This is a genomic window from Geodermatophilus sp. SYSU D01186 (assembly GCF_054050215.1).
In genome coordinates this window covers 1-57671 of record NZ_JBJGYW010000026.1, presented here as the reverse complement: position 1 = coordinate 57671, position 57671 = coordinate 1, and the positions used below count along the sequence as shown (strand labels likewise).

48 protein-coding genes (1 of these 48 running past the window's edge) are annotated in these 57671 nt (G+C 74.7%); 35 read left to right on the top strand and 13 right to left on the bottom strand.

The window, feature by feature from the left end:
- The 8 genes from folE to ACI784_RS18210 form a co-directional block, all read left to right on the top strand.
- Window positions 1–48: the end of a GTP cyclohydrolase I FolE gene (gene folE, locus ACI784_RS18245; protein ID WP_456924639.1), read on the top strand. 573 nt of this gene lie to the left of the window's left edge; the window shows 48 of its 621 coding nt (coding positions 574–621); the start codon falls outside the window, past its left edge; its stop codon occupies window positions 46–48.
- A gap of 19 nt (window positions 49–67) precedes the next feature.
- Window positions 68–1306 (top strand): NAD(P)/FAD-dependent oxidoreductase, encoded by a 1239-nt coding sequence (locus ACI784_RS18240; protein ID WP_456924640.1) that lies wholly within the window; start codon window positions 68–70, stop codon window positions 1304–1306.
- Window positions 1307–1415: 109 nt separating this feature from the next.
- Window positions 1416–2756 carry a type I glutamate--ammonia ligase gene (gene glnA, locus ACI784_RS18235; RefSeq protein WP_457014420.1) on the top strand — a complete coding sequence of 447 codons (1341 nt, stop codon included), beginning with the start codon at window positions 1416–1418 and terminating at the stop codon, window positions 2754–2756.
- A 25-nt stretch (window positions 2757–2781) separates the two neighbouring features.
- Window positions 2782–3513: a type 1 glutamine amidotransferase gene (locus tag ACI784_RS18230; RefSeq protein WP_456924642.1), complete on the top strand. Its 732-nt coding sequence runs from the start codon at window positions 2782–2784 to the stop codon at window positions 3511–3513.
- Window positions 3514–3520: 7 nt separating this feature from the next.
- Window positions 3521–6622, top strand: coding sequence for a bifunctional [glutamine synthetase] adenylyltransferase/[glutamine synthetase]-adenylyl-L-tyrosine phosphorylase (locus tag ACI784_RS18225; protein ID WP_456924643.1), 3102 nt, complete (start codon window positions 3521–3523; stop codon window positions 6620–6622).
- A gap of 117 nt (window positions 6623–6739) precedes the next feature.
- Window positions 6740–7549, top strand: coding sequence for an MIP/aquaporin family protein (locus ACI784_RS18220; protein ID WP_456924644.1), 810 nt, complete (start codon window positions 6740–6742; stop codon window positions 7547–7549).
- Between the two features lie 78 nt (window positions 7550–7627).
- On the top strand, window positions 7628–7921 hold the full coding sequence (locus ACI784_RS18215; protein ID WP_456924645.1) for a hypothetical protein: 294 nt from the start codon (window positions 7628–7630) through the stop codon (window positions 7919–7921).
- 60 nt (window positions 7922–7981) lie between these two features.
- Window positions 7982–8293, top strand: coding sequence for a CDGSH iron-sulfur domain-containing protein (locus ACI784_RS18210; RefSeq protein WP_456924646.1), 312 nt, complete (start codon window positions 7982–7984; stop codon window positions 8291–8293).
- 24 nt (window positions 8294–8317) lie between these two features.
- On the opposite strand, the gene ACI784_RS18205 is transcribed toward ACI784_RS18210, so the two are convergent.
- A complete protein-coding gene (locus tag ACI784_RS18205; protein ID WP_456924647.1) occupies window positions 8318–9328 on the bottom strand; it encodes an iron-containing redox enzyme family protein in 1011 nt (336 codons plus the stop codon).
- A gap of 74 nt (window positions 9329–9402) precedes the next feature.
- On the opposite strand from ACI784_RS18205, the gene ACI784_RS18200 reads away from it, so the two are divergent.
- The 9 genes from ACI784_RS18200 (at window position 9403) to ACI784_RS18160 (ending at window position 18598) form a co-directional block, all read left to right on the top strand.
- The gene (locus tag ACI784_RS18200) at window positions 9403–10263 is read left to right on the top strand and encodes an SDR family oxidoreductase (RefSeq protein ID WP_457014419.1); all 861 of its coding nucleotides are present in this window, start codon (window positions 9403–9405) and stop codon (window positions 10261–10263) included.
- Between the two features lie 59 nt (window positions 10264–10322).
- The gene (locus ACI784_RS18195) at window positions 10323–12050 is read left to right on the top strand and encodes a bifunctional metallophosphatase/5'-nucleotidase (RefSeq protein WP_456924649.1); all 1728 of its coding nucleotides are present in this window, start codon (window positions 10323–10325) and stop codon (window positions 12048–12050) included.
- 75 nt (window positions 12051–12125) lie between these two features.
- A complete protein-coding gene (locus tag ACI784_RS18190) occupies window positions 12126–12473 on the top strand; it encodes a cytoplasmic protein (RefSeq protein ID WP_456924650.1) in 348 nt (115 codons plus the stop codon).
- Between the two features lie 114 nt (window positions 12474–12587).
- Complete coding sequence (locus tag ACI784_RS18185) at window positions 12588–13448, top strand: FAD binding domain-containing protein (protein WP_457014418.1); 861 nt, start codon at window positions 12588–12590, stop codon at window positions 13446–13448.
- Window positions 13448–13912 (top strand): (2Fe-2S)-binding protein, encoded by a 465-nt coding sequence (locus ACI784_RS18180; RefSeq protein WP_457014417.1) that lies wholly within the window; start codon window positions 13448–13450, stop codon window positions 13910–13912. Before ACI784_RS18185 ends, ACI784_RS18180 begins: the two co-directional genes overlap by 1 nt.
- Window positions 13909–16191 carry a xanthine dehydrogenase subunit D gene (pucD, locus tag ACI784_RS18175; RefSeq protein WP_457014416.1) on the top strand — a complete coding sequence of 761 codons (2283 nt, stop codon included), beginning with the start codon at window positions 13909–13911 and terminating at the stop codon, window positions 16189–16191. Before ACI784_RS18180 ends, pucD begins: the two co-directional genes overlap by 4 nt.
- Before the next feature lie 3 nt (window positions 16192–16194).
- Window positions 16195–17229, top strand: a complete 1035-nt coding sequence (locus ACI784_RS18170; RefSeq protein WP_457014415.1) for a s-methyl-5-thioribose-1-phosphate isomerase — start codon at window positions 16195–16197, stop codon at window positions 17227–17229.
- Window positions 17226–17864 (top strand): class II aldolase/adducin family protein, encoded by a 639-nt coding sequence (locus ACI784_RS18165; RefSeq protein ID WP_457014414.1) that lies wholly within the window; start codon window positions 17226–17228, stop codon window positions 17862–17864. Before ACI784_RS18170 ends, ACI784_RS18165 begins: the two co-directional genes overlap by 4 nt.
- 170 nt (window positions 17865–18034) lie before the next feature.
- Entirely contained in the window at window positions 18035–18598 is a 564-nt protein-coding gene (locus ACI784_RS18160; protein WP_457014413.1) for a DUF1353 domain-containing protein, read from the top strand.
- Between the two features lie 26 nt (window positions 18599–18624).
- Here the strand turns inward: ACI784_RS18160 and ACI784_RS18155 are convergent, their stop codons facing one another.
- Complete coding sequence (locus tag ACI784_RS18155) at window positions 18625–19362, bottom strand: ComF family protein (protein ID WP_456924657.1); 738 nt, start codon at window positions 19360–19362, stop codon at window positions 18625–18627.
- 140 nt (window positions 19363–19502) lie between these two features.
- Here ACI784_RS18155 and ACI784_RS18150 point away from each other — a divergent pair, with 140 nt between their 5' ends.
- The 3 genes from ACI784_RS18150 (at window position 19503) to ACI784_RS18140 (ending at window position 23225) form a co-directional block, all read left to right on the top strand.
- Window positions 19503–20633, top strand: coding sequence for a 5-methyltetrahydropteroyltriglutamate--homocysteine S-methyltransferase (locus ACI784_RS18150; protein ID WP_457014412.1), 1131 nt, complete (start codon window positions 19503–19505; stop codon window positions 20631–20633).
- A gap of 181 nt (window positions 20634–20814) precedes the next feature.
- Window positions 20815–23034, top strand: coding sequence for a carbon starvation CstA family protein (locus ACI784_RS18145; protein WP_457014411.1), 2220 nt, complete (start codon window positions 20815–20817; stop codon window positions 23032–23034).
- Complete coding sequence (locus tag ACI784_RS18140) at window positions 23031–23225, top strand: YbdD/YjiX family protein (protein ID WP_456924660.1); 195 nt, start codon at window positions 23031–23033, stop codon at window positions 23223–23225. Before ACI784_RS18145 ends, ACI784_RS18140 begins: the two co-directional genes overlap by 4 nt.
- A 56-nt stretch (window positions 23226–23281) precedes the next feature.
- On the opposite strand, the gene ACI784_RS18135 is transcribed toward ACI784_RS18140, so the two are convergent.
- From ACI784_RS18135 to ACI784_RS18120, 4 genes are all read right to left on the bottom strand, one after another.
- On the bottom strand, window positions 23282–24985 hold the full coding sequence (locus ACI784_RS18135) for an AMP-binding protein (protein ID WP_457014410.1): 1704 nt from the start codon (window positions 24983–24985) through the stop codon (window positions 23282–23284).
- A complete protein-coding gene (locus ACI784_RS18130) occupies window positions 24982–25383 on the bottom strand; it encodes a hypothetical protein (RefSeq protein ID WP_457014409.1) in 402 nt (133 codons plus the stop codon). The genes ACI784_RS18135 and ACI784_RS18130 overlap by 4 nt, the downstream gene beginning before the upstream one ends.
- Before the next feature lie 134 nt (window positions 25384–25517).
- Window positions 25518–26936, bottom strand: coding sequence for a sensor histidine kinase (locus tag ACI784_RS18125; RefSeq protein ID WP_456924663.1), 1419 nt, complete (start codon window positions 26934–26936; stop codon window positions 25518–25520).
- Window positions 26933–27607, bottom strand: a complete 675-nt coding sequence (locus ACI784_RS18120) for a response regulator transcription factor (protein WP_457014408.1) — start codon at window positions 27605–27607, stop codon at window positions 26933–26935. Before ACI784_RS18120 ends, ACI784_RS18125 begins: the two co-directional genes overlap by 4 nt.
- A 356-nt stretch (window positions 27608–27963) precedes the next feature.
- On the opposite strand from ACI784_RS18120, the gene ACI784_RS18115 reads away from it, so the two are divergent.
- The 6 genes from ACI784_RS18115 to ACI784_RS18090 are packed head-to-tail and all read left to right on the top strand — an operon-like array spanning window position 27964 to window position 37561.
- Window positions 27964–31416, top strand: coding sequence for a glycogen/starch synthase (locus ACI784_RS18115; protein WP_457014407.1), 3453 nt, complete (start codon window positions 27964–27966; stop codon window positions 31414–31416).
- The gene (locus ACI784_RS18110) at window positions 31413–32429 is read left to right on the top strand and encodes a phosphotransferase (protein ID WP_457014406.1); all 1017 of its coding nucleotides are present in this window, start codon (window positions 31413–31415) and stop codon (window positions 32427–32429) included. The genes ACI784_RS18115 and ACI784_RS18110 overlap by 4 nt, the downstream gene beginning before the upstream one ends.
- Window positions 32426–34339, top strand: a complete 1914-nt coding sequence (locus ACI784_RS18105; protein WP_457014405.1) for an ABC transporter ATP-binding protein — start codon at window positions 32426–32428, stop codon at window positions 34337–34339. The genes ACI784_RS18110 and ACI784_RS18105 overlap by 4 nt, the downstream gene beginning before the upstream one ends.
- An 11-nt stretch (window positions 34340–34350) precedes the next feature.
- Window positions 34351–35550 carry a phosphotransferase gene (locus ACI784_RS18100; RefSeq protein ID WP_457014404.1) on the top strand — a complete coding sequence of 400 codons (1200 nt, stop codon included), beginning with the start codon at window positions 34351–34353 and terminating at the stop codon, window positions 35548–35550.
- Window positions 35547–36569, top strand: coding sequence for a phosphotransferase family protein (locus tag ACI784_RS18095; protein WP_457014403.1), 1023 nt, complete (start codon window positions 35547–35549; stop codon window positions 36567–36569). The genes ACI784_RS18100 and ACI784_RS18095 overlap by 4 nt, the downstream gene beginning before the upstream one ends.
- Entirely contained in the window at window positions 36566–37561 is a 996-nt protein-coding gene (locus ACI784_RS18090; protein WP_457014402.1) for a phosphotransferase enzyme family protein, read from the top strand. The genes ACI784_RS18095 and ACI784_RS18090 overlap by 4 nt, the downstream gene beginning before the upstream one ends.
- A 51-nt stretch (window positions 37562–37612) precedes the next feature.
- On the opposite strand, the gene ACI784_RS18085 is transcribed toward ACI784_RS18090, so the two are convergent.
- Entirely contained in the window at window positions 37613–39208 is a 1596-nt protein-coding gene (locus tag ACI784_RS18085) for an acyl-CoA synthetase (protein ID WP_457014401.1), read from the bottom strand.
- Between the two features lie 262 nt (window positions 39209–39470).
- Between ACI784_RS18085 and ACI784_RS18080 the strand changes: the two genes are divergently transcribed.
- From ACI784_RS18080 to ACI784_RS18065, 4 genes are read left to right on the top strand one after another with little or no spacing between them, the layout of a single operon-like run.
- The gene (locus tag ACI784_RS18080) at window positions 39471–40499 is read left to right on the top strand and encodes an iron-siderophore ABC transporter substrate-binding protein (RefSeq protein WP_457014400.1); all 1029 of its coding nucleotides are present in this window, start codon (window positions 39471–39473) and stop codon (window positions 40497–40499) included.
- Window positions 40496–41539, top strand: a complete 1044-nt coding sequence (locus ACI784_RS18075) for a FecCD family ABC transporter permease (protein WP_457014399.1) — start codon at window positions 40496–40498, stop codon at window positions 41537–41539. The genes ACI784_RS18080 and ACI784_RS18075 overlap by 4 nt, the downstream gene beginning before the upstream one ends.
- Entirely contained in the window at window positions 41536–42588 is a 1053-nt protein-coding gene (locus ACI784_RS18070; RefSeq protein WP_457014398.1) for a FecCD family ABC transporter permease, read from the top strand. Before ACI784_RS18075 ends, ACI784_RS18070 begins: the two co-directional genes overlap by 4 nt.
- A complete protein-coding gene (locus tag ACI784_RS18065) occupies window positions 42585–43427 on the top strand; it encodes an ABC transporter ATP-binding protein (protein WP_457014397.1) in 843 nt (280 codons plus the stop codon). The genes ACI784_RS18070 and ACI784_RS18065 overlap by 4 nt, the downstream gene beginning before the upstream one ends.
- 210 nt (window positions 43428–43637) lie before the next feature.
- Here the strand turns inward: ACI784_RS18065 and glnA (ACI784_RS18060) are convergent, their stop codons facing one another.
- Complete coding sequence (gene glnA, locus ACI784_RS18060) at window positions 43638–45071, bottom strand: type I glutamate--ammonia ligase (protein WP_456925695.1); 1434 nt, start codon at window positions 45069–45071, stop codon at window positions 43638–43640.
- A gap of 158 nt (window positions 45072–45229) precedes the next feature.
- Here glnA (ACI784_RS18060) and ACI784_RS18055 point away from each other — a divergent pair, with 158 nt between their 5' ends.
- Window positions 45230–45649, top strand: a complete 420-nt coding sequence (locus ACI784_RS18055; RefSeq protein WP_457014396.1) for an RDD family protein — start codon at window positions 45230–45232, stop codon at window positions 45647–45649.
- Between the two features lie 316 nt (window positions 45650–45965).
- On the opposite strand, the gene ACI784_RS18050 is transcribed toward ACI784_RS18055, so the two are convergent.
- The 3 genes from ACI784_RS18050 to ACI784_RS18040 form a co-directional block, all read right to left on the bottom strand.
- Window positions 45966–46793, bottom strand: a complete 828-nt coding sequence (locus tag ACI784_RS18050) for a DUF4191 domain-containing protein (RefSeq protein WP_456925697.1) — start codon at window positions 46791–46793, stop codon at window positions 45966–45968.
- 54 nt (window positions 46794–46847) lie between these two features.
- Window positions 46848–47822 carry a lipoyl synthase gene (gene lipA, locus ACI784_RS18045; RefSeq protein WP_457014395.1) on the bottom strand — a complete coding sequence of 325 codons (975 nt, stop codon included), beginning with the start codon at window positions 47820–47822 and terminating at the stop codon, window positions 46848–46850.
- A gap of 72 nt (window positions 47823–47894) precedes the next feature.
- Complete coding sequence (locus ACI784_RS18040) at window positions 47895–48977, bottom strand: hypothetical protein (protein WP_457014394.1); 1083 nt, start codon at window positions 48975–48977, stop codon at window positions 47895–47897.
- Window positions 48978–49094: 117 nt separating this feature from the next.
- Here ACI784_RS18040 and ACI784_RS18035 point away from each other — a divergent pair, with 117 nt between their 5' ends.
- From ACI784_RS18035 to leuS, 3 genes are all read left to right on the top strand, one after another.
- Window positions 49095–50024, top strand: a complete 930-nt coding sequence (locus tag ACI784_RS18035; protein ID WP_457014393.1) for an LLM class F420-dependent oxidoreductase — start codon at window positions 49095–49097, stop codon at window positions 50022–50024.
- Window positions 50025–50191: 167 nt separating this feature from the next.
- A complete protein-coding gene (locus tag ACI784_RS18030; RefSeq protein ID WP_457014392.1) occupies window positions 50192–51841 on the top strand; it encodes a glycoside hydrolase family 5 protein in 1650 nt (549 codons plus the stop codon).
- Between the two features lie 254 nt (window positions 51842–52095).
- A complete protein-coding gene (leuS, locus tag ACI784_RS18025; RefSeq protein ID WP_457014391.1) occupies window positions 52096–54999 on the top strand; it encodes a leucine--tRNA ligase in 2904 nt (967 codons plus the stop codon).
- Between the two features lie 94 nt (window positions 55000–55093).
- Here the strand turns inward: leuS and lipB are convergent, their stop codons facing one another.
- Both lipB and ACI784_RS18015 read right to left on the bottom strand, forming a co-directional pair.
- Window positions 55094–55735 carry a lipoyl(octanoyl) transferase LipB gene (gene lipB, locus ACI784_RS18020; protein ID WP_456925705.1) on the bottom strand — a complete coding sequence of 214 codons (642 nt, stop codon included), beginning with the start codon at window positions 55733–55735 and terminating at the stop codon, window positions 55094–55096.
- 77 nt (window positions 55736–55812) lie between these two features.
- Window positions 55813–56547 (bottom strand): Type 1 glutamine amidotransferase-like domain-containing protein, encoded by a 735-nt coding sequence (locus ACI784_RS18015; RefSeq protein WP_457014390.1) that lies wholly within the window; start codon window positions 56545–56547, stop codon window positions 55813–55815.
- 153 nt (window positions 56548–56700) lie between these two features.
- On the opposite strand from ACI784_RS18015, the gene ACI784_RS18010 reads away from it, so the two are divergent.
- On the top strand, window positions 56701–57671 hold a 971-nt coding region (locus ACI784_RS18010), incomplete at its 3' end, for a serine/threonine-protein kinase (RefSeq protein WP_457014389.1).

The following is a 57671-nucleotide window of genomic DNA, read 5'->3' as shown; positions in this document are numbered from 1 at the left end:
GCCCGCTCCCGCGCCGAGTTCTTCGCCCTGACCGGAACCACCGCCTGACCCGTCCCGGGAGGTCGCCATGCCCGCCTCGAACCCGTTCGTGATCGTCGGAGCCGGGCTGGCCGGCGCCAAGGCCGCCCAGACGCTGCGGGAGGAGGGCTTCGGCGGGCCGCTCGTGCTGCTCGGCGCCGAGCCGGAGCGGCCCTACGAGCGGCCCCCGCTGTCCAAGCAGTACCTGCTCGGCAGCGCCGAGCGGGAGAAGGCGTTCGTCCACGACGAGGACTGGTACGCCGCGCACGACGTCGAGCTGCGCACCGGCGTCGCGGCGACCGGGCTCGACGTCGCCGGCTCCCGCGTCCGGCTCGACACGGGAGAGGAGCTGCCCTACGCCCGGCTGCTGCTCACCACCGGGTCGGCCCCCCGCCGGCTGCCGGTGCCCGGCGCCGACCTCGACGGCGTCCGGTACCTGCGCACCCTGGCGGACTCCGACCGGCTGCGCGCCGACCTGACCGGCGGCGGGCGGCGGGTGCTCGTCGTCGGGGCCGGCTGGATCGGCATGGAGGTGGCCGCGGCGGCGCGGTCGCTCGGCAACGACGTCGTCGTCGTCGAGCCGCAGCCGACCCCGCTGTTCGGTTCCCTCGGCCGCCAGATGGGCGCCGTCTTCGCCCGGCTGCACCGCGACCACGGCGTGGACCTGTTCACCGACACGACCGTGCGCGAGTTCCGGGGGGACGGCGGCCGGGTCACCTCCGTCGTCACCGACCAGCACGCCGGGCTGCCGGCCGACCTCGTCGTGGTGGGCGTGGGCGTCGCGCCGCGGACGGAGCTCGCCGCCGCGGCCGGGCTCGAGGTGGACGACGGCGTGGTCACCGACGAGCGGCTGCGCACCTCGGCCCCCGGCGTGTTCGCCGCCGGCGACGTGGCGCGGTCGTTCGCCCCCTTCTACGGCCGGCACGTGCGCGTGGAGCACTGGGCCAACGCCCTGAACGGCGGGCCGGCGGCCGCCCGGTCGATGCTCGACCAGGAGGCGGCGTACGACCGGCTGCCCTACTTCTTCACCGACCAGTACGACCTCGGCATGGAGTACTCCGGGCTCGCCTCGCCCGAGGACACCGTGGTGTGCCGGGGCGCTCCCGAGGACGGCGCCTTCACCGCCTTCTGGACCGCCGGGGACCGGGTGACCGCCGCGATGACGGTGAACGTGTGGGACCTGACCGAGCCGGTGCAGGAGCTCATCCGGTCCCGGGTGGCGGTCGACCCGGCGCGCCTGGCCGACCCCGACGTGCCCCTGACCGAGGTCAGCGCCCCGGTGGGCTGAGCGCGACACGGGACGATTCCGGGCCCCGACCCGTGTGTCCGCCGTCCGCAGGGGGCAGGCTGGGGACGACGAAACGACCCGGAAACGACTGGACACGATCATGCCGAGCATGGACCGACAGCAGGAGTTCGTCCTGCGCACCCTGGAAGAGCGCGACATCCGCTTCGTGCGGCTGTGGTTCACCGACGTGTCGGGCTACCTCAAGGCGGTGGCCGTCGCGCCGGCCGAGATCGAGGCGGCCTTCGCCGAGGGCATCGGCTTCGACGGCTCGGCCATCGAGGGTTTCGCGCGCGTCTACGAGTCCGACATGCTGGCCAAGCCCGACCCGGGCACCTTCCAGGTGATGCCGGCGTCCTCGGGGCGGCCCAGCGACACCGCGCGGATGTTCTGCGACCTCACGCTGCCCGACGGCTCGCCGTCGTGGGCCGATCCCCGGCACGTGCTGCGCCGGACCCTGTCCAAGGCCGCCGACATGGGCTTCACCTTCTACACCCACCCCGAGGTGGAGTTCTTCCTGCTCCAGGACCTCCCCACCGACGGCAGCGCGCCGCAGCCGGCCGACAACGGCGGCTACTTCGACCTGTCCACGCACAACGTCGCGCACGACTTCCGGCGCGAGGCGGTGTTCGCGCTGGAGGCGATGGGGATCTCGGTGGAGTTCAGCCACCACGAGGTCGCCCCGGGCCAGCAGGAGATCGACCTGCGCTACGCCGACGCGCTGTCGATGGCCGACAACATCATGACGCTGCGGCACGTCGTCCGTGAGGTGGCGCTGGCCCAGGGCGTGCACGCCACGTTCATGCCCAAGCCGTTCACCGACCTGGCCGGCTCGGCGATGCACACCCACCTGTCGCTGTTCGAGGGCGACCGCAACGCCTTCCACGACCCGGCCGACCCGATGAAGCTGTCGACCACCGGCAAGCAGTTCATCGCCGGTCTGCTCCTGCATGCGAAGGAGTACACGGCCGTCACCAACCAGACGGTCAACTCCTACCGGCGGCTGCTGGCCGGCACCGAGGCGCCGACGGCGGCGACGTGGGGCCGGGCCAACCGCTCGGCGCTGGTGCGGCTGCCCTCGTACAAGCCGAGCAAGGCGCAGTCGGCGCGGGTCGAGGTGCGCTCCCCGGACTCCGCGTGCAACCCCTACCTCACCTTCGCCGTCCTGCTGGCCGCCGGGCTGCGCGGCATCGAGAAGGGCTACGAGCTGCCGCCGGAGGCCGAGGACGACGTCTGGTCGCTCACCGACACCGAGCGGCGCGCGGCCGGCTACGAGGACCTCCCGGTCTCCCTCGGTGAGGCGCTCACCGCGATGCAGGGCAGCGAGCTGGTCGCCGAGACCCTGGGCGAGCACGTCTTCCAGTTCTTCCTGCGCAACAAGTGGGAGGAGTTCAACGCCTACCGGCGCAACGTCACCCCGTGGGAGCTGCGCAGCTACCTGCCCGGCCTGTAGGGGTCCGTCGCCTACCCTCGGCGGCGTGGCCCGCCTGCTCGTCGTCGTCCCCCACGAGACCGACCCACCCGCCCGCCTCGCCGGGTGGTTGCGCGAGGCCGGGCTCGAGCTCGACGAGCGCCACCTCGGCACCGGCGACGAGCTGCCCGAGACGCTCCACGCGTTCGACGGGCTCCTGGTGATGGGCGGTCCGCAGTCGGCCATGGACGACGAGCAGACCAGCCCGGAGCTGGTCGGGGTCCGCCGGCTCCTGGCCGAGGCCCGGCGGGCCGACGTCCCCACGCTGGCGATCTGCCTCGGCGCGCAGCTGCTGGCCGAGGTCGGCGGCGGGCGGGTGCGGAAGGCCGTCGACGGCCCGGAGGTCGGCGCCCTGCTGGTCGCCAAGCGCGACGCGGCGGACGCCGACCCGCTGTTCCGGCTGCTGCCGCTGAGCCCCGACGTCATCCAGTTCCACCACGACGAGATCGCCGAGCTGCCGGTCGGCGCCACGCTGCTGGCGAGCAGCCCGATGTACCCGCACCAGGCCTTCCGCGTCGGCCGGCACGTCTACGGCCTCCAGTTCCACATCGAGACGACCCCGGAGATCGTCGCGGAGTGGGCCGGGCGCGACGTGGTCGGCGTGGCCGCCAGCGGGCTGGACCGGGAGACGATCTGCGCCCGCGCCGCCGCGGTGCACCCGGACCTGGAGGAGGTGTGGGCGCCGTTCGCCGCCCGCTTCGCCGACCTGGTGCGCGAGCGCGCCCGCGCCGCGGCCTGAGTCCGCCGTGACGACGAGCGACGCGACGGAGGTGCCCCGCCGGGCCGTGGTCCGGCTGGTGCGGTTCGGTTTCCTCGACGGGGAGCGGGCCGCCCGCCTGCTGTCCGAGCCGGCCATGGGGCTGTGGGACCTCGAGCGCAACGAGCCCGCCGATCCCGAGGCCGGCCCCGTGGTCTCGGCCCTGGCGCGCACCGGCGACCCCGACCTCGCCGTCCGGTCGCTGCGCCGGCTGATCGAGTCGCTGGACCGCGAGGACCCCGCCGGCGGCTCGGCCGCCGCCCTGCTGGCCCGCCTGCGCGGCTCGGCGCCGCTGCGGGCGCGCCTGCTCGCGGTGCTCGGCGCCAGCTCCGGTCTCGCCGACCACCTCGCCGCGCACCCCGGTGACTGGACGGTGCTGGACGCCGACGGTCGCGGCCCCTCCCGGCCCACGCCGCAGGCGCTGGAGCGCCAGATGCTGGTCGCCGTCGGCGCCGACCCCGACGACCCGCCGTGGGGCGTGCGCCTGGGCAAGGCCGCGCCGGACGCGAGCCCGCAGCGCATCGGCGAGCTGCGGCTGGCCTACCGGCGGGCGATCCTCTCCCTGGCCGGGCGGGACCTCGCCGAGAGCCTCACCGCCGACGAGGTCGCCGCCGAGCTGGCCGACATCGCCGCCGCCGTCCTCACCGCCGGGCTGGCGCTGGCCGTCGCCGAGCAGCCGGCCGACGCCGCGGCCTGCCGGCTGGCGGTCATCGCGCTGGGCAAGACCGGCGGCCGCGAACTCAACTACGTCAGCGACGTCGACGTGGTCTTCGTCGGCGAGCCGGTCGACCCCACCGAGACCGAGACCGCGGCGATCCGGAGCGCCACCCGGGTGGCCGCCGCCCTCATGCGGATCTGCCGGGAGGCCGCCTGGGAGGTCGACGCGGCGCTGCGCCCGGAGGGCAAGGCCGGCGCCCTGGTGCGCACCCTCGCCGGGCACGCCGCCTACTACGGGCAGTGGGCGAGCACCTGGGAGTTCCAGGCGCTGCTGAAGATGCGCCCGGTCGCCGGCGACCCCGACCTCGGCCGCTCCTACGTCGAGGAGCTGTGGCCGCTGGTGTGGAAGGCCGGCGACCGGCCCGGCTTCGTCGCCGAGGTGCAGGCCATGCGCCGCCGGGTGCTGGAGAACATCCCGCCGGCGCAGGTCGAGCGGGAGCTCAAGCTGGGCCGCGGCGGGCTGCGCGACGTCGAGTTCGCCGTCCAGCTGCTCCAGCTGGTGCACGGGCGGGTCGACCCCTCGCTGCGGGTCGGCGGCACGGTGCCGGCGCTGATGGCGCTGTCGGCCGGCGGCTACGTCGGCCGGGACGACGCGTCCACCCTGATCGCCTCCTACCGGTTCCTGCGCACCGTCGAGCACCGGCTGCAGCTGCTGCGGCTGCGGCGCACCCACCTGCTGCCGGCCGACGAGCAGCAGCTGCGCTGGCTGGCCCGGTCCCTCGGCTACAAGCCCGACCACCGCGGGGAGGCCGTCGACGTCCTGGACGCCGAGCTGGCCCTGCACACCCGCGAGGTGCGCCGGCTGCACGAGAAGCTCTTCTACCGGCCGCTGCTCTCGGCCGTGGCGCGGGTCCCCGGCGACGCCGGGCAGCTGGGGTCGAAGGCGGCCGGCGACTGGCTGCGCGCCCTCGGCTTCGCCGACCCGGACGGCGCCCTGCGGCACATGGGCGCGCTCACCGGCGGGGTGTCCCGGTCGGCGTCGATGCAGAAGTACCTGCTGCCGGTGGTGCTGCAGACCCTGGCCGACAGCGCCGACCCCGACGCCGGGCTGCTGGCCTACCGCCGGGTCAGCGAGGCCCTCGGCGGTAACCAGTGGTACCTGCGGCTGCTGCGCGACGAGGGCCAGGTCGCCGAGCGGCTGGCCCAGCTGCTGGGCTCCAGCCAGTACGTCGCCTCCCTGCTGACCCGCACCCCCGAGGCGCTGCGCATCCTCGCCGACGACGCCGAGCTGCAGCCGCGCAGCGCCGAGACCCTGGTCCGGGCGTGGCGGCAGGCCTCCGCGCGCGCGGCCGACCCGCAGGACGGCGTCCGGGTGCTGCGGGGGCTGCGCCGCTCGGAGCTGCTCCGGGTCGCCGCCGCGGACCTGCTGGGGATGCTCGACGTGCAGCAGGTCGGGCGGGCGCTCACCGACATCGCCGTGGCCACCCTGCAGGTGGGCCTCGACGCCGCGATCCGCGTGCACGCCGCCGAGGCCGGCACCGACCCGGCCGACGTCCCCACCGACGTGGCGGTCATCGGCATGGGCCGGCTCGGCGGCGGCGAGATGGGCTACGGCTCCGACGCCGACGTCCTGTTCGTGCACCGGCCCCGGGCAGGCGCGGAGGAGGCGAAGGCGACGGCCGCGGCCAACGCGATCGCGCACACGCTGCGCCGGCTGCTCGGCGAGCCGGCGCCCGACCCCGCCTTCGAGGTCGACGCCGACCTGCGGCCGGAGGGCCGGCAGGGCGCGCTGGTGCGCAGCCTGGACTCCTACCGCGAGTACTACGAGCGGTGGATGTCGGTCTGGGAGGTGCAGGCGCTGCTGCGCGCCGTCCCGGTCGCCGGCGACGAGGCCCTCGGGACGGCGTTCGTGGAGCTCATCGACCCGATCCGCTACCCCGCCGGCGGGCTGACCGTCGAGCAGGTCGCCGAGATCCGCCGGATCAAGGCGCGGGTGGAGCGCGAGCGGCTGCCTCGCGGCGCCGACCCGGCCACGCACACCAAGCTCGGCCGGGGCGGGCTGGCCGACGTGGAGTGGACCGTCCAGCTGCTGCAGCTGCAGCACGCCGCCGAGGTGCCCGAGCTGCGGCTGCCGTCCACGGTCGGCGCCCTGACCGTGCTGCGGGAGGCCGGCCTGCTGCGCGCCGACGACGCCGACGCGCTGCGGGTGGCGTGGGAGCTGGCCAGCCGCGCGCGCAACGCGGTGTTCCTGGTCCGCGGCCGGCCCAGCGACCAGCTGCCGCGGCCGGGGACGGAGCTGGCCGGCGTCGCCCGCGCCAGCGGCCATGGCCCCGACGTCGACCCCGGCCGGTTCCTCGACGACTACGGCCGCGCCACCCGGCGCGCCCGGGCGGTCGTCGACTCCGTCTTCTACGGGCAGCCGGCCGGGGGCTGAGCGGGACCGAGGTCCCTGGTCGCCGACTGCAGACCGGAGCAGCCTGACCGCAGTCCGCACCGCGGTCGTGGGGGAATCGGCACGGGGGCGCGGATGCGGCCGCGCGGAGGTGATCCGTTGCCCGCCACCCTCGTCCGCTCCCTGTTCGCGGAGTTCCTCGGTACCGCCCTGCTGGTGTTCATCGCCGTCGGCTCGGCGGTTGCCGGCATCGAGCAGCTGGGGCCCCCGGGCGTCGCGCTGACCTTCGGCCTGGTGCTGCTCGCCCTCGCCTACGCCATCGGGCCCGTCTCCGGCTGCCACATCAACCCGGCGGTCACCCTCGGTGTGCTGCTCTCCCGGGGGATGACGCTGCCGGAGGCGGCTGCCTACTGGGTCGTCCAGTTCGCCGGGGGCATCGCGGGGGCGGCGCTGCTGCAGTTGATGGTCAGCCCGTTCGGCGGCGTCACCGACCAGACCGGCGTGCTCGGCAGCAACGACTGGGGGCCGACCATCACCAGGGGTGGTGCGTTCCTGCTCGAGATGCTGCTCACCGCGGCGTTCGTCTTCGTCATCCTGCTGGTGACGGGGAAGGCGGGTGCGCCCGGCTTCGCCGGCCTCGCGATCGGCCTGGCCCTCACCGCGGTGCACCTGTTCGGCATCCCGCTGACCGGCACGTCGGTGAACCCGGCGCGGTCACTGGGGCCGGCGCTGTTCGCCGGCGGCGAGCCGTTGGCACACGTGTGGCTGTTCGTCCTCGCCCCGCTGGTGGGAGCGGTGCTGGCAGTGCTCGTGGCCCGGGTGCTCACCGTCCCGCTGGCGGCGGAGGCCGAGCCGGAGACCGGGGCGCTGGTGGACCGGACGGGAGTGGAGCTGCCGCCGGGGGCTGCGCCCACGCCGCGCGAGCCGTCCGGCGCGCAGCAGGCGGAGCGCCGGGTCCGGGACACCTGACGGATCTGGAGTGCTTGCCTCCCGGGGACGGTCGGGCGGACCATCGGTGCAGACCGCAGTGTCCGGGAGGAGAGCGGCATGTCGGATCCCGTCCACCGTTCGACAGAGCGCACGCGCGGCTACGTCGAGATGTCCCCGGCGGAGAAGCTGATGTGCGAGTGGGAGGCCCGCCACGACGTGGCCGCCCGGGGCGGCCGGGTGGACCCCACGGCGGCACTCCTGCACCACCTCAGCCACACCCGCCGCGAGGAGCTGGAGCACCACCACGAGCACCCCGAGCGCCGGGCCCGCCAGCGCAAGGCGAGCGAGGAGTTCGCCGCCGAGCACCCGTTCACGGCCTCCTGGGTCCGGTGGGGCGAGGACCGGCGCTGACCACTGCCCCGGGAGGGTGACCCGGGTGTGACGCCCGGCCGGGTGGGGCAGGGGGGCAGGGTGCCGCAACCCCTGCCCGCCCCAGCCGATCCGGACCTGCCCGACGACGACGTCCCGGGCCGCGCCGACGGCGCCACCATCACCCCGTACCGGGACGGCCCGCTGATCGTGCGTGGCGACTTCCGGTTGCTCGACCAGGACGGCGCGGAGATCGACCCCGGCCGGGGCACGGTGGCGCTGTGCCGCTGCGGCCGGTCCGGCATCAAGCCGTTCTGCGACGGCACGCACAAGCTGACCGGCTTCACCGCACCGAGCGCGCCGGCCCGGCCCCGGCCGGCTGCCCGCATCGTGCGGGAGGGCCGGCCGGGGTAGCGCCCGGGGCTCCAGGTGCGGGGGTCAGGCGGCCAGGACCCCCTGCCCGCGCAGCCCTGAGCGTCCGGCCTCCCAGGCGCCGAGCAGGTGCCGCGCGGTCAGCCCGTCGACGGCCAGCGAGCAGGCGGCGCCGAAGAGGACGTCGCCAGCCAGGTGCGGCTCCTCGGCCACCAGGGAGCCGCACATGTCCACCGAGGCGATCTGCTCGTGGACGGCGTCGGCCTCCACGTGCTCGTCGTAGAACACCCGGGTCGTCTCGTCGAACCCGAGCCGGCGCAGGCCGGCCGAGTAGCGGCGGGAGGGCTCCGAGGAGGTCATCTCCACGGCGGTGAGGTGGCCGAGCGCGGCACCGCGCCACCGGCGGTGCAGCCCGAACAGCGACATGGTGTTCACCGAGGCGAAGGCGCAGGCGGGCGCGTCGTCCCACAGGGCGCCGTACGTGGCGTCGAGGTCGAGGTCGCGCATCAGGCCGGCGAACAGCTCGCTGTGCATGCGCGCCGGCGCGCCGCCGCCGTACTCGTCGGCCTGGATCTCCACCATGGCCGCCTTCGCCCGGCCGCTGAGCCGGGGGACGGCGAAGGTGTGCGGGTCGCCCTCCTTCAGGTGGTAGACCGACCGCAGGGTCAGGTACTCCCGCCACTGGTCGAGGGAGCCGGAGCGGGCCAGGTACGACGACAGCGACGGGCCGTCGTCGGCGGCGATCAGCTCGGTGAGCTGCCGGTCGATCGGCTCACCGGTGGCCTGCGGGTCGCCGACGAGCTCACGCAGCGCTGCGGTGTGCCGGCGCTCCAGGTGCGCGCGCAGGGTGAGCAGCGCCGGGTCCCACTCCCAGGCCTCGTCGACGCCGTCGAAGCCGCGGTAGTGCAGCTCGTAGCAGACGGCGAGGGCCAGCTGGAGGTCCTCGTCGGCGAGGGGGTCGGCCGCGGTGGCCGCGGTGCGGGCGGCGAGCTCGACGGTGGCGTCGGAGAGGGCTCCGGCGCGCAGGTCGGCGAACAGACCGGCGGTCAGCGGGCCCCGGGGCTCGGGCAGGTGCATGGGTCGAGCATGCCCACGGCCTGCCGGTTCGATGCGCCCGGGCGTGTGATGTCGCTCGGGGGTAGGACATCGGCATGAGCGCCTCCCTCGCCGACCGCGTCGTCCTCGTCACCGGCGGCAGCGCCGGCATCGGCCGCAGCACCGTGGCCCGGCTGGCCGCCGGCGGGGCACGGGTGGTCACCTGCGCCCGGGGCGGGGACCGGCTGGCCGAGGCCCTCGGCTCGCTGCCCCCCGGGGTCACCGGCGTCGTGGCCGACGTCGCCGACGCCGGTGACCGTGCCCGGCTGGTCGAGCGCGTCCTCGACCAGCACGGCCGCCTCGACGCCGTCGTCCTCAACGCCGGCCTGGGCTGGGCCGGGCTGGTCGAGGACATGCCGAGGGAGGTGGTGGAGGGCATGGTCGCGCTCAACTTCACCGGCGTGGTGGAGCTGACCCGGCTGGCGCTGCCGCACCTGTTCGCGGCGGCGGCTCAGCACGGGCGGGCCGACGTGGTGACCGTGGCGTCGGCGGCGGCGTGGTCCCAGGTGCCGCCGCTGACCGTCTACTCGGCGACCAAGGCCGGCGTGCACGGGTTCGTCAAGGGGCTGCGCCGGGAGGTCACCGCCCGCGGCGTGAGCGTGCACACCGTCAACCCCGGGCCGGTCGCCACCGAGTGGCTGGCCCGCGGGCACGGCGCCCCGCCGGCCTCGGACGCCGACGCCCCCGGCCGGCTCTCACGTGGCATCCGCAGCGAGCGGGTGGCCGAGCAGATCGGCCGGTGCCTGACCGCGCCGTGGTCGCGCACCGTCGCGGTGCCGCGGTGGATGGGGCTGGCCCGGCTCGGGGAGGTGCCGCCGGTGGACCGCGCGCTGGACCTGCTGCTGTCCCGGCAGGCCGACCGGATCCGCCGGATCGCCGCCCGGTCGGTCGAGCGGCGGACCGGTCCCCGCGTTTGACGGGTCGGAGCACAGACCCCACGGTGGGGTGTCCGGTCGGTTCCACCGGGAGGGTCCGCATGCACCCCACCGCCCCGCGCCGCGCCACGGTCCTCGCGGCCACGACGTCCACCCTGGCCGCGCTGACCTGCGCCGGCCTGGCCGCCCCGGCGGCGGCCACCCCGGGCCCGCCGCCGGTCGAGGTGCAGCTGCTGGCCCTCAACGACTTCCACGGCAACCTCGAGCCGCCGTCGGGGTCCAGCGGCCGCATCCAGGTCGGCGTGAACGCCGACGGCACGGCGCAGACCGTGGACGCCGGCGGGTCGGCGTACCTCGCCACCCAGCTGGCCCAGCTGGCCGCCGCGCAGCAGGCGGACGACACGGTCACCGTCGCCGCGGGCGACCTGATCGGCGCCTCGCCGCTGCTGTCGGCCGCCTTCCACGACGAGCCCTCGATCGAGGCGATGGGCCTGGCCGGCCTGGACTACGCCAGCGTCGGCAACCACGAGTTCGACGAGGGCCCGGCCGAGCTGCTGCGCATCCAGGACGGCGGCTGCCACCCGGTCGACGGCTGTGCCGACGGCACCCCCTACGAGGGCGCGGACTTCCAGTACCTGTCGGCCAACGCCTTCGTCACCGAGACCGGTGAGCCGCTGCTGCCGCCCTACGCCGTCCACCGGGTGCAGGGCGTGGACATCGGCTTCATCGGCATGACCCTGGAGGGCACCGGCGCCATCGTCAGCCGCGAGGGCACCGCCGGCCTGGAGTTCCGCGACGAGGCGGAGACGGCCAACCGGTACGCCGCCGAGCTGCAGGAGCTGGGCGTCGAGGCGATCGTCGTGCTGCTGCACGAGGGCGGGGTGCAGACCGGCGAGAACGCCTGGGACGTCAACGGCTGCGCCGGCCTCACCGGCCCGGTGGTGGACATCGCCGCCGGCATGGACGACGCGATCGACGTCGTCGTCAGCGGCCACACCCACCAGGCCTACAACTGCGAGCTCTCCGGGAAGCTGGTCACCAGCGGCAGCTCCTTCGGGCGGCTGGTCACCGACATCGACCTGGCGATCGACCGGCGCAGCGGGGACGTCGTCACCGCGGCTGCCGAGAACGTCGTCGTCACGCGCGACGTGGCCGCCGACCCCGCGCAGACCGAGCTGATCGCCCGCTACCGGGCGGCCCTCGGGCCGATCGCGAACGAGGTGGTCGGGACGGCGGCGGTGGACCTCACCCGGGCGCAGGAACCGGTCCTGGACGGCGCGGAGTCCACCCTCGGCAACGTCATCGCCGACGCCCAGCTCGCGGCCACCGACGACGAGGCCGGGGCGGTCGCGGCGTTCATGAACCCGGGCGGGGTGCGTGCCGACCTGCTGGCCGGCGAGGTCACCTACGAGGAGGCGTTCACGGTGCAGCCGTTCGCCAACAACCTCGTGACCCTCGACCTCACCGGGGCGCAGCTGAACTGCCTGCTCGAGCAGCAGTTCGCGGTGGAGAAGGTGCTGTACCCGTCGGCGACCGTGCGCTACCGGGTCGCCGCGGCCGGCGTGCCCGCCCCGGTGGGCGGGGACCCGTGCACCGGCACCCGCGTGCCCGACGAGTCGGTGCAGATCGGCGGCCAGCCGGTGCTCGCCGGGAACACCTACCGGGTCACGGTCAACAACTTCCTCGCCGGCGGTGGCGACGGCTTCACCGTCCTGACCGGGGCCACCAACCCGGTCACCGGGCCCATCGACCTCGACGCGTTCACCGCGTACCTGGGGGCGGGCTCGCCGGTCGCGGCACCGGCGCTGGACCGCATCGGCGCCGGCTGAGGCGGTGGCCCGCCGGCCCCTCGCGGGCCGCCGGCGGCCCTGTGCGGGCCGTCCGGGGAGGGCTACGGTCCCGGCATGGGCGAGGACCCGACGGTCACCGACCCGGGGGCGTACCGGGTGGTGTTCGAGAACGAGCGCGTGCGCGTGCTCGAGTACACCGACGAGCCGGGGTACCGCACCCGACCCCACCACCACCCGGACAGCGTCATGATCACGCTCAGTTCGTTCAGCCGGCGGCTCTACGGCAGCGGCCGCGAGGTGGACGTCGAGCTGCACGCCGGCCAGGCCCGGTGGGTGTCGGCGCAGGAGCACGCCGGGGAGAACACCGGCAGCACCCCCAGCCACTCGATCTTCGTGGAGCTCAAGGAGCCGCGGCCGGCCGCCCCCGAGGTGTCGGCGTCGCTGGGGCCGAGCAGTCCCTGACCGCGGCGCCGGAACACACCCGGCCGGTACCCCTTGTCACGACCGGTCGCGCGCTGTCTCCTGCTCGTCACGTCCCTCGTGCAGCGCCGCGCGCGGGACGGCGAGGAGGGCGCCGTGGACTTCCTGCAGCCGACGTCGTGGGCCGACGCGCTCGCCGCCCGCGCCGAGCACCCGGGGGCCCTGCCCCTCGCCGGGGGCACCGACGTCATGGTGGAGCTCAACTTCGACCGCCGCCGTCCCGCGGCGCTGCTCGACCTCACCCGCGTGCCCGAGCTGCGGGAGTGGACGACCGACGGCGAGGTGGTGCGGCTCGGCGCCGGCGTCCCCTACGCGCGGGTGATCCGCGAGTTGGGAGCGCAGCTGCCGGGGCTGGCGATCGCGGCCCGCACCGTCGGATCGCCGCAGATCCGGGCGCGGGGCACCGTCGGCGGCAACCTCGGCTCGGCGTCCCCGGCCGGCGACGCGCACCCGCCGCTGCTGGCCGCCGGCGCCGTCGTCGAGGTGGCGTCCGCCGCCCGCGGCGTGCGGCGTGTGCCGGTCGCGGAGTTCTTCACCGGCGTCAAGCGCAACGCCCTCGCCCCCGACGAGCTGATCGCCGCCGTCCGGGTGCCGGCCGCCGCCGGGCCGCAGCAGTTCTGCAAGGTCGGCACGCGCAACGCCATGGTCATCGCGGTCGCGGCCTTCGCCGTCGCGCTGCACCCCGACCGGCAGGCCGTCGGCACCGGCATCGGCTCGGCGGCGCCCACCCCGCGGCGGGCGCCGGAGGCCGAGGCGTTCCTGGCCGGGGAGCTGGACTGGGCGTCGCGCCGGCCGCTCCCGGAGGCGGTGGCCGCGGAGTTCGCGCGCCGGGTGGCCGCCGCGGCCTCGCCGATCGACGACGTCCGGGGGAGCGCGGCCTACCGGCGGCACTCCCTCGCGGTGATGGCGCGCCGCGCCGCCACCTGGGCCTGGGACGACCTGAGGAGGGCGGCCTGATGCGCGTGGCCACGACCGTCAACGGCGTCCCGCACGAGGTGGACGACGTCTGGCCGGGGGAGAGCCTGCTCTACGTGCTGCGCGAGCGGCTGGGCCTGCCCGGCGCCAAGAACGCCTGCGAGCAGGGCGAGTGCGGGTCGTGCACCGTCCTGCTCGACGGCGAGCCGGTGTGCGCCTGCCTGGTCGCGGCCGGCCAGGCGGCCGGCCGGCAGGTGGGAACCGTCGAGGGCCTGTCCGACGGCGACCGGCTGCACCCGGTGCAGGAGGCGTTCGTCGAGGCCGGCGCGGTGCAGTGCGGCTTCTGCACACCCGGACTGGTCGTCGCGGCAGCCGACCTGCTGGTCCGGGTGCCCCGCCCCACCGACCCGGAGATCCGCGAGGCGCTGGCCGGCAACCTGTGCCGCTGCACCGGCTACGAGAAGATCCTCGACGCCGTCCGGCTGGCCGCGGAGCGCCGGGCATGACCACCACCGAGGCCGGCGTCCGGACGACCGGGCGGGTCGGCGACAGCGCGCAGCGTCCGGACGGCACGCTCAAGGTCACCGGCGAGTTCGCCTACGCCAGCGACCTCTGGCACGACGACATGGTCTGGGGCGTCACGCTGCGCAGCCCGCACCCGCACGCCAGCATCCGCGGCATCGACGTCTCCGAGGCGCTCGCCGTCGCGGGGGTCACCGCCGTCCTCACCGCCGACGACGTGCCGGGGGAGAACGCGTTCGGCCTCGAGCACGCCGACCAGCCGGTGCTCGCCGCCGACGTCGTCCGCTACGAGGGGGAGCCGGTGGCGCTGGTCGCCGCCGACCACCCGGAGACCGCCCGCCGGGCGGCCCGCCGCATCCGGGTCGACTACGAGGTGCTGCCCGCGCTGACCGACCCCCGCCGCGCGCTGGACGACGACGCGCCGCAGGTGCACCCCGGCGGCAACCTGGTCCGCCACCTGCGGCTGCGCCGCGGCGAGGCCCGGCCGACGGCCCCGGTCGTGGTCGCCCTGGACTTCGAGGTGGGCATGCAGGACCAGGCGTTCCTGGGGCCGGAGTCGGGGCTCGCCGTCCCGGCCGAGGACGGCGGCGTCGACCTGTACGTCGCCACGCAGTGGCTGCACGTCGACCAGCGGCAGGTGTGCCTCGCGCTGGGCCTGCCGCCCGAGAAGGTGCGGCTCACCCTCGCCGGCGTCGGGGGCGCCTTCGGCGGCCGCGAGGACCTCTCGGTGCACGTGCACGCCTGCCTGCTGGCGCTGCGGACCGGCCGCCCGGTGAAGATGAGCTACGGCCGGGAGGAGTCCTTCTTCGGCCACGTGCACCGGCACCCGGCGACGATGACCTACGAGTTCGGCGCCGAGCGCGACGGCACCCTCCGCTACGCGCGGGCCCGCGTGCTGCTCGACGGCGGCGCCTACGCGTCGTCGACCGCGGCGGTCGTCGGCAACGCCGGGCTGCTCGGCCTCGGGCCCTACCGGATCCCGTCGGTGGCCGTCGACGCCTACGGGGTCTTCACCCACAACCCGCCCTGCGGCGCGATGCGGGGCTTCGGCTGCGTGCAGACCGCCTTCGCCTACGAGGCGCTGATGGACGAGCTCGCCGCCGCGGTGGGCGTCGACCCGGTGGAGATCCGGCGGCGCAACGGCCTGCGCGAGGGCGACCGCACCGTCACCGGCCAGGTGGTCGACTCCGCCGCACCCGTGGCCGAGCTGGTGACGCGGGTGGCCGCGATGCCGCTGCCGCCGCCCGCGGACGCCTCCGACGTCCGCTCCTGCCCGGGGGCGGTCTGCAACACCACGCACGGCGAGGGCGTCCGGCGCGGCGTCGGCTACGCGGTGACCTACAAGAACATCGGGTTCTCCGAGGGCTTCGACGACTTCTCCACCGCCCGGGTGCGGCTGGCGGTGGCCGGCGGGGAGGCCACGGTCAGCGTGCACACGGCCGCGGCCGAGGTCGGCCAGGGCCTGGTCACCGTGCAGCAGCAGATCGCCCGCACCGAGCTCGGCGTCGAGCGGGTCGTCGTCGTCCCCGCCGACACCGCGGTCGGCTCGGCCGGGTCGACGTCGGCGTCCCGGCAGACCTACGTCACCGGCGGCGCGGTCAAGGCCGCCTGCGAGGCGGTGCGGACGGCGGTGCTGCAGCGGGCCGCCGTCGCGCTGGACCGGCCGGTCGCCGGCCTCCGGCTGGACGGCGAGAAGGTCGTCGGCCCCTCCGGCGAGGTGCTGGCCGGGCTCGCCGACCTGCTGGGGGACGACGCGGTCGAGGAGACCGTCGAGTGGCGGCACCGGCCCACCCACGCCGTCGACCCGGAGACCGGTCAGGGCGACGCGCACGTGCAGTTCGCCTTCTCCGCGCACCGGGCGGTGGTGGACGTCGACGTCGAGCTCGGCCTGGTGAAGGTGGTCGCCCTCGACACCGCCCAGGACGTCGGGAAGGCGGTCAACCCGGACGCGGTCGTGGGCCAGATCCACGGCGGGTCGGCGCAGGGGATGGGCCTGGCGCTGATGGAGGAGGTGGTCGTGGCCGACGGGCACGTGCGCAACCCCTCGTTCACCGACTACCTGCTGCCCACCGTCCTCGACGTGCCGCCGATGCGGGTGGAGGTGCTGGAGAACCCCGACCCGCACGCGCCCTACGGCGTCCGGGGGGTGGGGGAGCCGCCGACCATCTCGTCGGGCCCGGCGGTGGCCGCCGCGGTGCGGGCCGCCTGCGGGCGGCCGCTGCGCCGGGTGCCGATCCGGCCGGAGCACGTCACGGGTACCTGAGCCGTGACCGCCACCGTGGACGTCCCCGTCCCCACGCTCGTCGGGCAGAGCGTGCTGGTCGAGCCCGACGCCGTCCGGATCCTCGACCGCCGGGTGTTCCCCTTCGAGCGCCGCTGGGTGACCTGCCGCGACCACGAGGAGGTCGCCACGGCCATCGAGCAGATGGTCACCCAGAGCCTCGGCCCGCTGTTCGCGGCCGCTGGTGGCATGGTCCTGGCGGCACGCGAGGCCGACCGTCTGCCGACGGCGCGGGCACGGCGGGACCTGGTGACCGCCGCCGGCCGCCGGCTGGTCGCCACCCGGCCCACGAACAACGCGATCCGGGACGTCGTGGCGGAGCTGCTCGCGGTCGCCACGGTCACCGCCGACGCGGGGGAGCGCGTCGGGCCGGCCGTCGAGGCGGCCGCCCGGGACCTCGCGGAGCGCACCCGTGCCGCGCACCGGCGTCTCGGCGAGCACGCCGCGGCGCTGGTCCCGGACGGCGCCACGGTGCTGACCCACTGCTGGGCCGAGACCTACCTGACCGAGACGGTGGCCGCCGTCCTGCGCTCGGGCCGGCGGATCGACGCCGTCTGCACCGAGACCCGGCCCTACCTGCAGGGTGCGCGGCTGACGGCCGAGAGCCTCGCCGAGATGGGCGTGGCCACGCGGCTGATCACCGACGGCGCGGCCGCCCACCTGATGAGCCGCGGCGAGGTCACGCTGTTCGTGACCGGGGCCGACCGGGTCACGATGGACGGCAGCGTCGTGAACAAGATCGGCACGCTGCAGATCGCTGTCTCGGCGCACGCGTTCGGGGTGCCGTTCGTGGCGCTGGTGCAGGCCCCGGACCGGCAGGCGCCGGACGCGGCCGCCGTCGAGCTCGAGGACCGGGACGGCCGGGAGGTCCTGCACTGCCTCGGGCACCGCACCGCGTCCGAGCGCGTCACCGGCGTCTACCCGGCCTTCGACGTCACCCCGGCCCGCTTCGTGAGCGTCGTGGTCACCGACCGCGGCCGGTTCGCGCCCTGGGACCTCGCGTCCCACCACCGGGCATGAGGGCCGCGACCACGCGGACCGAGGCGGTCGGCCAGCTGATCGAGGTCGGCCGGCTGGCCGTCGAGCGCGGGCTGGTCCTCGCCAGCGGCGGCAACCTCTCCGCGCGGTTGCCCGGGGAGACCGAGTTCGTGGTGACCGCGGCGGGGACCTGGCTGGACCGGCTCACGCCGGAGGGCTTCAGCGTGGTGACCCTCGGCGGCGCGGTGGTGGGCGGCGCCGCGCGGCCCTCCAGCGAGTGGAAGCTGCACCAGCGCACCTACCGCGCGCGGCCGGACGTCAACGCCGTCGTCCACCTGCACCCGCAGCACGCCGTCCTGGTCGACGCGCTCGGCCACCCGATCCGGCTGATCACCCTCGACCACGTGACCTACGTGCGGTCGGTGGGCCGGGTGCCCTACGCCCCGAACGGCTCCGACGCGCTGGCCGACGGCGCCGCCGAGCAGGCCCGCCGGCACGACTGCGTCGTGCTGGCCCACCACGGCTGCTCGGCGCTGGGGCCCGACGTCGGCATGGCCTTCCGCCGGGCGCTCAACCTGGAGGAGGCGGCCACGGCGACCTACCGCGCCCTGCTGCTGGGCGACACCTCCTGCGCCTTCCCGGCCGCCGCGCCCGGGGACCTCCACTCCCCGCCCTGACCGCCCGGCCGGGCCGGGTCACCCGCGCAGGGCTTCGGGGGAGACCGCGGCCGCGGTGTGTGCACTGGTCGTCGCGAGAGGCCCGCCGACGCCACGGGGAGTGCACAGACCGGCCGCGGGTCCCCGTGCGCCGGGGGCGGCGTCCGGCCCGCCCTGGGACGATCTCCGGCGTGCCGTTCGAGTCCGCCGACCTCGTCGTCCGCCGAGTGGACGCGGAGACCTGGGCGGTGGTCGAGCCGCTGGTCTACCGCGGCAAGCGCGACCGCTTCGTCGTCCCTGCCGGGTTCCGCACCGACTTCGCCACCGTGCCGCGGCTGGTGACCTGGCTGGTGCCGCGGTTCGGGGCCTTCACCCTGGCGGCGGTGCTGCACGACTGGCTGTGCACCGAGGGCATCACCTCCGGCGTCGTCACCTCCCGGGAGGCCGACGGGCTGTTCCGGCGGGTCCTGCGGGAGAGCGGGGTGCCGGTGCTGCGCCGCTGGCTCATGTGGACCGGCGTCCGGTGGGGCGCGCTGGCCGACCCCGTGCGGCGTCCCGGGTGGCCGGCCAGCGCCGGCGGCGTCCTCGCCATCTCGGTGCTCACCGCGCCGCTCGTCGTCCCGCCGGCGGTCGTGATCGTGCCCGGCCTGCTGGTCTACGCAGCCGCCGAGTGGGTGGTCGGCCGGTTCGTGCCGGCCGGCACCGAGCCGCTGGTGGTCCCGACGCGCACCCCGGTGCCGCCGGACGGGCGCTGACGGGGCGCGGCCCCGTCCCGGGCCGCTCAGCCGCCCTTGCGGCGGGCGAACACCAGGCCCGCCACCTCGGCCGCGCCGGCGGCCAGCAGCACCCGGGCCATCTCGCGGAGGGAGTAGCCCTCGGAGTACACGTCGTCGACGACGAGGACCCGTGCGCCGGCCACGCGCTCCGGTTCCGGCACCGACAGCGCGCTGCGCAGCTCACCCTCCGCGATCTGCCGGCGGGCCTCCACGCCGATCCCGAGGAAGCGTCCGGTGGGGCCGGACTTCGCGATCAGGCAGGGGGCGAACGGCCACTCGGGGCCGGTCCGGTCGGCGGCCTCGACGACCAGCCGCAGGTAGTCCCACAGCCGGACGGCCCGCGGCCCCACGTAGATCGCACCGGTCGTGATGACGTCGAAACGGGACATCTCCTCGCGGCGGTCCTCCAGGAACCCGACGAGGATGCGACCCAGCACCTCCGCCCAGCTGCGGTCCTCGCCGTACTTGTAGGCGTACACGGCGTTCCACATCGCCTCCGGTTGCTCGGACACGGTGTAGATGCGGGAGAAGGAGCGGTCGTCGAGCCCGCACACGGTGTTCGGGCAGCGGCCGCCGTCCACTGGCTGCCCGCAGACCGCGCACCCGTCGGGTCCGGGGGCGGCGGGCTCCCCGCGGCAGCAGGTGAAGCAGATGACCGGCGTCCCCGACGCGCGGTAGGCGCACGTCTCGCAGGCGTCGAAGCCGGCCGGGGACGGCTGCAGCGTCGCGAGGTCGATCGGCATCCAGGACCTGCTTTCGGGGACCGCTGCGGAGCGCGGACAGGAGCCGCGACCCTAGGGCAGGGACGGTCCCGCGGTCGACGGGCACGGACACCGTGCCGCAGGGGGCTGCGCCCCCGACGGGACTCGACCAAGCTCACGCCATGACCGACTCCTCCGGGCCGCCGTTCCGCGCCGACCACGTCGGCAGCCTCCTCCGACCGCCGGACCTGCTCGACGCCCGCGCCCGCTTCGCCGCCGGCGAGATCGACGCCGCCGAACTGCGCGGCATCGAGGACCGGGCGATCGCCGACGTCGTCCGCCTGCAGCGGGACGTCGGGCTGCACACCGCCACCGACGGGGAGTTCCGCCGCGCCACCTGGCACATGGACTTCATCTACGCGATCAACGGGATCACCAAGGTGGAGGGGGAGGGGCGGCCGGTCCACTTCCACAACGCCGCCGGGGACATCGACTGGGTGCCGGCCGGGCTGCACGTCGACGGGCCGCTGTCGATCGACGAGCCGATCTTCGGCGCCGACTTCGCCTACCTGCAGTCGGTGGTCGGCGAGGGGCAGACGGCGAAGCTGACGATCCCGTCGCCGTCGATGGTCCACTACCGCGGGGGTGCGGCGGCCATCGACCCGGCGGTCTACGCCGACGAGGACGCGTTCTGGGACGCGCTGTCGGCGGCCTACCGCCAGCAGGTGCAGGGCATCGCCGCGCAGGGGTGCACCTACCTGCAGCTGGACGACACCAGCCTGGCCTACCTCAACGACCCCGCCCAGCGGGCCGAGCTGGCCGAGCAGGGCCGCGACGCCGAGCACCAGCACGAGCGCTACATCCGGCAGATCAACGCCGCCCTGGCCGGCCGCCCCGAGGGCCTGGCCGTGACCACGCACCTGTGCCGGGGCAACTTCCGCTCCTCGTGGGTCGCCGAGGGCGGGTACGACTTCGTCGCCGAGGCGCTGTTCGGCGGACTCGACGTCGACGGCTTCTTCCTGGAGTACGACGACGCCCGCTCCGGCGGGTTCGAGCCGCTGCGGTTCGTGCCGCCCGGCAAGCGGGTGGTGCTCGGGCTGGTGACCAGCAAGCGCCCCAAGCTGGAGGACAAGGACCAGCTCAAGCGGCGGATCGAGCAGGCGTCGGAGTTCGTGCCGCTGGAGCAGTTGGCGATCTCGCCGCAGTGCGGGTTCTCCTCGACCGTCGAGGGCAACGCGCTGACCCGCGACGAGCAGATCGCCAAGCTCGCCCTGGTCGTGGAGACCGCCCAGGAGGTCTGGGGCTACGCCTGATCCTCGGGCCACCCTCACCCCGCCGTCGCCGTCCTCACCGCGCGAGGCGAGGACGGCGACGACGCGGTGAGGACGGCGGTCCCCATCCGCTCCGGTGGTGGGGCCGGGCGGGACGCCGCATGATCGTCCTGACTGCGGGCGGCGTCGTCCGGGCGCCGCCCGGCACGCAGGGAGGGCGCTCATGTCGACGACCGTCAGCAGGGACGACACCGGCGGAGGGCTGCCTCCCGACGGCGACGTCCGCCGTCGCCCGACGCTGAAGTCCGTGGTGGTCTGGGTGCTGGTGGCCGCGGTGGGCGCGGTGGCGTGGACGGTGCTCGCGCTCGCGCGCGGGGAGACGGTGTCGGCGCTGTGGATCCTGTTCGCCGCGCTGTGCTCGTACGCGATCGCCTACCGCTTCTACGCGAAGTTCATCACCCGCCGCGTGCTGCGGGTGGACGACCGGCGAGCCACCCCGGCCGAGCGGCTGCACAACGGCGTGGACTTCGACGTCACCGACCGGCGGGTGCTCTTCGGGCACCACTTCGCCGCGATCGCCGGTGCCGGGCCACTGGTCGGTCCGGTGCTCGCCGCCCAGATGGGCTACCTGCCGGGCACCATCTGGATCATCGTCGGCGTCATCTTCGCCGGCGCCGTGCAGGACATGACCGTCCTGTTCTTCTCGATGCGGCGCAACGGCAAGAGCCTCGGCCAGATGGTGCGCGAGGAGATCGGGATCGTGGGTGGCATCGCCGCCCTCATCGCCGTCTTCGCGATCATGATCATCATCCTGGCGGTGCTGGCGCTGATCGTGGTGAACGCGCTCGCCGAGTCGCCGTGGGGCGTCTTCTCCATCGCGCTGACCATCCCGATCGCGCTGTTCATGGGCGTCTACCTGCGCACCATCCGGCCCGGCCGGGTGCTCGAGGCCACCGCGATCGGCGTCGTCCTCCTGCTCCTCGCGGTCATCGGGGGTGGCTGGATCCAGGACACCCCGCTCGCCGAGGCGCTGACCCTCTCCAAGGAGTGGCTGGTCCTCGCCCTGGTCGTCTACGGGTTCGTCGCCTCGGTGCTGCCGGTCTGGCTGCTGCTCACGCCCCGCGACTACCTGTCGACGTTCATGAAGGTCGGCGTCATCGTCCTGCTGGCGATCGGCCTCCTCCTCGCCCGGCCGGTTCTGGCGGCCGACGCCGTCACCGAGTTCGCCCGGGAGGGCACCGGCCCCGTCTTCGCAGGGTCGCTGTTCCCCTTCGTGTTCATCACCATCGCCTGCGGCGCGCTGTCGGGTTTCCACGCCCTGATCTCCTCCGGGACGACGCCGAAGATGGTGGCCAAGGAGAGCCAGGTCCGCCTGATCGGCTACGGCGGGATGCTGATGGAGTCCTTCGTCGCCATCAGCGCGCTGATCGCGGCCGTGGTGATCGACCAGGGGCTCTACTTCGCGATGAACAGCCCGGCCGGCGCCACCGGCGGGACGGTGGAGTCCGCGGCCGCCTACGTCAACGGGCTGGGCTTCGACACGACGGCCCAGGACCTCGCGGCGGCGTCCGCGGCGGTGCAGGAACCCAGCCTGATCTCCCGCACCGGCGGCGCACCGACCCTGGCGGTCGGCATCGCCAACATCCTGTCCGACGCGTTCGGCTCCGGGATGGCGGCCTTCTGGTACCACTTCGCGATCATGTTCGAGGCGCTGTTCATCCTGACGGCCGTCGACGCCGGCACCCGGGTGGGCCGGTTCATGCTCCAGGACACGATCGGCAACGTCTGGAAGAAGTTCGGCGACCTGTCGTGGCGGCCGGGCAACGTCATCGCCAGCGCCGTCGTCGTCGCGCTCTGGGGCTACATCCTCTACGTCGGCGTGACCGACCCCCTCGGCGGCGTCAACCAGCTGTTCCCGCTGTTCGGCATCTCCAACCAGCTCCTGGCCGCGATCGCGCTGACGCTGGTCACCGTGCTGCTGATCAAGCACGGCCGGCTCAAGTACGCGTGGGTGACGGCGATCCCGCTGGCCTGGGACCTCGTGGTCACCATGACCGCGAGCTACCAGAAGGTCTTCTCCTCCGACCCCGCCGTCGGGTACTTCGCCCAGCGGCAGCGCTACGCCGACGCCCGGGCCGCCGGCGAGGTGCTGGCACCGGCCCAGGACCCCGCGCAGATGGACCAGATCGTCTTCAACTCCACCCTCAACGGCATCCTGCAGGCGGTCTTCGCCCTGCTCACGCTCGTCGTCGTCGTCAACGCGATCGTGGTCATCGCGCGGGCGATCCGGGCCGGCGGGTTGCCCACCACCGAGGAGCCGGCGGTCCGGTCGGAGATCGTCGAGCCCTCTGGCCTCTTCCCGACCGCCGAGGAGCGGCGGGCGATGGCGGAGCACGAGCGGCTGGTGGGTGCGGGCCGGCCGAGCGCGGGGAGCGGGTCATGAGCGTGGGGGAGGTCGCCGTCCGGACCTGGCGCGGTGTGCGCTGGTACCTGCGCGAGTGGAGCGGGGAGGCCCGCTGGGACGACTACCTGCGGCACTGCGCCGAGCACGGGCACCAGCCGATGACCCGCCGCGAGTTCGAGCGGCGGCGGGCCGACGCCCTGGAGCGGACGCCGGTCAGCCGCTGCTGCTGACGCCGTACCGAGGCCCCCGACCCGGGAACGGGGCGGGGCCTCGGCGGGTCCGGACTTCAGCCGCGCAGCGCGGGGAACTGGTCGTCGCGCCACTCGCCGGGCCGCGGCCCCTCGACGCCGGCCAGTTGCTCCTCCCGGCCGCGCAGCTCCACGCGGCGGATCTTCCCGGAGATCGTCTTGGGCAGGTCGGCGAACTCCACCCGGCGCACCCGCTGGAACGGCGCCAGGTGCTCGCGGGCGTAGCGCAGGATCGCCAGCGCCGTCTCCTCGGTCGGCTCGTGCCCGGGGGCCAGCGCCACGTAGGCCTTCGGCACGGCCAGGCGCACCGCGTCCGGCGCGGGGACGACGGCCGCCTCGGCCACCGCCGGGTGCTCGATGAGCACCGACTCCAGCTCGAACGGGCTGATCTTGTAGTCCGAGGCCTTGAAGACGTCGTCGGTGCGCCCGACGTAGGTGATGTAGCCGTCGGCGTCCCGGCTGGCGATGTCGCCGGTGTGGTAGTAGCCGCCGGCCATGGCCTCGGCGTTGCGCTCGGCGTCGCCCTGGTAGCCGGTCATCAGCGGCAGGGGGTGCGCCGACAGGTCCAGGCAGATCTCGCCCTCGCCGGGGCCCTCGACCGGGCGGCCGGTGAGCGGGTCGACCAGCGCGACCGGGACGCCGGGCAGCGGCCGGCCCATCGAGCCGGGCAGCACCCGCGCCTCCGGGGTGTTGCCGACCTGCGCGGTGGTCTCGGTCTGCCCGTAGCCGTCGCGGATGGTCAGCCCCCAGGCGCGCCGCACCCGCTCGATCACCTCGGGGTTGAGCGGCTCGCCCGCGCCGATCACCTCGCGCAGCGCGCCCGGGCCGCCGGAGAGGTCGGCGTTGATGAGCATCCGCCACACCGTGGGCGGCGCGCAGAACGAGGTCACCCCGTGCGTGCGGATGCTCTCCAGCAGTGTCGCCGGCTCGAGCCGCTTGTAGTTGTGCAGGAAGACCGTCGCCTCGGCGATCCACGGGGCGAAGAAGCAGGACCAGGCGTGCTTGGCCCAGCCGGGGGAGGAGACGTTGAGGTGGACGTCGCCCGGCTGCACGCCCAGCCAGTACATCGTGGTCAGGTGGCCCAGGGGGTAGGAGACCTGGGTGTGCTCGACCAGCTTGGGCCGGGAGGTCGTGCCGGAGGTGAAGTAGAGCAGCAGCGGGTCGCCGGGGGCGGTGCCCGGGTGCGCGGCGGGCCCGGCCTCGAGCTGCTCGGCCTCGCGCAGGTCGGCCCACCCCTCGGCCGGGCCGACGCTGAGCCGGGTGTAGTCGCCGGGCACCGAGTCGAACTTGGCGGTGTCGACGGCGTTGCACAGCACGTGGCGGGCCCCGCCGCGGCCGACCCGGTCGGTGAGGTCGTTCGGGCCCAGCGCCGTCGTCGTCGGCATGATGACCGCGCCCAGCTTCATGATCGCCAGCATCGACTCCCACAGCTCGACCTGGTTGCCGAGCATGAGCAGCACGCGGTCGCCCCGCCGCACGCCCCGGGCGGCCAGCCACGCGGCGACCTGGTCGGAGCGGCGGGCCATCTCGTCGAACGTCCGCGAGGTGGTGCTGCCGTCGTCCTCGGCGAGCACGAGCGCCGGCCGGCCGTTGCCGCGGGCGATCGCGTCGAACCAGTCCACCGCCCAGTTGAAGCGGTCGCCGAGGTCGGGCCAGCGGAACTCGGCCACGGCTCGGTCGTGCTGTCCCCGCAGGGCGAGCAGCTGGTCACGGGCGGCGCGGTAGGCATCGGTCGCGGTCATGGTCGGGGAGTCTGCTCTCCGTCGGCGGTCCGGGGGAGGCGCGCGGTCGCCATGCGGACGGCGAGGACGCCGAGGACGGCGAGGCCGAGCAGCAGCGACGCGACGACGAGGGCGACACCGGCTCCCGGCGTCCCCGGCCGGTCGTGGACGTGCCCGCCACCCGCGGCGACCGGCGCGTGGACGGCGAGCATGCCGAGGTCCAGCGCGACGGTGGTGCCCCACACCCGGGGCGCCGGCGCCCGCCACAGGTGCCAGGCGCACGGCAGGCAGGCCAGCCCCATCCCGGCCAGGGCCAGGGAGGTCAGCGAGCCGGTGTCCAGCGCGGTGGCGTGCACCCCGGCCGAGGCGAGCGCGAGCACGGCGGCCAGCCGCCCGACGACGGTGACCTCAGCGCGCACCCCGCCGATCATGGGGCCGTCACCGGCGCCACGGAAGACCCGCCGCGCAGACGGCGTCACTCGCTCGCGCAGTGGGCCGAGGCCGACCGGTCGGGTTCGCCGAGCGCCTGGGCCCGCTGCTCGGCTGACCGCCATCAGCTCTCGACAGGAACGGCGTCCGGGGACGTGACGGGGAGGTGGAGGGTCACGGAGAGCCCCTGCCCGGACGGCGCCTCCGTGATGTCGACGCGCCCGCCGTGGGCCGCGGCCACGGAGGCCACGATGGCCAGGCCCAGGCCCGCGCCACCGCCTCCGGCCCGGGTGCGGTCGAGCTGGGCGAAGCGCTGCGTCAGCCGCTGCCGCTCCTCGGGCGGGACGCCGGGGCCGTCGTCGGTCACGGTGATCGCGGTTCCGTCCGGATCCGCGGTGATCGCCAGATCGACGTGCCCGCCGTCGGGGGCGTGGCGGACGGCGTTGTCCAGCAGGTTGGCCAGGGCGCGGGTCAGGGCGCGCCGGTCGGCGCGCACCACGGAGTCGCCGGAGCCGGTCACGGTGATGTCGCGCCGCCCGGCGAGGGCGCGGAAACCCGGCAGCAGGCCGGCGGCCACCTCGGCCACGTCGACGAGCGTGCCGGGGGTGACGTGTCCGGCGTCGGCCCGCGCCAGCAGGAGGAGGTCGTCGACGAGGTGGCCGAGGCGGTCGGTCTCCTCCAGCGCACTGTCCAGGGCTCCGGCGAGCCGGCCGGGGCCGGCGTGCTGGCGGGCGAGTTCCAGTTCGGCACGGAGGATCGCCAGCGGCGTGCGCAACTCGTGACTGGCGTCCGCGGTGAACTCCCGCTCCCGCAGGCGGGCGTCGGCTATCCGGTCGAGCAGTCCGTTGAGCGTCGTGCCCAGCAGGAAGACCTCGTCGCGCGTGGCCGGTACGGCGAGCCGGGGGAACGGGTCGCTGGCGCCCAGAGCGGCGGCGTCTGCGGTCATCCGGGCGACGGGGTGCAGGCCCCGCCGCGCGACCAGCCAGCCCGCGACGCCCGCCAGGAGTGCCGCCACGGGGGCCAGGGTGAGCGTCATCCGCAGCAGGCCCGCCTGGGCGTCGGAGACGGACTCCAGGGTCGCCACCACGACCAGGACCCGGTCGGGGTCCTGCTCCAGCGGCACCGCGAGGGCCCGCTGGTCCTGACCGTCGGCGAAGACGTCGGAGAACGTCGGCCCCTCGGTCAGCACCGCGCTCGCCTGCGCGCCGGTGATCAGCGGTTGCTCCCGCATCTCCACTCCCGAGCCGTCGACCAGCCGTCCGCCGGCGGTGACCACCTGGCTCTCGAAGCGCACGGACTCCACCCCACCGAGGCGGTCCTCGTCGATGTCGTCGGCGTCGACGGCAGCGGACCCGCGGTCGTCGAGGATGTCGGCTGCGGCGACCAGGCCACGGTCGACGTCGCCGCGCAGCATCTCGCCGAGTCCGACGTAGGCCATGGCGGCGAACCCGGCCAGGACGAGCAGGAACACGCTCCCGTACGTGGCACCGAGCCGCACGCTGATCGGCAGCGGGCGGAGCGGGCCGGCCTCGCCGGGGGTCACCGCGGTGGCCCCAGGCGGTAGCCGACGCCCCGGACGGTGTGGATCAGCTCCACCCCGAACCGGCGGTCGATCTTGTCGCGGAGGTTCTTCACGTAGACGTCGACCACGTTGGACCCGACGTCGGGGGACCCGTCCCACACCTCCTCGAGGACCTCGGTGCGGCTGAGCACGCGCCCCCGCCGCTGCAGCAGCAGCCACAGCAGCGAGAACTCGCGCGGGGACAGTTCCACGCGGACGCCCTCCACCGTCGCCGACCGGGCCACCGGCTCGAGCTCCAGGGGACCGCAGCGCAGGACCGCCGGGCGCAGCGCCGAGCCGCGGCGGACCAGTGCCCGCACGCGGCTGACCAGCTCGCTGAGGGCGAAGGGCTTGACCAGGTAGTCGTCGGCGCCGGCGTCCAGTCCGCGCACGCGGTCGGCGACGGAGTCCCGGGCCGTGAGGATGAGGACCGGGGTCCACACCTCGGCGTCCCGCAGTCGGCGCAAGACCTCGAACCCGTCGAAGCCGGGGAGCATGACGTCGAGCACGACGGCGTCGTAGGCGTGCCGGCCGGTCTCCTCCACGGCCGCCGGCCCGTCCCCGGCGCCGTGCACGTCGAAGCCCGCCTCCTGTAGGCCCTCGCGGAGCAGGGCCTGCATCTTCAGCTGGTCCTCGACCACGAGCACCCGCACGACGCCACCTCCGGACCGGTGCCAGTGTGGGTGTCCTCTGCCGTCGGCTCAAGACGCCGGGAGCCCCCTGTGCAGGGGGGCGGCGGGACGCGACACGCGGGACTCTGAGAATTCGTTCATCTCGGGACTGGAACTGCCGGGTTCGGATCGCTACCGTCTCGTTACCCGGATTCCACCTCGTGTTCAGGTGGAGTTCGCAGTACCGGCAGGTGGGATCCAGGCGCCCCGCGGGGGCGTGGACACCTTGGTCCCGACGTCTCCCTGTCGCGCCCACATCCCAGGTGCATCGGCGCGGGCTCACGCGTCCGTCGCCGCATGCCCATCGCCGCTCTCCCCCCTGGCGAGGTGACGAGTTCGTGGTACAGGTCCCGGCCTCCGGACGGCCGCTGCGGGTGCTGTTCGCCAGTGCCGAGGCCTATCCCTTCGCGAAGGTCGGCGGGCTGGCCGACGTCAGTGGCGCGCTGCCGAAGGCCCTGGCGGAGCTGGGCCTCGACGTGCGGCTGGTCATCCCGGGGTACCGGGGGCTCGGCGGCACACCGGTGGCGACGCTCGACGTCCCGTTCGGCCAGGTCGACGAGCGGGTCGTCGTCCGCCGGCTGGCGGGGGTGGGCGGGGTGGAGGTCCTCACCGTCGGCGTCACGGAGTGGTTCGACCGGGAGGCCCCGTACGGCTACCAGGACGAGGACGTGCTGCCCTTCGTCCTGTTCTCGAAGGCGGTCACGGCTCTGGCCGCGCAGGGACCGTGGCGGCCCGACGTCGTCCACCTCAACGACTGGCACAGCGGGCTGGTCGCCCAGGAGGCCCGGCAGGGGGTCCACCGGCGCGCCCTGGACCGGACCGCGGTCGTGTTCACCATCCACAACATCGCCTACCAGGGCCGGGTCGGAGCGGCCACCGACCAGCTCATCGGGCTCCCGGCGGCAGGCTCGCTGCTGGAGCGGGGCATCACCTTCGCCGACCGCGTCACGACCGTGAGCCCGCGGTACATGCAGGAGATCCTCACCCCCGCGCAGGGCGCCGGGGTGGACGAGTTGCTGCGGGCCAGGGGAAGCCATGCGCGGGGGATCCTCAACGGGGTCGACTACGACGAGTTCGACCCGCGCCGGGACCCGTGGATCGACACCCGCTACGACGGCTCCTTCGTCGCCGGCAAGCGCGCCAACAAGGCGGTCCTGCAGCAGGTCAGCGGTCTCGAGCCGGTGCCGGACCGTCCGCTGTTCGGCATGGTCGCCCGCCTGGTGTCGCAGAAGGGCGTCGGCCTGCTGACCTCGGCGGTGGACCAGATCGTGGCCCGGGGCGGCCAGCTGGTCGTGATGGGGGAGGGGACGGAGCGATACCGGCGGGACCTCTTCGCCGCCACCCGGCGGCTGCGGGGCAGCGTCGCCTACCTGCCCACGGCGCGGGAGTCGATGGCCCGCAGGGTGTACGCCGGCGCGGACCTGTTCCTCGCCCCGTCGGTCTTCGAGCCGTGTGGGCTCACCCCGTTGATCGCGCTGCGCTACGGGACCATCCCCGTCGTCCGGCGGACCGGCGGGCTGGCCGACACGGTGCGCGACTACGCCGACGACCCCGACACCGGGCTCGGCTTCGTGTTCGTCCAGCGCCGGGTCGCCTCGATGCTCGCGGCGGTGGACACCGCGCTGGCGGTCTACCGGCGGCCGGAGGCGTGGCACCGCCTGCAGCGACGCGCGATGGCGGCGGACTTCTCCTGGCGCACCCCTGCGCGGGAGTACGCCGGCGTGTACGAGGAGGCGGTCCGTGCGCGCCGGACCCCGGAGGCCCCGCAGCGCACCGAGGCCCCCGCCGCCCACCCGCGCCGGGCGCGGCGGCGCCCGGCGCCCCTGCCGCTGGCGCTGGTGCACCACGCCAACCAGTTCCTGGTCACCGACGGCTACCCGGACCGGGAGGGGCTCGGCGCGCTCGTGGCCGGGTACTCCGCGCTGCTCCGGCTCCACGAGCGCTACCGCATCCCGGTCAACCTGCACCTGTCCGGGACCCTGGTGGAGGCGGCCGCCTGGTCCGGCCCCGGGCTCCTCGACGACGTGCGGCGACTCCGCCGCGCCGGGCTGCTCTCGCTGGTCGGCGGGACCTACGCGGAGAACGTCCTCACGGCGTTCGACCCGGAGTACAACCGGCGCCAGCTCGAGGAGCTGTTCTGGCTGTACGAGCGTCACCTGGGCTGCCGGCCGGAGGAGCTGGAGATCTGCTGGGTGCCCGAGCGCGTGTGGGACACCGACCGGCTCGCCGGGGTGCTCACCGACCCGTCGCTGCCCAACGGCGGGTACCGGTACGTCCTGCTCGACGACCGCCTGCTCTACCCCGTCCACGGCGAGGGCGGCGTGGACGACCGCGCCGACTTCGACGGCGCCGACCCGGCCGGCCCGCCGCCGGCCGACGCCCTGCGCCCGTACACGATCGCCGGCGGCAACGGCCTGCAGGTCGTGCCCATGTCGACCCGGCTGCGCTACTGGCTGCCGCCGGAGGACCGCAGCCACTGGCGCAGCCTGGCCCGGGTGGCCGAGCTGCCCACGGCCCCAGGTGACGACACCGTGCTCGTCTACGCCGACGACATGGAGAAGAGCGCCGGGGTGGGCCCGTGGCACCCCAGCGCCCTGGGTCGCTACGAGGCGTTCCTCCGCTGGCTCACCGCCCAGCCGAACCTGGCACCGGTCTCACTGCCGACGTGGTTGCGCGAGCGCCGCCGGGATCCGGGTACCCGCGTCCTGCAGCGCGGCACCTTCGTGGAGTTGGCGCACGACTGGCACGCGGGTGAGGACTACCGCGGCTGGTCCGAGGACGAGGCGTGGCGGCCCTTCCGGGACCACCTCGCCCGGGCCCGGCAGGCGGTGGCCCGGGCGGAGGCCGTCGGCGCCGAGCCGAGGCTGACCGCCCTGGCCTGGAAGCACCTGCTGGCCTCGGGATACGAGACGGCCTGGCACGACACCGATCACCCGGGCCGCCCCCCGGCCGCCTGGGCCAAGGCGGTCGCCAGCCACGCCCGTGCCGCCACCGTGCTGGCCGCCGCGGCCCGGTGGCTCGGGCAGCCCCTGCGTCCCGTCGGCGCCGCTCTGGTCGACGTCGACGAGGACGGGACCGACGAGCTGGTCGTGCACAACCGGCGCCTGTTCGCCGTGCTCGCGCCCGAGCACGGCGGCCGGCTGGTGTACCTGGCCTGCCGCGACCGGGACGGCGGGGTGCTGGTGGTCGGCAACCCGACCGACGACTGGAACCGCCAGGAGGACCTCAACCGGTACATGGACGCCCCGGCCAACCACCCCGGCGCGCTCGCCGACGGCGGTGCCGTGCACGACCGCTTCGCGGCGACGGTCCACCTGGAGGACGACGCGGTGCGGGTGGACCTGGTCGACGTCGAGGACGCCAGCCCCTCCGCCGGGCTGCGCAAGCAGATCCTGCTCGACGAGGACGCCGCCGTGCTGCTGGTGCGCTACGACCTCCCCCCGACCATGACCGGCGCCGTCGTCGACACCTGCCTGTCCCCGGACTACTACTCGTTGCTGCGCTTCGGCGCGGGAGCGGTGCATCGGCAGGGCGGTGCCTGCTGGCGCGGGGCCCGCACCGGGCGCGTCGGGGCCTGGGTCGCCCTGGCGCCCGACGAGAGCACCTGCTTCGGCGAGCCGCCCGGACCGCACCCGGGGCACGGGGTGCTCGTCCGCGTGCAGGCCGCGACGGACTCGTTCCACCTCGTGGTGGGCACCGGGGACGTCGACGAGGCCACCGCGGCGACGGCTGTCGCGGCGGCTGGCGAACGGCTGGCTCCGACGGCGGTGCCGATGGCGGTCCTCGCATGAGCTCCGGGACCGCGCAGGCGGCATCCGCCGACGGCCGGCGGGCCGAGCGGCTGGCCGCGGCCGAGTCCCTGCTGCTCCGGCCACCGCCGCTGGACGCGCTCCCGCCCGGGCGGGTGGAGGTCCTGGCCCGCTCGGTCGTGCACGCCTCCCGCAGCCGGCCGGTGGTCCGGTGGACGGTGACCCTGGACTCCGGCGCCGGCCCCTCGGCCCCGCTGGGGGTCATCGGCAAGGGCTACCGCAAGGGGGGCGGGGCGCAGGCGCGGGAGCTGCTGGACGGCCTGCGGCGGGCCGGGCTCGACGCGCCGGACCTGCAGGTGCCCGCGGCCTACGGCTACGACCCCGCCCGGCAGCTGCTGGCGCAGGAGGAGGCGCCGGCGACGACGCTGCACGACCTGCTGGGAGGGAACCCGGGGGAGGCGGCACCCCACGCGGAGCGCACCGGGCGCTGGCTCGCCCGCCTGCACGCCGTCCGCGGGGTGCCGCTGCCGGAGCTGGCGGTGGACTTCGAGCGGCACAAGCTCGCCGAGTACGCCGCGGCGCTGGCCGAGGTCCTGCCCGGTGCGGCTCCCCGGCTGGCCGAGCTCACCCGGGGCACCCTCGCCGGGCTGGCCGCCGGCGGCGCCGCGGGGGTGGTGACCCACGGCGACTTCCAGCCCAAGAACATCCACCTCGACCGCTCGCGCATCGTGGTCATCGACTTCGACCGGGCCGCCCGGGCGCCGGCCGCCCGCGACCTGGGCCACTTCATCGGCCAGACCTTGACCATGGCCGCGGCACGGCACGGGGACCTCGGGTGCGCCCGGAGCTGGGTGGCGGCGTTCGTACGCGGGTACACCGGCAACGGCGGCGCCCCCGACGCCGTCCGCGCGGCCCCGGCGTACGTGGCCCGCACCTTCGCCGAGGTCCTCTTCTACCGGCTCGTGGTCCGCCCGGTGCGGGACACCGCCTTCGTGCCGGACTGGCTCACCGCCTGGGCGGCGGCGGTGGACGGAGCCGTCGGGGGGCTCCGGTGACGCAGCCGGGGGCCGCGGCCGGCGAGGTCGGCACGCACGCCGCGGTCGGCGCCTCGCCGGTTCCGGTGATGCCCGCGCGCGTGATCCTGCGGACCTTCGGGCCCTTCCTGCGGCCGCAGTGGCACTGGTGCGTGCTGGCCGGGGTGCTCGCCGTCGCCGGGACGGGGGTGGGGCTGCTCAAGCCGTGGCCCCTGAAGTACCTCTTCGACGAGGTGCTGCTGCCCGGCGGGGGGCCGGTCCGCCCGGACGTCGGAGGCGTCCTCGTCGCCGTCGTCGTGGCGCTGGCCGGCCTGACCGTGCTCGACTCCCTGGTGGGTGCCGCCCGCACCTACACCCTGACGTTCGTCGGCGAGCGCGTGGCCGGCGCCATCCGGACGCGCCTGTACGAGCACCTGCAGCGGTTGCCGCTCAGCTACCACGAGCGGACGCCGACCGGTGAGCTCACCACCCGCCTGACCGGCGATGTCGACAAGGTCCGCGGGCTGATGACCGGGACCCTCGTCGACGCCACGACCAACGTGCTCACCCTGGCCGGCATGGCGGGGGTGCTGCTGGTCCTGGACTGGCAGCTCAGCCTGGCCCTGCTGCTGGTGCTCCCGCTGCTGCTGATGACCGTCACCCGCTTCCGCGCCCGCATCCGCGCGGTGGAGGAGGGGGCGCGCGAGGTCGAGGGCGACCTCGCCGCGGTGGCCCAGGAGACGCTGGTGGCGGTCAAGCTGGTCAAGGCCACCGGCCGGGAGGAGCACGAGACGCGGCGGTTCCGCGGCCACTCCGACGCCTCGGTCGCCGCGGTGCTGCGGACGGCGCGGACGAGCGCGGCCTTCGGGGCAGCGGTCGACGCGGTGGTGGCCGTGGCCGTCGCCGGGCTCGTGTGGCTGGGCGCCCAGCGCGTCCTGGCCGGCGCCCTGACGCCCGGCGAGCTGGTCATCTTCACCTCCTACCTGCGGGACTTCTTCGGGCCCACCCGGGCGCTGTCGAAGCTGCCGGCGCAGCTGACGCGGGCCGGTGTGCGCGCGGCCCGGATCGCCGACACCCTGAACCGCCGCCCGGCGGTGGTGGACCGGCCCGGGGCCCGTCTGGCCGAGCCGCCGCGGGAGAGCCTCCGGCTGGACGGGGTGGGCTTCGCCTACAGCCCGGACCGCCCGGTGCTGCACGACGTCGACCTGACCGTGCCCGTGGGCCGCACCGTCGCCGTCGTCGGGCCCACGGGGGCCGGGAAGTCGACGATCGCCGCCCTGCTCTGCCGGCTGCAGGACCCCACGGACGGCCGGGTCCTGCTGGACGGCGTGGACCTGCGCGACCTGACCGGCGACAGCCTGCACGCGCAGGTCGGGCTGGTCCCGCAGGAGGCGATGCTGTTCCGGTCCTCGGTACGGGAGAACATCGCCTACGCGCGTCCGGGCGCCTCCGCGGACGAGGTCGAGCACGCCGCCCGGGTGGCTCAGGCCCACGACTTCGTGCAGGCGCTGCCGCACGGCTACGACACCGTGCTGGCCGAGCGGGGGGCGACCCTCTCCGGCGGGCAGCGGCAGCGGCTGGCGCTGGCCCGCGCCGTCCTGCAGGACTGCCCCGTGCTGGTGCTCGACGAGCCGACGACCGGTCTGGACGCCCGGTCCGAGCACGCCGTCCTGTGCGCGCTGCGACGGGTCGGCGCCGGCCGGACGACGGTGGTCATCACCCACCGGATGGCCGCGGCGATGCCCGCGGACGAGATCGTCGTCCTGGACGCCGGCCGGGTCGTCGAACGGGGCACGCACGCCCGGCTGATCGCCGCGGGCGGCCTCTACAGCGAGATGTGTCGGCTGCAGGGACTCCTCCCGTCCCGGCCCGCCCTGAACGGCAGCGCGGCCCGCTACGGGCGCCACGCCGCCGAAGCCCTCGCCGGACAGTCCAGCACTCCACCCACCTGAGGAGAGCTCCGATGACACAGGCCAGCACCGACCCGCCCCCGGCGGTGGTCACCACCGGGTCCGTCGACCAGGTCCTCGCCGCGATCTCCGACGTCACCGAGCCGGCGCCCGCCCCGGACGACCGGCTGCTGCTGCGCAGCTCCGTGCCGCGGCAGGGGGGACGGCTGCCGGTGGAGGAGGTGGACGAGCGCGCCCTGGTCGCCGTGCTCCAGGACGTCTACGACCTGGGTCGCTGGCGCTCGTGGCGGCGCACCGACAAGGGCGCCTCGAACATCAGCTGGTTCGTCAGCACCGACGCCGGTGAGGTCGTGCTGCGCCGCTCCCACAACCTGAAGACCGTGGCGGGAGCGGAGTTCGAGTGCGCGCTCATCGACCACCTGCGGGGCCACGGCTACCCCGCGCCGCCGGTGGTCCGCACCCGGGACGGCGCGATCCTGGTGCAGGTCGACGGCGTGCTGCACATGGTCATGCGGCTGATGCCCGGCCGCGGCTACGACCCCGCCGACCCCGCCCACCTGGTGGCGGTGGCACGTGGTCTGGGTCGCTACCACGCCATCGTGTCCGAGCTGACCTTCTCGGAACGAGAGCGCTCCTCCGCGCTGGCCTCGCTCGGGCAGCAGGGGCAGGAGAACCTGTACGCCGCCGTGGAGGTGGTCGCGCCACTGCTCGCGCCCGAGGCCGGTGCGGCCCTGCGGGAGGACGCCCGGTTCATGGCCGAGCAGATGGAGCTGCTGAACGTCGAGCTGGGGGAGCGGCAGGAGGAGCTGACGTCTCTGGTGGCGCACGGTTCCTTCGGCCAGTCCGCGGTGCTGCTCGACGACGACGGGCTCACCGCGGTGCTGGACTTCGACCGCGCCGGCCTGGACCTGCTGGGCCTGGACCTGGCGTACGCGCTCAAGGCCTTCTGCCGCGCGGGTCCGATCCGCCGCTCCGGCGTCGGCATCGACCCGGACCGGTGCCGGCTGTTCCTGTCCCACTACCGCGGCCAGGCCCCCCTGGCGGATGCCGACCTGACCGCCATGCCGGAGGTCTTCCGGGCCCAGCGGCTGGTCAAGATCGTCAAGAAGTGCGACAACCTGCTGACCAAGCAGGCGATGGTCGCCCAGCAGGCCAAGGACGCCGTCAAGTTCGCGCAGGTCCTGGAGCGCGAGTGCGCCCGGGTGCGCTGGCTCGCCGACAACCCCTTCCCCCTGACCGAGGACGCCGCATGAACCGCACCGAGAGCCGCACGCAGAGCCGGCGGGTGAAGGAGCACCAGGTCGGTCGGGCCGAGTGGGTCTGTACCCCGGAGTTCCTCGACCGGTACGTCCGCCCGTACCTGGGTGCTCCGGCCACCGGCGGCACGTGGACGACGAAGGTCATCCAGCTCGACGGCAGCGGCGCCGCGACCGTGCAGGTCGAGCTGGACGGCGGCGCGCCGGTGTTCGCCAAGCTGTTCCCCTTCGACGACGGCCCGGCCGTGCACGCCAAGCTGCAGGCCCTGCGCGCGGCCGGGCTGGGGGCCGGCTCGCCGTTCCAGGCCGTCGAGCCGCTGGCCTGGTACGAGGGGGAGAAGGTCCTGCTGTGCCGGGGGGCGCCCGGACGGCCGCTGTCGGAGCTCCTGGGCTCGGACGGGCCGGCGCTCGCGGAGGCCTGCGCCCGCGCCGGGGCCTGGCTGGCGCACCTGCACGGCTCGGACGTGCGGCTGGGTGCGCCGCAGTCGCTCCTGGTCACGGGCGAGCTCACCAGCCTCGCCAAGCGCCTGGCCAAGGTCGCCGCCGACCATCCCGGCTACGTCGACGTCGCCCTCGACATGCTGGAACGGCTCGACGCGCTGACCCGCGACACCGTGGACGGCGTGCTGGCGCAGAGCCACGGGCAGTACCGGCCGATCCACGTCTTCCTCACCGACGACGTCGTGACCGTCATCGACCTGGACCGGAGCGCCCCGGCCGACCCGGCCCGCGACGTGGCGGAGTTCCTGCACCGGCTGCGGCTGGGCGTGCACTCGGCCACCGGCGACGTCGGCGGGGCCGACGAGCCGTGCGCGGCGTTCCTCGACGCCTACCGCGCGGCGGGCGGCGACGACGCGCTGGTGAACCTGCGCTTCCACTGGGCGCGCTACGTGCTGCACAGCCTCGACCGGAAGATCAAGACCGGTGAGGCCGACTGGCGAGACGGCGGGAACGCCGAGTTCCTGCTCTACCGCGACGAGTTCGACCGCGTCGTGGAGGGACGGGCGGGGGCATGACGCTGCTGACCGACCCGGTGCTCGACCGCGCCGGTCAGGCCCTGCCGCTGGCGGAGCTCGCCGACCTCTGGCCGCTGGGTGGCTGGAGGACGGTCAGCCCCGTCCCCGGTGGCAAGAACGAGCACCTGCGTGTCGTCGCCAGGGACGGCGTCCACTACCTCCGGCGCTCCTACCGGTCCAAGTCCCGGGACGAGCTGACCGGGCAGCTGGGCCTGATGCGACTGCTCCGGCACAGGGGGTTCCCCGCGCCCGAGGTGGTCCCCACCCGCACCGGCCTCGATCACGTCGAGCTCGCCGGGCGGTTGTGGATCACGACCAGGGGCGTGGAGGGGACGCCGTTCGACGACACCTCGCCGGCGCACCTCCGGGCGCTCGGGCGGACCGTCGGGCGGTACCACGGGATCGTCGCCGACCTCCCGGCGGAGGTGGACGACCCGCCGGTGCTCGCCGAGCTGCGCCGGCGGCTGGACGAGCCGGGGCTGGACGCGGGCCTGCGGGCCCGGGCCGAGCGGGTGGTCCGGCGGCTGACCGCCCTGCTGCCGGAGCTGCCGCGGGTGGTCGTGCACGGCGGAGCGCGGCGCGGCAGCCTCGTCTTCGCCGGGGACCAGGTGGTGGGCGTCCTGGACTTCGACAGCGCCCACCCCGACGTCCGGGCGCTCGACCTGGCCGTGGCGGTCCACGACGCCGGCAAGGTGTACACCCGGCTCGGGGACCACGACCACAAGGTGGCCCTCGACCTGAGCCGGGTCGCGGCGCTGCTCACCAGCTATGGACAGCAGGTACGCCTCACCCCCGCCGAGGCCGAGGCGGTACCGCTGCTGTTGGAGGGCAAGCGGCTCAAGCGCGGCCTGGGACGCCGCGTCCGCGTCGGCGCGGGGGAGCCGCTGTCGGCCAACGACCACGCCAAGATCCGCCTGGAGGACAGCCGGCTGGCCTGGCTGGACGCGCACCGCGACGACCTGGTGGCCGTCTGCCGCAGCGTGTCGGCCTGAGACCTCCCGTCCGGTCGGCGAGCAGCCGGGCCGCACGCCCCTCGACTGAGGTCAGGCCGGGCCCGAGGGCTCCTCCTGCGCGAGGCCGGCGTGCTGCTGGCGGAGCTCGCGCTTGAGGATCTTGCCGCTGGGGTTCTTCGGCAGGGCGTCGGCGACGACGACGTACTTGGGGCGCTTGTAGCCGGCCAGCCGCCCGCGGGTGTGGGCGTGGACGTCGTCGGCGGTGAGGGTCGCGCCGGGCTTCGGGACGACGACGGCGGTCACGGCCTCGACCCAGTACGGGTGGCTGATCCCGAAGACGGCGACCTCGGCGACGCCGTCCAGCTCGTAGACGGCCTCCTCGATCTCGCGGCTGGCCACGTTCTCGCCGCCGGTCTTGATCATGTCCTTCTTGCGGTCGACGACGGACAGGTAGCCGTCCTCGGTGAGGACGCCGAGGTCGCCGGAGTGGAACCAGCCGCCGGCGAAGGCCTCGGCGGTCTTCTCCGGGTCGTTGTGGTAGCCCAGTGCGGCGTGCGGGCTGCGGTGCACGATCTCGCCGACCTCGCCCGGCGGCACCGGGTTGCCGGAGTCGTCGACGAGGCGGGTCTCGACGTTGAGGGCGGCGCGGCCGGCCGATCCGGCGCGCTCCAGCTGCTCGTGCGGTCGCAGGATCGTCGCCAGCGGGCTCATCTCGGTCTGGCCGTAGAAGTTCCACAGGGCCACGTCGGGCAGTCGGCGCTGCAGCTCGCGCAGCACCTCGACCGGCATGGGGGAGGCGCCGTAGTAGCCCTTGCGCAGGCTGGACAGGTCGGTGGAGTCGAAGTCGGGGTGGCGCAGCAGGGAGATCCACACCGTCGGCGGGCAGAACAGCTTGGTGACCCGCTCCCGGGCGATGGTCGCCAGCAGGGCCGCCGGGTCGGGGCCGGGGAGGATGACGCTGGTGGCGCCGAGGTAGACGTCGACGGAGAAGAAGCAGTCCAGCTGGGCGCAGTGGTACATCGGCAGCGCGTGCACCTCGACGTCGTCGGCGCTCATGCCGCCGTCGATGGCGCAGCTGACGTACTGGCTGATCAGCGAGCGCGACGAGAGCACCACGCCCTTGGGCCGGGACTCGGTGCCGGAGGTGTACATCAGCCGCAGCGGGTCGTCGTCGGCGACCGCCACCTCGGGCGGGCTGTCGTCGCCGCTGCGCCACCACGCGTCGACGTCCTCCCAGCCGGCCGCCGGCGCGGTACCCGACAGGCCGATCCAGCCCCGGACGCCGCCCTGCGTGCCGGCCGCGGCCAGCGCCTTGTCCGCCGTCTCGGCCAGCGCGTCCTCGGTGACCAGCCCGCTCGCGCCGGAGTGCCGCAGGATGTAGGCGATCTCCTCCGGGCCGAGCATGAAGTTCACCGGCACGAGCACGACGCCGAGCTTGGCGGTGGCGAAGGCCAGCACCGCGTACTGCCAGCAGTTGTGGCTGAGCAGGGCCAGCCGGTCGCCCTTGGCGAGGCCGCGGTCGGCGAGCGCGTGCGCCGCGCGGTTCACCGCGGCGTCGAACCCGGCGTAGTCCACCCGCAGCTCCCCGGCGACGACCGCGAGCTTGCCGGGGTACCGCTGCGTCGTCCGGTGCAGCAGGTCGCCCACGGAGTGCTGTCGGGCGCGGGGAACGTCGGTGCTGGTCATGGCTGGTCCCTTCCGGTGGGGTCGGGGTGGCGGCACCCGGGAGGGCAGTCTGTCGCGGACCGCCCCGCGGGTCACGCCATGGGCCGCCGCCGGTCCGCCCGGGTCGTCACCTCCTCGTGGTTGTCACGCGCGGCAAGGACACCCTAAGTTCGGTTAGGCAAACCTCATCTCGCCATCGGTCTGGTGTCCCGTGCACCGTCGCCGACAGCAGGACCACGGCGGCGCTGCCCCTTCCGGCGCTGCTCAGACCTGGAAGGACACCATGCGCTCCGCACCGCGCCTCCTCGCGCTGACCACAGCCACCCTGCTGGCCGGCGGCCTGGCCGCCTGCTCGTCGTCGGCGGCATCGTCCGGCGAGGAGGCCACGGGCACTGGCGACTTCTCGCCCGTGACGATCGAGCACGCCTTCGGGACGACGACGATCGAGTCGCAGCCCGAGCGCGTCGCGACGGTCAACTGGGCCAACCACGAGGTGCCGCTGGCCCTCGGTGTCGTCCCGGTCGGCATGGCCGCGGCCAACTTCGGGGACGACGACGGCGACGGCCTGCTGCCCTGGGTCTCCGAGCGCCTCGAGGAGCTCGACGCCGAGACGCCGGTGCTGTTCGACGAGACCGACGGCATCGACTTCGAGGCCGTCGCCGACACCGACCCCGACGTCATCCTCGCCGCCTACTCGGGGCTGACCCAGGAGGACTACGACACCCTCAGCGAGATCGCCCCGGTCGTGGCCTTCCCCGAGGCCCCGTGGGCGACGCCGTGGCGGGAGGTCATCGAGGTCAACGCCGCGGGCATGGGCATGGCCGAGGAGGGCGAGCAGCTCGTCGCGGACATCGAGCAGGAGATCGCCGACACGGTCGGCCGGCACCCGCAGCTCGAGGGCAGGTCGACGATGTTCTTGACGCACGTCGACACGACCGACCTCAGCGAGGTCAGCTTCTACACGCCGTTCGACACGCGCAGCGCCTTCTTCGAGGACCTCGGGCTGTCGACGCCGTCGAGCGTCACGGCGGCGTCCACCGACAGCGAGCAGTTCTCCGGGACGGTCAGCGCCGAGCAGGTCGACGCCTTCGACGACGTCGACATCATCGTCACCTACGGCGACCAGGCCCTCGTCGACGCCCTGAACGCCGACCCGCTGCTCTCGCAGATCCCCGCGGTGGAGAGCGGGGCGATCGTCCTGCTGCCCGACACCCCGCTGGGCACCGCGGCGAACCCGACCCCCCTGGCGATCTCCTGGGTGCTCGAGGACTACGTCACGATGCTCGCCGAGGCAGCCGACAAGGCCCCGTGACGACGCTCCGCCCCGCTCCGGCCCCGGACGCCGCCGTCGTGCGGCGTCCGGGGTCGGTCCGGTTCCTCTGGCTGCTGGCCGTCGTCGCGGTCCTCGCCCTGCTGATGGCCGCCTCGGTCACGATCGGGTCCCGGGACGTCGGCTGGTCCGACATCGTGGCCGCCGTCGGCGGGTCCTCCGACAACATCGGCCAGGCCGCGGTCACCAAGCGCATCCCGCGCACGCTGCTGGCGGTCCTCGTCGGCGCGGCGCTCGGGCTCTCCGGCGCCGTCATGCAGGGCGTCACCCGCAACCCGCTGGCCGACCCGGGCGTCCTCGGCATCAACATGGGCGCCTCGCTCGCCGTGGTCGTGGGCCTCGCCTGGTTCGGGTTGTTCTCGTCGACCAGCATCATCTGGACGGCGATCGCCGGCGCCGCGCTCGCGGCGGTGTTCGTCTACGCCGTCGGCTCGCTCGGCCGCGGCGGGCCGACCCCGCTGAAGCTCGCCCTGGCCGGCGCGGCCACGTCGGCGGCGCTCGTCTCCTTCATCACCGCCGTCGCCCTGCCGCGCGGCGACATCGCCGAGAGCGTCCAGTCCTGGGAGATCGGCGGGGTCGGCGGCGCGACCTCCGGCAGCATCGCCACGGTGCTGCCCTTCCTGGCGGTGGGGTTCGCCGTCAGCCTGCTCTCGGCGCGCAGCCTCAACTCCCTGGCCCTGGGCGACGAGCTCGCGGCCGGCCTCGGGGAGCGCGTCGCCGTGGCCCGCGGGGTCGCGGCCCTCGGCTCGGTCCTGCTGTGCGGCGCCGCCACGGCGGTCGCCGGCCCGATCGGCTTCGTGGGGCTCGTCGTCCCGCACCTGTGCCGGCTGCTGGTCGGTGTCGACCACCGCTGGCTGCTGCCGTTCTCGGCGCTGGCCGGCGCCTGCCTGCTGACCGCCACCGACGTGCTCGGCCGCATCGTGGCCCGCCCGGCCGAGATCGACGTCGGCATCATCACCGCGCTGGTCGGCGCCCCGTTCTTCATCGCCGTCGTCCGCCGGCAGAAGGTGCGTGAGCTGTGACCGCGGGCCTGCTCCTCCCGGCCGCGGCCGTCGACGCCGTCGCCCGCGGCCGGGTCCGCCGCGCCTCCCGCCGGCACCTCGTGATCACGGTGCTGACCGTCCTCGCCGTCGTCGCCTTCGCCGTCACGCTGATGGTCGGGCAGACGTTCTACCCGCCCGGGGACGTGATCCGGGTCGTCCTGGGCCAGGACGTGCAGGGCGCCACCTTCACGGTCGGCCGGCTGCGGCTCCCCCGGGCGGTCCTCGCCGTCGTGGCCGGGCTGAGCTTCGGGCTCGCCGGCGTCACCTTCCAGACGATGCTGCGCAACCCGCTGGCCAGCCCGGACGTCATCGGCATCAGTGCCGGGGCGAGCGCCGCGGCCGCCTTCGCGATCGTCTTCCTCGGCTGGAGCGGGGCCGCCGTCTCCGTCACCGCGATCGTCGCCGCGCTCGTGGTGGCGCTGCTCGTGTACGTGCTGGCGTTCACGGACGGGGTCGCCGGCACCCGGTTGATCCTCATCGGCATCGGCGTCGCCGCCATGTCCAGGAGCTTCATCGCCTACGTCCTGGACCAGGCCGGGGCGTGGGACCACGCCGAGGCGGTGCGCTGGCTCACCGGGAGCCTCAACGGCAGCACCTGGGAGTCGACGGTGCCTGCCGTGGTCGCCCTGGTGGTGCTCGGTCCGGTGCTGCTGACGCAGACGCGGGAGCTCTCCGCCCTGCAGCTGGGGGACGACACCGCCTCGGCGCTGGGGGTCCGCGTCGAGCGCACCCGCCTGGTCGCGATCGTCGCGGCGGTCGGGCTGATCGCCTTCGCCACCGCCGCGTGCGGGCCGATCGCCTTCGTGTCGTTCCTCGCCGGACCGATCGCCGCACGGATCGTCGGGCCCAACGGGTCCCTGCTGGTGCCCGCCGCCCTGGTCGGGGCACTGCTCGTGCTGGTCGCCGACCTGGTCGGCCAGTTCGCCCTGGGCACCCGCTTCCCGGTCGGCGTCGTCACCGGGGTGCTCGGCGCGCCCTACCTCGTCTACCTGATCGTGCGCACCAACCGCGTAGGAGGCTCGCTGTGACGACGGACCACTCGCTGGCGGCCGAGGAGCTGGTCCTCGGCTACGGCGAGCGCACGGTCATCGACGGTCTCGACCTCACGGTGCCGGCGGGCCGGATCACCGCGATCGTCGGTGCCAACGCCTGCGGCAAGTCCACGCTGCTGCGGTCGATGTCGCGGCTGCTCAGCCCCCGCGGCGGCCAGGTCCTGCTCGACGGCAGGGCGGTGCACCACCTGCCCGCCAAGGAGCTGGCCCGCACGCTGGGCCTGCTGCCGCAGTCCCCGATCGCCCCGGAGGGCATCACGGTCGCCGACCTCGTCGGCCGCGGCCGCCACCCGCACCAGCGCGTCTTCTCCCGGTGGAGCCGGGAGGACGATGCCGCGGTGGCCACGGCGCTGGAGGCGACCCGGACCACCGAGCTGGCCGACCGGTCGGTCGACGAGCTCTCCGGCGGGCAGCGCCAGCGGGTGTGGATCGCGATGGCCCTCGCCCAGCAGACCGACCTGCTGCTGCTGGACGAGCCGACCACCTTCCTCGACGTCGCACACCAGGTGGAGGTCCTCGACCTGCTGACCGACCTCAACCGCACCCGCGGGACGACGATCGTCATGGTCCTGCACGACCTCAACCTCGCCGCCCGCTACGCCGACCACCTCGTGGCGCTGGCCGACGGGCGGCTGCACGTGGCGGGCGACCCGGCGGCGGTGCTCACCGAGGAGAACGTCCGGGCGGTGTTCGGGCTCGACAGCCGGGTCATCGTGGACCCCACCTCCGGGCGGCCGCTCATGCTGCCGCTGGGCCGGCACCACATGACGGCGTCCGCCGGCGTCCGCGACACCGGCGTCCTGCCCCTGGGCTGACCACGGCACGGGCGTCCTGCCCCTCGGCCCCTGCGGCACCGGCGTCCTGCCCCTCGGCCCCTGCGGCCGAGTGGGCAGTCGTGGTCGCTCCCGGCGGCGTGCCCACGCGTGTCGGCGGCCGCAACTGCCCACTCGGGCACGCGCGGCCGGTCCGGAACGCACCGCGGCCCCCGCCCTCACGACGAGGGCGGGGGCCGCGGTCAGGCCGACTCAGATGTCGTAGTACATCGCGAACTCGTGCGGGTGCGGGCGGAGACGGATCGGGTCGATCTCGTGCTCCCGCTTGTACTCGACCCACGTCTCGATCAGGTCGGGGGTGAACACCCCGCCGTCGACCAGGTACTCGTGGTCGGTCTCGAGCGCGTCGAGGACGGCGTCCAGCGAGGCCGGCACCTTCTCGATGCCCAGGGCCTCCTCGGGCGGCAGCTCGTAGAGGTCCTTGTCGACCGGAGCCGGCGGCTCGATCTTGTTCTTGATGCCGTCGAGGCCGGCCATGAGCATCGCCGAGAAGGCGAGGTAGGGGTTGGCCGACGGGTCGGGGACGCGGAACTCGATGCGCTTGGCCTTGGGGCTGTCACCGGAGATCGGGATGCGGCAGCAGGCCGAGCGGTTGCGGGCCGAGTAGACCAGGTTGATCGGGGCCTCGTAGCCGGGCACCAGGCGGTGGTAGCTGTTGACCGTCGGGTTGGTGAAGGCCAGCAGCGACGGAGCGTGGGCCAGCAGACCGCCGATGTAGTGGCGGGCGGTGTCGGACAGGCCCGCGTAGCCGGTCTCGGCGTGGAAGAGCGGCTCGCCGTCCTTCCAGAGGCTCTGGTGGCAGTGCATGCCCGAGCCGTTGTCGCCGTAGAGCGGCTTGGGCATGAAGGTGGCGGTCTTGCCGTGCGCCCAGGCGGTGTTCTTGATGATGTACTTGAACAGCATCAGGCTGTCGGCCGACCGCAGCAGCGTGTCGAACTTGTAGTTGATCTCGGCCTGGCCGCCGGTGCCGACCTCGTGGTGACCGCGCTCGAGCTCGAGGCCGGCGTTGGTCAGGTTGGTCATCATCGTCGACCGCAGGTCGCTGTAGTGGTCGTAGGGCTCGACCGGGAAGTAGCCGCCCTTGGCGCGCGTCTTGTAGCCGAGGTTGGGGCCGCCGTTCTCGCCGGTCAGGGCGCCGGAGTTCCAGGAGCCCTCGATCGAGTCGATGTGGTAGTAGCCCTCGTTGATGCCGGTCGAGTGCCGGATCGAGTCGAAGATGTAGAACTCCGCCTCCGGCCCGAAGTAGGCGGTGTCGGCGATGCCGCTGCTGGCCAGGTAGGCCTCGGCCTTCTTCGCCACGTTGCGCGGGTCCCGGCTGTAGGCCTCACGCGTGATCGGGTCGTGGATGAAGAAGTTGACGTTCAGCGTCTTGTGCACGCGGAACGGGTCGAGGAAGGCGCTGTTGGCGTCGGGCAGCAGGAGCATGTCCGACTCGTTGATCGCCTGGAACCCGCGGATCGAGGAGCCGTCGAAGCCGAGCCCCTCGGTGAAGGTGTCCTCGCCGAACGTCGACGCCGGGATGGTGAAGTGCTGCATGACGCCGGGCAGGTCGCAGAAACGCACGTCGACGTACTCGACGTCGTTGTCGCGGATGTAGGCGGCGACCTCGTCGGGACTGGTGAACATCGATCCTCCGGGTGTGGGCGGACAGCCGAACGGAAAACTACGAGCGCGGAGTTGCCCCGCAGTGTCTCCGGTGTTTCAGAGCGGTAACAACGGCGCGGGCGTGTCGCCGGGCGCCGGTGGCGGGGGCCGGTCGCAGGACGGGTCCTACGCTGGCGGTCATGGTCGGGAACGTGCAGCCACCCTCTCAGGAGCGTCGCCGCGGGGCGTCGCTGGGGCTGCCTGCTGAGGGTCCCGGGTCGCTGGCGACCTTCAGCAGCCGCACCGGCGCGTTCGTCGTCGACGTCCTCGCCTCGGCGCTCGTCGCGGGGCTGGTCACCGCGCCGGACCTGCCGAGCAACTGGAGCCTGCTGTCCTTCGGCCTGGTCACCGTGGTGACACTCGTCATCTTCGGCCAGACGCCCGGCATGCGCCTGTTCGGACTGCGCCTGGCGCACCCGCGGCCGGGGGCGCGCCTGGCGCCGTGGCGGGCCGTCGTCCGCACCGCGCTGCTCATGCTGCTGGTGCCCGCGCTGGTCGTGGACGCCGACGGTCGCGGCCTGCACGACCGGCTCACCGGCACCGCCGTCGTCCGCGACTGAGCACTCCGCGATCCTCGATCGCACCGCGACCGGGTGCCGTCCCCGGCCGCCGTCGAGCCGCTGCCCGTGTCGTGCACGTCCGGCCGGCCGCGGCTCACGAGTGGGCACCAGGGGTCGCGCGGCGCGGCGTGCCGGCGCGTGTCGGCGACGTCAACTGCTCAGTCGGCCGGTCTTTAAGGAGCGCCCCGACGACCTTCGGTGCCCGGGCCCCGCACTCCCTCCACCGCGGCCACGTGCCGTCCCGGGTGCCGTCGCCGTGGCCGGAACGCACGAGAGCCCCCGCGCCGGTCGGCACGGGGGCTCTCGTCGGGTCCTCCTAGCGGCGGCGGACCTGGCGCTGGCTCACCGACATCTGCCGGCCGCCGGGCAGCGGGCCGCCGGGGACCGGCATCCGGGCGCCGCCGAGGGCGGCCAGCCGCTTGCGCAGCGCGTTGAGCTCGGCGCCGGAGAGGTTGCGCGGCAGCTTCATCACGTGGGCGCTGAGCTTGCGCAGCGGCACCTGCCCCTCCTCGTCGCCGACGAGGATGTCGTAGATCGGGGCGTCGCCGGAGATGCGGGCGACCTTCTTCTTCTCCTGCGCGAGCAGCGGGCGGACGCGGGACGGCGCGCCCTCGCCGACCAGGACCACCCCGGGGCGGCCGAGCACCCGGTGGACGGCGTCCAGCTGCGTGGTGCCCGCGACGCCGGAGGAGACCTGCCAGTCGCCCCGCATGCCCTCGAGCACCCAGGCCGCCGCGCCGGGCTGGCCCTCCACCTGCCGGTACGCCGAGCCCTGGGCCCGGCGGCCGAACACGATGAGCGCGACCAGCGCACCGAGCAGAATCGCGAGGGGGAGGAAGAGGAACGGCGAGCCGAAGAGGATGCCGAGCAGCTCCACGACCGCGGCCACCGCCACGAAGACGATGAGCATGATCCACGGGAGCTTCGGGTCGTTCTTGCGGGTCAGCGAGTAGGCCTGCTTGATCATGCGGGCCTGGTTGCCGGCTCGCTTGAGCCGGCCGACCTTCGGCTGCCCGTTCTTGTCCAGCTTCGTGCCGGCCTTCGCCCCCGCGGCCGTCGACCCGCCCCGGCCGCGGGCGGCGGTCGGGCCCCGCCCGGCCTTGCCGGTCGGTGCGGGGGAGTCGGGAGACTTGCTGCGCGCCATGCTCACAGGATAGGGGCGCGACCGGGCCGGTCCGGTGGACCGGCCCGGACTCCCTCAGACGGAGGGGGTCAGGCCCCGCGCCGCCACGGCCTGCTGGTAGAGCCGGCCGGCCCGGTAGGAGCTGCGCACCAGCGGCCCGGCGAGCACGCCGGGGAAACCGATCTCCTCGGCGGTCCGCTGGAACTCCACGAACTCGTCGGGCTTGACCCACCGGATGACCGGGTGGTGCCGCGGGGAGGGGCGCAGGTACTGGGTGATGGTCAGCAGGTCGCAGCCGGCCTCGTGCAGGGCCCGCATCGTCTCGACGACCTCGTGCGGCTCCTCGCCCATGCCCAGGATCAGGTTGGACTTGGTGACCAGCCCGGCCTCGCGGGCCGCCGTGATCACCGCCAGCGACCGCTCGAAGCGGAAGCCGGGACGGATCCGCTTGAAGATCCGCGGCACGGTCTCGACGTTGTGCGCGAGCACCTCGGGACGGGAGGAGAACACCTCCGCCAGCTGGCTGGGGTCGGCGTTGAAGTCGGGGATGAGCAGCTCGACCCCGCACCCCGGGACGGCGGCGTGGATCTGGCGGACCGTCTCGGCGTAGAGCCAGGCACCGCCGTCGGGCAGGTCGTCGCGGGCGACGCCGGTGACCGTGGCGTACTTCAACTGCATCGTCGCGACGCTCTCGGCCACCCGGCGCGGCTCGTCGGCGTCGAAGTCCGCGGGCTTGCCGGTGTCGATCTGGCAGAAGTCGCAGCGCCGCGTGCACTGGTCGCCGCCGATGAGGAAGGTGGCCTCGCGGTCTTCCCAGCACTCGTAGATGTTGGGACAGCCGGCCTCTTCGCAGACGGTGTGCAGGCCCTCGCGGCGCACCAGGGACTTCAGCTCGGTGTACTCGGGGCCGGTCTTCAGCCGGGTCTTGATCCACTCGGGCTTGCGCTCGATCGGCACCTGGCTGTTGCGGACCTCCAGGCGCAGCAGCTTGCGACCGGAGGGTGCGATCGGGGAGTCCGAGGAGGGGGTCGGGGCCACCGTCTCACTCATGATCGGCCACGGTACTCCCGACGCGCGCCGCCCCCGTCGCGTCGGCGACGGGGGCGGCGTGGAGGGGTGCGATCAGGGCTGCTGGTCGCGCGGGCCGGCGGTCGGGCTCGGGTCCGGGGCGTTACCGCCGGAGGTGTACGGCTCCGGCCGCGTGTCCTCGGGTGCGGTGGGCAGGTCCGGACCGTCGCCCTCGACCAGCTGCGCGTCGCGCATCCCCATGTCCGACTCCTCCGGGGAGGCGTCGCCAGGGGTGTCCTGGGCGGTGGAGACGGTCTTGCCGGAGTTGCTGGGTGAACTGGGCACGGGGTCCTCTCGGTAGCTGGGCACGGGCCCGTCGCCGGTGGGGGCGGGGGTCCACAGGTCGTCGTCCTTGCGCCGGCGGAGGGCGGCGAAGGCCGCCGCGCCGACCACCAGGACGGCGAGCAGCCACGGCCAGCGGCGGGGCGCGGGCTCGACCCCGATCTTCCGCTTGACCTGCCTGCTCGTCCTGGCCGCCTTCTTCTCGAGGGCCCGCCGCCGCTTTGCGGCCTGCTTCTTGGCCTTGGCGGTGGTGGCGGTGAGCTCCTCCCGCCGGACGTCGAGCTCCTCCAGGGCGGTGTGGAGGCCGGCGGCGATCGACTCGCGGGTGGACTCGAGCACGGGGCTGACCGCCTCACGGGCGGCGAGCACCTTCGGCGCGGCGTAGGCCAGCGTGGCGGCCTGGGCGGCGGTCAGCCGGGGGACGACGTCGTGCTCGAGCGCCTTGTGCGCCGCCTCGCGGGCCGCCTCCACCCGCGGTCCGAGGTCGGACGCGGCCCTGCTGGCTGCCAACTGCGCGGCCGTGAGGGCCGACGCGACACGGGGCGCGGCCGCCTCGCGGGCGGCCTCCACGCGCGGGCCGAGCGCCTCCCGGGCGGCCTCCACCCGCGGGGACAGGGCGTCGCGGGCCGAGGCCACGGCGGGGGCGGCGACGGCCACGGCGGCCGCCACCTTCGGTGCCACGGCGACCTTGGCCGCCTCCAGGGCCGGCCCGGTCGCCTCGCGGGCGGCCTCGACGCGCGGTGCGAGCTGTTCCGCCGCCGCCCGACCGGCCTCCGCGACCGCCGTGCCGATGTGGCTGAAGCCCTCCTGGAGCTCCTCGCCGATGATCTGGCCGTGCGTCTTCTTGCGGAACACGGGATGCACCTCCGGGTTGATCGTCTCGGCGGCCCATCCTGCCCGCTCGCCGCTCCGGGCACACCCCGGAGGGATCTCCGGACAGCGGCCCGGGAGCGTCGTGGATAGCGTCGCCGGGTGCAGCTACGCATCTTCACCGAGCCCCAGCAGGGCGCCACCTACGACGACCTGCTCGCCGTCGCGCGGCGGACCGAGGAGGCCGGCTTCGACGCCTTCTTCCGGTCCGACCACTACCTCACGATGGGGGGCGACGGCCTGCCCGGACCGACCGACGCCTGGGTCACCCTGGCCGGGCTGGCGCGCGAGACCAGCCGCATCCGGCTGGGCACGCTGATGACCGCGGCGACCTTCCGCCTGCCGGGCCCGCTGGCGATCTCGGTGGCCCAGGTCGACCAGATGAGCGGCGGCCGGGTGGAGCTCGGCATCGGCGCCGGCTGGTACGAGGAGGAGCACCGGGCCTACGGCATCCCGTTCCCGGAGCTCGGCGAGCGCTTCGACCGGTACGAGGAGCAGCTCGCCGTCATCACCGGGCTGTGGGGGACGCCGGCGGGGGAGACGTTCGACTTCGCGGGCGAGCACTACCGGGTGGCCGGGTCGCCGGCCCTGCCCAAGCCGGTGCAGGCCGGCGGCGTCCCGGTCCTGGTCGGCGGCCGCGGGAAGCGCCGCACCCCGCGGCTGGCGGCCCGCTACGCCGGGGAGTTCAACGTGCCCTTCGCCTCCGTCGAGGACAACGCCCGGCTGTTCGCCGGGGTGCGGGAGGCCTGCGAGGAGGCCGGCCGCGACCCGTCGTCCATGGTCTTCAGCTCCGCGCTCGTGCTGTGCGTCGGCAAGGACGAGGCCGAGCTGGCCCGGCGGGCCGCCGCGATCGGCCGTGAGGTCGACGAGCTCCGCGAGCACGGGGCCGCGGGCACCCCGGCCGAGGTGGTCGACGCCCTCGGCCGGTACGCGCAGGCCGGGGCCTCGCGGGTCTACCTGCAGGTGCTGGACCTGGCCGACCTCGACCACCTGGACCTGGTGGCCGCCGAGGTCGCACCCCAGCTCGACTGACGCGCGGAGGCCCGACCTCAGGTGGAGGTCGAGCCCCTGACGGGTGACCCGGGGCACGACCGGGCGACGACGTCCGTTGTCCGATCGTGCCCTCAGCCGTCTCCCGGAGGTCCCCCGTGCAGGACACGCTCGGACGTCGTCGCGCCGGCCGGCGCAGGTTGCGCCTGATGGTGGTGCCGATGCTGCTGGCCGCCGCGTGCAGCGGCGAGCGCGAGCGCGACACCCAGCCCGGGGACTTCGTGCGCGCCGAGGGCAGCCGCCTCGTGCTCGACGGCGAGCCGGTGCGGCTGGAGGCCGTCAACTTCTCCAACGACTACCACCGCGACCTCTCCGCGGCCGACCTGCTCACCTCGGAGCACCACGGGGAGGAGGACCTCGCGCGGGTCGCCGAGATGGGCTTCACCGACGTCCGCTTCGCCTTCGACGGCGACTGGTACGCCGAGGACCCCGACGCCTTCTTCCAGTGGCTGGACCGCAACGTCGAGTGGGCCCGCGAGCACGGTCTGCGGCTGGTGCTCGACCTGCACACCCCGATCGGCGGGTTCTGGCTGGACCCCACCAGCGACGCGGTCAGCTTCGACGTCTGGACCGACCCCGAGGTCAGGGCGGCCAACGTCGCGATGTGGCGGGACGTCGCCGCCCGGTACGCCGACGAGCCCACGATCGCCGCCTACGACCTGCTCAACGAGCCGGTGACGGTCGACGCCGACGGTCAGCAGTGGCGCGACCTGGCCGCGGAGCTGGTCGCCGCCGTCCGTGAGGTCGACCGCAACCACCTGCTCGTCGTCGGCGCCCTCTACGGCGTGGACGGGCGCTACGGCACCGCGGGGCTCGACCCCCACTTCCTCGTGGACGACGACAACGTCGTCTACGACTTCCACTTCTACGAGCCCATCGACTACACGCACCAGTACGCCGCCTGGGTCGAGGGCCCCATCCAGGACGGCGGGGGCTACCCCGAGCCCGAGACGATCCTGCCCACCGGCGACCGGGTGCTCCTGCCCGACAGCGGGATCGCCACACCGCCGCTGCGCCCCGGCACCACCGACTGGGCGGTGTACGACAGCGGCGTGGTGCCCGTCGACGACCCCGCGGCGGTCGCGGCCATGCCGCTGGTCGTCGCCGGCGGCGGGATGACCGGCACCGCCGCCTTCGACGCGATCACGGTGACCGAGCACGGTCCCGGCGGGGAGGTCCTGCGCGAGCTGGTCACCGACCCGCTCGACCCCGACAGCGCGCTGGACTGGTACTCGTGGGAGAGCACCGGGGACGGCGCCGCCGTCTCGCGCTTCGAGCGGGGCACCACGGGGGTGGACGACGGCGCGAGCCTGGTGGTGGCCGACGCGCCCGCGAGCGGGAGCGACGTCGCGGGATGGAGCAACGACGGCCACCTGTTCCCCGTCACCCCGGGCAACGGCTACCGCGTGCAGGGCTGGATGCGGGGCGAGGGCGTCGGCGGGGGCGGGGCGGGGGCCACGGTCCGGCTGGACGTGTACGGCCGGTCACCGGGGGCGGCAGGGGACGGCTTCCTCGGCCGCGACCGCGCCTACCTCGAGCACGCGATGCAGGAGCACCTGCAGTTCGGTCGCGAGCACGGCGTCCCCATGTCGGTGATGGAGTTCGGCGTCGTCCGGCAGGCGTTCGAGATGCCGGGCAAGGGCGGGGACCGGTGGGTCGCCGACATGCTGGACCTGCTGGAGGAGAACGACCTGAGCTTCGCCTACTGGGAGTACCACGGGAACTCGATGGGGATCCGCCTGGCGCCCGGCGAGCTCAACACCGTCCTGCACGACGTCCTGGTGCGCGAGCTGGACTGAGCGGACGGGCCGGCTCGGCCGGCGACCGTCGCAGCGGGCGCCGGTCCAGCCACTCCAAGAGGTCGGCGACCGGCCGTCCTCCCCGCGCACGGCTCCGGCCGCCGGCGGGCGCGCGGTAGGATCGTCCCCGTGACCGGCCGGCTCCTCCTTCTCCGGCCGTGCTGACCTGACCGTCCGCGTCAGCACGGCGACCCCTCCTGTGCGAGGGGTTTTTTCATGTCCGCCGCCGGTACGAGCCTCCAGGAGCACGAACGATGAGCCAGACGGCCAGCCAGCCTGTGACCGACCCCGCCGGTGAGGGCGTCCCGCCGCACCGGTACACCCCGGCGCTGGCGCAGCGGATCGAGCTCGCCTGGCAGGACCGCTGGGAGGCCGAGGGGACGTTCCACACCCCGAACCCCACCGGCCGGCTGTCCGCGGGCTTCGAGCGGGTCGCCGACCGCCCCAAGTTCTTCGTGATGGACATGTTCCCGTACCCCTCGGGCGCCGGGCTGCACGTCGGCCACCCCCTGGGCTACCTGGGCACGGACGTCACCAGCCGGTTCCGCCGGATGGACGGCGACAACGTGCTGCACCCGATGGGCTACGACGCCTTCGGCCTGCCCGCCGAGCAGTACGCCGTCCAGACGGGGCAGCACCCGCGGATCACGACCGAGGCCAACATCGCGGCCATCAAGGCGCAGCTGCGCCGCCTGGGTGTCGACCACGACGACCGCCGCAGCTTCGCCACGATCGACCCGGGTTACTACAAGTGGACCCAGTGGATCTTCCTGCAGATCTTCGGCTCCTGGTTCGACGAGTCCGCCGACGGCGGCCGCGGCCGGGCCCGGCCGATCGAGGAGCTGGTCGCCGAGCTGGACGCCGGCACGCGCCGGCCCGCCGCGGGGACGAACGAGACCGGCCGCCCGTGGGCCGAGCTGGACGAGGTCGAGCGGCGCCGGGTCGTCGACGCCCACCGGCTGGCCTACCTGCACCAGGCACCGGTCAACTGGTGCCCCGGGCTGGGCACGGTGCTGTCCAACGAGGAGGTCACGCCCGACGGCCGCTCCGAGCGGGGCAACTTCCCGGTGTTCCGGCGTCCGCTGACCCAGTGGATGATGCGGATCACCGCCTACGCCGAGCGGCTGCTGACCGACCTGGACCGGCTGGACTGGTCGGACTCGCTCAAGCAGATGCAGCGCAACTGGATCGGCCGGTCGACCGGTGCCCGGATCGGCTTCAGCTGCGGGGACGAGACCATCGAGGTCTTCACCACCCGGCCCGACACCCTGTTCGGCGCCACCTACATGGTGCTGGCCCCGGAGCACCCGCTGGTCTCCGAGCTGACCGCCGCCGCGTGGCCCGACGGCACGGACCCCCGCTGGACCGGTGGCGCCGCGACGCCCGCGGAGGCCGTGGCGGCCTACCAGCGCCAGGCGTCCCGCCGCTCGGAGCTGGACCGCCAGGACGCCGGCCGCGAGAAGACCGGCGTCTGGCTGGGTGTCACCGCCGTCAACCCGGTGAACGGCCGCGAGCTGCCGGTGTTCATCGCCGACTACGTGCTGACCGGCTACGGCACCGGCGCGATCATGGCGGTGCCCGGTGAGGACGCCCGCGACTTCGAGTTCGCGGAGGTCTTCGGGCTGCCGGTGGTCCGCACGGTGCAGCCGCCGGAGGACTTCGACGGCGGCGCCTACACCGGCTCCGGCCCGATGATCAACTCCGCCAACGACGAGATCTCGCTGAACGGCCTGGACAAGGCCACCGCGATCGCGACGATCACCGACTGGCTGGTCGAGCACGGCCACGGCGAGGCGACGACCACCTACAAGTTGCGCGACTGGCTGTTCAGCCGGCAGCGCTACTGGGGCGAGCCGTTCCCGATCGTGTACGACGAGGACGGCCTGCCCGTCGCCGTCCCGCAGTCGATGCTGCCGGTGCTGCTGCCCGAGGTCGACGACTACTCGCCGAAGACCTTCGCCGACGACGACGCCGACTCCGCGCCCGAGCCGCCGCTGTCGCGCGCCACCGAGTGGACGACGGTCGAGCTGGACCTGGGCGACGGCCCGCGGCGCTACCGCCGCGAGACGAACACGATGCCCAACTGGGCCGGCTCCTGCTGGTACTACCTGCGCTACCTGGACCCGGGCGACGACGAGCGGATGGTCGACCCGGAGCTGGAGCGGTACTGGCTGGGCCCGCGCGGCGAGGGCGACGTCGGCGGCGTGGACCTGTACGTCGGCGGGGTCGAGCACGCCGTGCTGCACCTGCTGTACGCCCGCTTCTGGCACAAGGTGCTGCACGACCTGGGGCACGTGTCCAGCGAGGAGCCGTTCCGCCGGCTGGTCAACCAGGGCTACATCTCCGCCTACGCCTACACCGACGAGCGCGGTTTCTACGTGCCGGCCGCCGAGGTGGTGGAGGAGGACGGCCGCTTCCTCCACGAGGGCAAGCCGGTCAACCGTGAGTACGGGAAGATCGGCAAGAGCCTGAAGAACATGGTCACGCCCGACGAGATGATCGGCGCCTACGGGGCCGACACGTTCCGGGTGTACGAGATGTCCACCGGCCCGCTGGAGCAGTCCCGGCCGTGGGAGACCAAGGCGGTCGTCGGCTCGCAGCGGCTGCTGCAGCGGATCTGGCGCGTCGTGGTCGACGAGGAGACCGGGGCGGTCCGCGCCGCCGACGGGCTCGAGCCCTCCGAGGAGACGCTGCGGGCGCTGCACCGGGCGATCGACGGCGTGCGCGACGGCATGGCCACGCTGCGGTTCAACATCGCCATCGCCCGGATCACCGAGCTGACCAACCACCTCACCTCTGTCTACGGGGCGACCTCGCCGGTGCCGCGGTCGGTCGCCGAGCCGCTCGTGCTGCTGGTGGCGCCGCTGGCCCCGCACATCGCCGAGGAGCTGTGGTCGCGGCTGGGCCACACCGACTCGGTGGCGTGGACGCCGTTCCCGGTCGCCGACGAGCGCTGGCTGGTCGAGGACAGCGTGCAGGTCGCCGTCCAGGTGAACGGCAAGGTGCGGTCGCAGGTCACGGTGCCCGCCGACGCCGACGCCGCCGCGCTCGAGGCCGCCGCCCGCGCCGACGAGAAGATCGCTGCCCACCTGGACGGCAGGACCGTGCGCCGCGTCGTGGCGGTCCCCGGGCGGCTGGTCAACTTCGTCCTGGGCTGAGGATCGGGCCGCCCGGGCGGAGGACCGGGCGGCCCGGGCCGTGCTGGGCCGAGGGTCCGAGCCCTCCCGGGCCGGCCAGGTCTCCCGGCCACCGTCAGGTGGCGGGGACCAGCGTGAGCACCCGCCGCATCGCGGCCTCCACGGCGTCGATCACCTCGGCGACGGGCACGTCGCGGCCCAGCTCCGCCGACAGCGACGTGGCGCCGGCGTCGACGATGCCGCACGGGATCATGTTGGCGAACGCCGCCATGTCGGGGTCGCAGTTGAGCGCGAACCCGTGCATCGTGACGCCGCGGGCCACCCGCACGCCGATGGCGGCGACCTTGCGGTCCGGGCCTCGCTCGTCGGCCCGCACCCAGACGCCGCTGCGCCCCTCGACCCGCTCGGTGGCCTGCCCCAGTCCGGCACAGACCTCGATGAGCGCCGCCTCCAGCCGCCGGACGTGGGCCACGACGTCCACCGGATCGGTCAGCCGGACGATGGGGTACCCCACCAGCTGCCCGGGGCCGTGCCAGGTGATCTTGCCGCCGCGGTCGACGTCGATGACCGGGGTGCCGTCGAACGGCCGCTCGTGCGGCTGGGTCCGCTTGCCCGCGGTGTAGACCGGCGGGTGCTCCAGCAGCAGCAGCGTGTCGGGTGCGGAGCCCTCCACGACGCGGGCGTGGAGCTCGCGCTGCCGCGCCCACGCCTCCTCGTAGTCGACCAGGCCGAGCCGGAGAACCTGCAGATCGCTCACGGAGCCCAGCCTAGAGAAGGGGCCCTCCTCCCCCCACCCCGTCGCCCGCTCGGGGCGGGACCTGCAGGAGGGCCGTCCTAACACAGCCACCGGGGCTCGAGCCGGGTCTCGACGGCGGTGCCGTCCGGGCCGCGCTCGACCCGGTAGGCGGCCTTGCCGGGCCGGTCGGCGACGGCCTCCACCAGCTCGGTCCCGCGGTAGACCAGCCCGACGCCGTCGTCCGTGGCGTGCCCGCCGGGCAGCGTGCCGTCGGCGACCAGCTGGTGGTAGAGCGGGCGCCGCTGCTCCTCGGTGTCGTAGTGCACGCCGTTCGACGTGGGGATCAACGCGAGGCCGTCGGTCACCGGGCGCAGCTCCGGACCGAAGGAGTCGGTGGTGCCGCCGACGTGCCAGCACAGCGACCCGGCCGACACCCCGCCCAGGACGACGCCGGCCTCCCAGACCTCCCGGAACAGCGCGTCGAGCCCGTGCACCCGCCACACCGCGAGCAGGTTGGCCACGCTGCCGCCGCCGACCCAGACCACGTCCTGCGCGAGCAGGTGGGCGCGCACGTCGGGCACCGTCGGCATCGTGAACAGGCTCAGGTGGCTGACCTGGACACCGCTGCCGGCGAAGGCGCCGTAGACGCCGGCGACCCGCACCGGGTCGTCGCCGGTCGCAGTGCCCAGGTAACACAGCTTCGGCCGCTCGCCGGCCCCGGCGAGGTCGAACGCGAGGTCGAAGACCGGGCCGGGGGCCCAGTCGTAGGGGCCGCGGCCACGGGAGGCGAAGCCCATGCTGGTCGCCAGGATGGTCGGTGCGGAGGCGGGCACGGTCGGGCAGCTCCTCGCGGGGTGGGGGACGGGACCTGTCGAACCTAGGTCGCTGCGGGGCGGCACGGGCGGCCGGGGCGGCACCGGTGGACGACGGCCCCGCCTGTGGACAACGGGAGCACGGCCGGGCCCCGTCGACCTACGGTGCCCGCCATGCCGACACCTCCTCCCGCCCCGCGTGGATCCGCCGACGCCCCCGTGGTGCCCGGGTACCGCCTCGAGCAGCTGCTGGGCCGGGGGAGCTCCGGTGAGGTGTGGCGGGCGGTGCCCCGGTCCGGCGGGGCACCCGTCGCGGTCAAGGTGCTGGTGGCCGGTGACCCCGAACGCCAGGCACGTGAGGCGGCGCTGCTCGGGGAGCTCGACCACCCCCACCTGGTCGGGCTCCGGGAGGTGGTGCACCAGCCACGACGGGGTGGGCAGCCACGGGTGGCGCTCGTGCTGGACCTGCTGCCCGGGGGCAGCCTCGCCGCACTCCTGGCCCGTCGCGGCCGGCTCCGACCGGGGGAGGTGGTCACCGCGATCGCTCCGGTGGCGGCCGCCCTGGCGCACGCCCACGAGCGAGGGGTCGTGCACGGTGACCTCTCCCCGGGCAACGTCGTCTTCACCGCCGAAGGCCGCCCGGTGCTCACCGACCTCGGGGTGGCGCGGGTGCTCGGCGAGAGCGCGGCGGCCGAGGTGACGCCCGCCTACGTCGACCCCACGGTGGCCCGCGGCGGCGCGCCCGGTCCCGCCTCCGACGTGTTCGGGGTGGCTGCCGCGGCCTTCCACGCCCTCACCGGGGTGGCGCCCTGGAACGCCGCCACCCCGGCCGACACCCTGCGCGTCGCCGCTGAGGGGCAGCTGCCCGACCTCGCCGAGCTGGCACCGGCAGCTCCCGCGGAGCTCGTGGCCGTCATCGCCCGCGGGCTGTCCCAGGACCCGGCCGAGCGTGGCTCGGCTGCGGCGTTCGCGCTGGACCTGCGGCACGCCTGCCGGCCGGAACCGGTGCGACTGGCCGCGCCCGCCGCTGACGAGGACCCGGCGGGTGTCGGCACCGGCCCGCGCACGGAGCTGACGCACCAGGTCCCCGGCCGTCACCGTCGACCGCCCGCGCCGCCGGCTCCGGTTGCTCCCGGGCCGGCGGC

Coding starts and splice junctions, on each gene's coding strand:
- glnA (WP_457014420.1), top strand. CDS start 1,416: ATGGACCGACAGCAGGAGTTCGTCCTGCGCACCCTGGAAGAGCGCGAC.
- ACI784_RS18135 (WP_457014410.1), bottom strand. CDS start 24,985: ATGACCGCGACCGATGCCTACCGCGCCGCCCGTGACCAGCTGCTCGCC.
- ACI784_RS18205 (WP_456924647.1), bottom strand. CDS start 9,328: ATGCACCTGCCCGAGCCCCGGGGCCCGCTGACCGCCGGTCTGTTCGCC.
- ACI784_RS18200 (WP_457014419.1), top strand. CDS start 9,403: ATGAGCGCCTCCCTCGCCGACCGCGTCGTCCTCGTCACCGGCGGCAGC.
- glnA (WP_456925695.1), bottom strand. CDS start 45,071: ATGTTCACCAGTCCCGACGAGGTCGCCGCCTACATCCGCGACAACGAC.
- ACI784_RS18155 (WP_456924657.1), bottom strand. CDS start 19,362: ATGCCGATCGACCTCGCGACGCTGCAGCCGTCCCCGGCCGGCTTCGAC.
- ACI784_RS18145 (WP_457014411.1), top strand. CDS start 20,815: ATGTCGACGACCGTCAGCAGGGACGACACCGGCGGAGGGCTGCCTCCC.
- ACI784_RS18090 (WP_457014402.1), top strand. CDS start 36,566: ATGACGCTGCTGACCGACCCGGTGCTCGACCGCGCCGGTCAGGCCCTG.
- leuS (WP_457014391.1), top strand. CDS start 52,096: ATGAGCCAGACGGCCAGCCAGCCTGTGACCGACCCCGCCGGTGAGGGC.
- ACI784_RS18215 (WP_456924645.1), top strand. CDS start 7,628: ATGTCGGATCCCGTCCACCGTTCGACAGAGCGCACGCGCGGCTACGTC.
- ACI784_RS18080 (WP_457014400.1), top strand. CDS start 39,471: ATGCGCTCCGCACCGCGCCTCCTCGCGCTGACCACAGCCACCCTGCTG.
- ACI784_RS18150 (WP_457014412.1), top strand. CDS start 19,503: ATGACCGACTCCTCCGGGCCGCCGTTCCGCGCCGACCACGTCGGCAGC.
- ACI784_RS18240 (WP_456924640.1), top strand. CDS start 68: ATGCCCGCCTCGAACCCGTTCGTGATCGTCGGAGCCGGGCTGGCCGGC.
- ACI784_RS18110 (WP_457014406.1), top strand. CDS start 31,413: ATGAGCTCCGGGACCGCGCAGGCGGCATCCGCCGACGGCCGGCGGGCC.
- lipA (WP_457014395.1), bottom strand. CDS start 47,822: ATGAGTGAGACGGTGGCCCCGACCCCCTCCTCGGACTCCCCGATCGCA.
- ACI784_RS18100 (WP_457014404.1), top strand. CDS start 34,351: ATGACACAGGCCAGCACCGACCCGCCCCCGGCGGTGGTCACCACCGGG.
- pucD (WP_457014416.1), top strand. CDS start 13,909: ATGACCACCACCGAGGCCGGCGTCCGGACGACCGGGCGGGTCGGCGAC.
- ACI784_RS18030 (WP_457014392.1), top strand. CDS start 50,192: ATGGTGGTGCCGATGCTGCTGGCCGCCGCGTGCAGCGGCGAGCGCGAG.
- ACI784_RS18165 (WP_457014414.1), top strand. CDS start 17,226: ATGAGGGCCGCGACCACGCGGACCGAGGCGGTCGGCCAGCTGATCGAG.
- ACI784_RS18055 (WP_457014396.1), top strand. CDS start 45,230: ATGGTCGGGAACGTGCAGCCACCCTCTCAGGAGCGTCGCCGCGGGGCG.
- ACI784_RS18140 (WP_456924660.1), top strand. CDS start 23,031: ATGAGCGTGGGGGAGGTCGCCGTCCGGACCTGGCGCGGTGTGCGCTGG.
- ACI784_RS18195 (WP_456924649.1), top strand. CDS start 10,323: ATGCACCCCACCGCCCCGCGCCGCGCCACGGTCCTCGCGGCCACGACG.
- ACI784_RS18180 (WP_457014417.1), top strand. CDS start 13,448: ATGCGCGTGGCCACGACCGTCAACGGCGTCCCGCACGAGGTGGACGAC.
- ACI784_RS18085 (WP_457014401.1), bottom strand. CDS start 39,208: ATGACCAGCACCGACGTTCCCCGCGCCCGACAGCACTCCGTGGGCGAC.
- ACI784_RS18095 (WP_457014403.1), top strand. CDS start 35,547: ATGAACCGCACCGAGAGCCGCACGCAGAGCCGGCGGGTGAAGGAGCAC.
- ACI784_RS18190 (WP_456924650.1), top strand. CDS start 12,126: ATGGGCGAGGACCCGACGGTCACCGACCCGGGGGCGTACCGGGTGGTG.
- ACI784_RS18050 (WP_456925697.1), bottom strand. CDS start 46,793: ATGGCGCGCAGCAAGTCTCCCGACTCCCCCGCACCGACCGGCAAGGCC.